Annotated in this window: 52 protein-coding genes and 1 pseudogene (2 of these 53 only partly in view); 19 read left to right on the top strand and 34 right to left on the bottom strand. The window is 63.0% G+C overall.

Features of this window, described 5'->3' with window-relative positions:
• The 6 genes from ING15_RS06390 to ING15_RS06365 form a co-directional block, all read left to right on the top strand.
• Positions 1-797 carry the 3' portion of a malonyl-CoA decarboxylase gene (locus tag ING15_RS06390; protein ID WP_206453961.1) on the top strand. It extends 562 nt beyond the left edge of the window, so 797 of the gene's 1359 nt are visible here — the last part of the coding sequence; the start codon falls outside the window, past its left edge; the stop codon is at positions 795-797.
• Positions 794-2323, top strand: a complete 1530-nt coding sequence (locus ING15_RS06385; protein ID WP_206453960.1) for a malonate--CoA ligase — start codon at positions 794-796, stop codon at positions 2321-2323. Before ING15_RS06390 ends, ING15_RS06385 begins: the two co-directional genes overlap by 4 nt.
• Before the next feature lie 123 nt (positions 2324-2446).
• Entirely contained in the window at positions 2447-3667 is a 1221-nt protein-coding gene (locus ING15_RS06380) for an acyl-CoA dehydrogenase (protein ID WP_206453959.1), read from the top strand.
• A 281-nt stretch (positions 3668-3948) separates the two neighbouring features.
• On the top strand, positions 3949-4959 hold the full coding sequence (locus ING15_RS06375; RefSeq protein ID WP_206453958.1) for a DctP family TRAP transporter solute-binding subunit: 1011 nt from the start codon (positions 3949-3951) through the stop codon (positions 4957-4959).
• A 111-nt stretch (positions 4960-5070) separates the two neighbouring features.
• Complete coding sequence (locus ING15_RS06370) at positions 5071-5751, top strand: TRAP transporter small permease (protein ID WP_206454122.1); 681 nt, start codon at positions 5071-5073, stop codon at positions 5749-5751.
• A gap of 5 nt (positions 5752-5756) precedes the next feature.
• A complete protein-coding gene (locus ING15_RS06365; RefSeq protein ID WP_206453957.1) occupies positions 5757-7382 on the top strand; it encodes a TRAP transporter large permease in 1626 nt (541 codons plus the stop codon).
• Positions 7383-7481: 99 nt separating this feature from the next.
• On the opposite strand, the gene ING15_RS06360 is transcribed toward ING15_RS06365, so the two are convergent.
• The 5 genes from ING15_RS06360 to thrS form a co-directional block, all read right to left on the bottom strand.
• Entirely contained in the window at positions 7482-8183 is a 702-nt protein-coding gene (locus tag ING15_RS06360) for an ABC transporter ATP-binding protein (RefSeq protein WP_206453956.1), read from the bottom strand.
• Positions 8176-8949, bottom strand: coding sequence for an ABC transporter ATP-binding protein (locus ING15_RS06355; RefSeq protein ID WP_206453955.1), 774 nt, complete (start codon positions 8947-8949; stop codon positions 8176-8178). The genes ING15_RS06360 and ING15_RS06355 overlap by 8 nt, the downstream gene beginning before the upstream one ends.
• Complete coding sequence (locus ING15_RS06350) at positions 8946-10808, bottom strand: ABC transporter permease (RefSeq protein ID WP_206453954.1); 1863 nt, start codon at positions 10806-10808, stop codon at positions 8946-8948. The genes ING15_RS06355 and ING15_RS06350 overlap by 4 nt, the downstream gene beginning before the upstream one ends.
• Positions 10809-10901: 93 nt before the next feature.
• A complete protein-coding gene (locus tag ING15_RS06345; RefSeq protein ID WP_206453953.1) occupies positions 10902-12101 on the bottom strand; it encodes an ABC transporter substrate-binding protein in 1200 nt (399 codons plus the stop codon).
• Positions 12102-12500: 399 nt separating this feature from the next.
• Positions 12501-14465, bottom strand: a complete 1965-nt coding sequence (thrS, locus tag ING15_RS06340) for a threonine--tRNA ligase (protein ID WP_206453952.1) — start codon at positions 14463-14465, stop codon at positions 12501-12503.
• A 156-nt stretch (positions 14466-14621) separates the two neighbouring features.
• Here thrS and ING15_RS06335 point away from each other — a divergent pair, with 156 nt between their 5' ends.
• A complete protein-coding gene (locus ING15_RS06335) occupies positions 14622-15107 on the top strand; it encodes a LysM peptidoglycan-binding domain-containing protein (protein ID WP_206453951.1) in 486 nt (161 codons plus the stop codon).
• Positions 15108-15164: 57 nt separating this feature from the next.
• Here the strand turns inward: ING15_RS06335 and yidD are convergent, their stop codons facing one another.
• Together yidD and ING15_RS06325 are read right to left on the bottom strand one after the other, a co-directional pair.
• Positions 15165-15503: a membrane protein insertion efficiency factor YidD gene (yidD, locus tag ING15_RS06330; protein ID WP_206454121.1), complete on the bottom strand. Its 339-nt coding sequence runs from the start codon at positions 15501-15503 to the stop codon at positions 15165-15167.
• Between the two features lie 48 nt (positions 15504-15551).
• Positions 15552-15998, bottom strand: coding sequence for an iron-sulfur cluster assembly scaffold protein (locus ING15_RS06325; protein ID WP_206453950.1), 447 nt, complete (start codon positions 15996-15998; stop codon positions 15552-15554).
• 249 nt (positions 15999-16247) lie between these two features.
• Between ING15_RS06325 and folE the strand changes: the two genes are divergently transcribed.
• From folE to ING15_RS06310, 3 genes are all read left to right on the top strand, one after another.
• A complete protein-coding gene (gene folE, locus ING15_RS06320; protein WP_206453949.1) occupies positions 16248-16871 on the top strand; it encodes a GTP cyclohydrolase I FolE in 624 nt (207 codons plus the stop codon).
• A 2-nt stretch (positions 16872-16873) separates the two neighbouring features.
• Positions 16874-17314 (top strand): phosphoribosyl-AMP cyclohydrolase, encoded by a 441-nt coding sequence (hisI, locus tag ING15_RS06315; protein ID WP_206453948.1) that lies wholly within the window; start codon positions 16874-16876, stop codon positions 17312-17314.
• A 65-nt stretch (positions 17315-17379) separates the two neighbouring features.
• The gene (locus tag ING15_RS06310) at positions 17380-18378 is read left to right on the top strand and encodes a patatin-like phospholipase family protein (RefSeq protein WP_206453947.1); all 999 of its coding nucleotides are present in this window, start codon (positions 17380-17382) and stop codon (positions 18376-18378) included.
• Between the two features lie 70 nt (positions 18379-18448).
• Here ING15_RS06310 and ING15_RS06305 read toward each other — a convergent pair whose 3' ends face one another.
• Both ING15_RS06305 and ING15_RS06300 read right to left on the bottom strand, forming a co-directional pair.
• Positions 18449-18880 carry a CBS domain-containing protein gene (locus ING15_RS06305; RefSeq protein ID WP_206453946.1) on the bottom strand — a complete coding sequence of 144 codons (432 nt, stop codon included), beginning with the start codon at positions 18878-18880 and terminating at the stop codon, positions 18449-18451.
• A 77-nt stretch (positions 18881-18957) separates the two neighbouring features.
• The gene (locus tag ING15_RS06300) at positions 18958-19965 is read right to left on the bottom strand and encodes a rhomboid family intramembrane serine protease (protein WP_232845604.1); all 1008 of its coding nucleotides are present in this window, start codon (positions 19963-19965) and stop codon (positions 18958-18960) included.
• A gap of 140 nt (positions 19966-20105) precedes the next feature.
• Between ING15_RS06300 and ING15_RS06295 the strand changes: the two genes are divergently transcribed.
• The 3 genes from ING15_RS06295 (at position 20106) to ING15_RS06285 (ending at position 23767) form a co-directional block, all read left to right on the top strand.
• Complete coding sequence (locus ING15_RS06295) at positions 20106-20705, top strand: PilZ domain-containing protein (protein ID WP_206453945.1); 600 nt, start codon at positions 20106-20108, stop codon at positions 20703-20705.
• Between the two features lie 396 nt (positions 20706-21101).
• Positions 21102-23126 carry a DNA topoisomerase IV subunit B gene (gene parE, locus ING15_RS06290; protein WP_206453944.1) on the top strand — a complete coding sequence of 675 codons (2025 nt, stop codon included), beginning with the start codon at positions 21102-21104 and terminating at the stop codon, positions 23124-23126.
• Between the two features lie 47 nt (positions 23127-23173).
• Positions 23174-23767 (top strand): hypothetical protein, encoded by a 594-nt coding sequence (locus ING15_RS06285; protein ID WP_206453943.1) that lies wholly within the window; start codon positions 23174-23176, stop codon positions 23765-23767.
• Positions 23768-23840: 73 nt separating this feature from the next.
• Here the strand turns inward: ING15_RS06285 and ING15_RS06280 are convergent, their stop codons facing one another.
• The gene (locus ING15_RS06280) at positions 23841-24344 is read right to left on the bottom strand and encodes an alpha/beta hydrolase (RefSeq protein WP_206453942.1); all 504 of its coding nucleotides are present in this window, start codon (positions 24342-24344) and stop codon (positions 23841-23843) included.
• Between the two features lie 272 nt (positions 24345-24616).
• Between ING15_RS06280 and ING15_RS06275 the strand changes: the two are divergent.
• Positions 24617-25811 (top strand): annotated as a pseudogene (locus ING15_RS06275) (DEAD/DEAH box helicase); the annotation flags it as partial.
• A 472-nt stretch (positions 25812-26283) separates the two neighbouring features.
• Here ING15_RS06275 and hflX read toward each other — a convergent pair.
• The 8 genes from hflX to dusB form a co-directional block, all read right to left on the bottom strand.
• Positions 26284-27684, bottom strand: a complete 1401-nt coding sequence (gene hflX / locus ING15_RS06270) for a GTPase HflX (protein ID WP_206453940.1) — start codon at positions 27682-27684, stop codon at positions 26284-26286.
• A complete protein-coding gene (gene hfq / locus ING15_RS06265) occupies positions 27685-27930 on the bottom strand; it encodes an RNA chaperone Hfq (protein WP_206453939.1) in 246 nt (81 codons plus the stop codon). It lies immediately after the preceding gene.
• Between the two features lie 180 nt (positions 27931-28110).
• Positions 28111-29487, bottom strand: coding sequence for a Trk system potassium transporter TrkA (trkA, locus tag ING15_RS06260; RefSeq protein ID WP_206453938.1), 1377 nt, complete (start codon positions 29485-29487; stop codon positions 28111-28113).
• A 171-nt stretch (positions 29488-29658) separates the two neighbouring features.
• The gene (ntrX, locus tag ING15_RS06255) at positions 29659-31023 is read right to left on the bottom strand and encodes a nitrogen assimilation response regulator NtrX (protein ID WP_206453937.1); all 1365 of its coding nucleotides are present in this window, start codon (positions 31021-31023) and stop codon (positions 29659-29661) included.
• A complete protein-coding gene (locus tag ING15_RS06250; RefSeq protein WP_232845603.1) occupies positions 30995-33241 on the bottom strand; it encodes a sensor histidine kinase NtrY-like in 2247 nt (748 codons plus the stop codon). The genes ntrX and ING15_RS06250 overlap by 29 nt, the downstream gene beginning before the upstream one ends.
• Before the next feature lie 95 nt (positions 33242-33336).
• Complete coding sequence (ntrC, locus tag ING15_RS06245) at positions 33337-34782, bottom strand: nitrogen regulation protein NR(I) (RefSeq protein WP_206453935.1); 1446 nt, start codon at positions 34780-34782, stop codon at positions 33337-33339.
• Between the two features lie 10 nt (positions 34783-34792).
• The gene (locus ING15_RS06240; RefSeq protein ID WP_332873786.1) at positions 34793-35935 is read right to left on the bottom strand and encodes a two-component system sensor histidine kinase NtrB; all 1143 of its coding nucleotides are present in this window, start codon (positions 35933-35935) and stop codon (positions 34793-34795) included.
• Between the two features lie 3 nt (positions 35936-35938).
• The gene (gene dusB / locus ING15_RS06235) at positions 35939-37039 is read right to left on the bottom strand and encodes a tRNA dihydrouridine synthase DusB (RefSeq protein ID WP_408628680.1); all 1101 of its coding nucleotides are present in this window, start codon (positions 37037-37039) and stop codon (positions 35939-35941) included.
• A 108-nt stretch (positions 37040-37147) separates the two neighbouring features.
• Here dusB and ING15_RS06230 point away from each other — a divergent pair, with 108 nt between their 5' ends.
• Positions 37148-38341, top strand: coding sequence for a bifunctional 2-C-methyl-D-erythritol 4-phosphate cytidylyltransferase/2-C-methyl-D-erythritol 2,4-cyclodiphosphate synthase (locus ING15_RS06230; RefSeq protein WP_206453933.1), 1194 nt, complete (start codon positions 37148-37150; stop codon positions 38339-38341).
• Positions 38338-38847: a CinA family protein gene (locus ING15_RS06225; protein ID WP_206453932.1), complete on the top strand. Its 510-nt coding sequence runs from the start codon at positions 38338-38340 to the stop codon at positions 38845-38847. The genes ING15_RS06230 and ING15_RS06225 overlap by 4 nt, the downstream gene beginning before the upstream one ends.
• Here the strand turns inward: ING15_RS06225 and ING15_RS06220 are convergent.
• The 10 genes from ING15_RS06220 to ING15_RS06175 form a co-directional block, all read right to left on the bottom strand.
• A complete protein-coding gene (locus ING15_RS06220) occupies positions 38832-39314 on the bottom strand; it encodes a type II toxin-antitoxin system RatA family toxin (RefSeq protein ID WP_206453931.1) in 483 nt (160 codons plus the stop codon). The two genes, ING15_RS06225 and ING15_RS06220, sit on opposite strands and share 16 nt — an antisense overlap.
• A 12-nt stretch (positions 39315-39326) precedes the next feature.
• A complete protein-coding gene (lipA, locus tag ING15_RS06215) occupies positions 39327-40301 on the bottom strand; it encodes a lipoyl synthase (protein ID WP_206453930.1) in 975 nt (324 codons plus the stop codon).
• Positions 40302-40343: 42 nt separating this feature from the next.
• Positions 40344-40604 carry a GlsB/YeaQ/YmgE family stress response membrane protein gene (locus ING15_RS06210; RefSeq protein WP_206453929.1) on the bottom strand — a complete coding sequence of 87 codons (261 nt, stop codon included), beginning with the start codon at positions 40602-40604 and terminating at the stop codon, positions 40344-40346.
• Between the two features lie 149 nt (positions 40605-40753).
• Positions 40754-42208: a dihydrolipoyl dehydrogenase gene (gene lpdA, locus ING15_RS06205; protein WP_206453928.1), complete on the bottom strand. Its 1455-nt coding sequence runs from the start codon at positions 42206-42208 to the stop codon at positions 40754-40756.
• Complete coding sequence (locus tag ING15_RS06200; protein WP_206453927.1) at positions 42201-42896, bottom strand: SGNH/GDSL hydrolase family protein; 696 nt, start codon at positions 42894-42896, stop codon at positions 42201-42203. Before ING15_RS06200 ends, lpdA begins: the two co-directional genes overlap by 8 nt.
• A gap of 64 nt (positions 42897-42960) precedes the next feature.
• Positions 42961-44367 (bottom strand): pyruvate dehydrogenase complex dihydrolipoamide acetyltransferase, encoded by a 1407-nt coding sequence (locus tag ING15_RS06195; RefSeq protein ID WP_206453926.1) that lies wholly within the window; start codon positions 44365-44367, stop codon positions 42961-42963.
• Between the two features lie 13 nt (positions 44368-44380).
• A complete protein-coding gene (locus ING15_RS06190; protein ID WP_206453925.1) occupies positions 44381-44863 on the bottom strand; it encodes an SRPBCC family protein in 483 nt (160 codons plus the stop codon).
• Positions 44864-44867: 4 nt separating this feature from the next.
• On the bottom strand, positions 44868-46295 hold the full coding sequence (locus ING15_RS06185; protein ID WP_206453924.1) for a pyruvate dehydrogenase complex E1 component subunit beta: 1428 nt from the start codon (positions 46293-46295) through the stop codon (positions 44868-44870).
• A 12-nt stretch (positions 46296-46307) separates the two neighbouring features.
• Complete coding sequence (pdhA, locus tag ING15_RS06180) at positions 46308-47426, bottom strand: pyruvate dehydrogenase (acetyl-transferring) E1 component subunit alpha (RefSeq protein WP_206453923.1); 1119 nt, start codon at positions 47424-47426, stop codon at positions 46308-46310.
• A gap of 257 nt (positions 47427-47683) precedes the next feature.
• The gene (locus ING15_RS06175) at positions 47684-47992 is read right to left on the bottom strand and encodes an FtsB family cell division protein (protein ID WP_206453922.1); all 309 of its coding nucleotides are present in this window, start codon (positions 47990-47992) and stop codon (positions 47684-47686) included.
• 152 nt (positions 47993-48144) lie between these two features.
• Here ING15_RS06175 and ING15_RS06170 point away from each other — a divergent pair, with 152 nt between their 5' ends.
• The gene (locus ING15_RS06170) at positions 48145-49044 is read left to right on the top strand and encodes a formate/nitrite transporter family protein (protein ID WP_206453921.1); all 900 of its coding nucleotides are present in this window, start codon (positions 48145-48147) and stop codon (positions 49042-49044) included.
• A 66-nt stretch (positions 49045-49110) separates the two neighbouring features.
• Here ING15_RS06170 and eno read toward each other — a convergent pair whose 3' ends face one another.
• The 6 genes from eno to tpiA form a co-directional block, all read right to left on the bottom strand.
• Positions 49111-50391 (bottom strand): phosphopyruvate hydratase, encoded by a 1281-nt coding sequence (gene eno, locus ING15_RS06165; RefSeq protein ID WP_206453920.1) that lies wholly within the window; start codon positions 50389-50391, stop codon positions 49111-49113.
• A gap of 80 nt (positions 50392-50471) precedes the next feature.
• A complete protein-coding gene (kdsA, locus tag ING15_RS06160) occupies positions 50472-51308 on the bottom strand; it encodes a 3-deoxy-8-phosphooctulonate synthase (protein WP_206453919.1) in 837 nt (278 codons plus the stop codon).
• Positions 51305-52207, bottom strand: coding sequence for a VOC family protein (locus tag ING15_RS06155; protein WP_206453918.1), 903 nt, complete (start codon positions 52205-52207; stop codon positions 51305-51307). Before ING15_RS06155 ends, kdsA begins: the two co-directional genes overlap by 4 nt.
• Positions 52204-53832 carry a CTP synthase gene (locus ING15_RS06150; RefSeq protein WP_206453917.1) on the bottom strand — a complete coding sequence of 543 codons (1629 nt, stop codon included), beginning with the start codon at positions 53830-53832 and terminating at the stop codon, positions 52204-52206. Before ING15_RS06150 ends, ING15_RS06155 begins: the two co-directional genes overlap by 4 nt.
• A gap of 117 nt (positions 53833-53949) precedes the next feature.
• Positions 53950-54588: a preprotein translocase subunit SecG gene (gene secG / locus ING15_RS06145; protein WP_206453916.1), complete on the bottom strand. Its 639-nt coding sequence runs from the start codon at positions 54586-54588 to the stop codon at positions 53950-53952.
• 96 nt (positions 54589-54684) lie between these two features.
• The gene (gene tpiA, locus ING15_RS06140) at positions 54685-55443 is read right to left on the bottom strand and encodes a triose-phosphate isomerase (RefSeq protein ID WP_206453915.1); all 759 of its coding nucleotides are present in this window, start codon (positions 55441-55443) and stop codon (positions 54685-54687) included.
• A gap of 211 nt (positions 55444-55654) precedes the next feature.
• On the opposite strand from tpiA, the gene ING15_RS06135 reads away from it, so the two are divergent.
• On the top strand, positions 55655-57544 hold the full coding sequence (locus tag ING15_RS06135; RefSeq protein ID WP_206453914.1) for a peptidyl-prolyl cis-trans isomerase: 1890 nt from the start codon (positions 55655-55657) through the stop codon (positions 57542-57544).
• A protein-coding gene (trpD, locus tag ING15_RS06130) for an anthranilate phosphoribosyltransferase (RefSeq protein ID WP_206453913.1) crosses the window boundary here: on the top strand, positions 57541-57671 show its beginning. The gene runs 901 nt beyond the window's last position; the window shows 131 of its 1032 coding nt (coding positions 1-131); its start codon is at positions 57541-57543; the stop codon falls past the right edge of the window. Before ING15_RS06135 ends, trpD begins: the two co-directional genes overlap by 4 nt.

Raw genomic sequence — 57671 nt, 5'->3', positions numbered from 1 at the left:
GCTACGAAGCCGTCCACGCCATCGGCAACTGGGACGAACTGCGCCAGCGTCTTGCCCCGGCCGACAGACGCTGCTTCGGCTTTTTCCATCCCTCGATTCCAGACGATCCACTGATCTTCGTGGAAGTCGCCCTGACCGACGACGTTCCAGCCAGTATCGCCACGGTGCTTGATCCCGGTCGGACTGTCCTGTCACCAAACGCGGCGCAGACTGCCGTCTTCTATTCGATATCCAACTGTCACAAAGGGTTAGCGGGCGTATCCTTCGGCTCGTTCCTGATCAAGCAAGTGGCCGAGGACCTCAAGGAGACCGTCCCGAGCCTGAAAACCTTCGTCACCCTGTCCCCGGCGCCGGGCTTCGCATCCTGGATCGAAGGACTGCCGGCGGACGCTATTGAAGGCCTGGAAGTCAACGAGAAGCGGGCGCTGGCGATCATCGGCGAAGCCACGTGGTCGGCGGACCCGGCCAAGGTCGAAGCCGCCCGGCCCGGTCTCCTCTCGCTCGGTGCCCGTTATTACCTGCGCGCCAAACGCGGCGACGGCCGGCCGGTCGACCCGGTGGCGCGGTTCCATCTCGGAAATGGCGCCGTTCTCAACCGCGTCATGCATCTCGGCGACACCTCACCGAGTGGCCTTAAGCAGGCGCACGGGCTGATGGTAAACTACCTCTATGATCTGCCGCGCGTCGAGCAGCGTCATGAAGCCTATGCGGCGGACGGCGAGATCGCGGCCAGCCGGGTGGTCACCAGTCTCTTGCCCGGACGGGCCGCCGGCAATTCCATGAAGGACGTAGCATGACCAATCCGCTCTTTGACGGTCTCCTTGCAGCCGGGCGCCGTGAACCGGCGCGCCGTTTCGCCATTCTTCCGGATGGACGGAGCTACAGCTACCAGGACGTCGAGGCGGTTTCGGCGCGTTTCGCCAATGTCCTGCTCGATTCGGGCGTCAAGCCCGGTGACCGGGTGGCGGTCCAAGTCGAGAAATCGATCGAAGCGCTGATGCTTTATCTCGGGACGGTGCGAGCCGGCGGCGTCTTCCTGCCGCTCAACACCGCCTACACACCAACCGAGATCGAATATTTCCTCACCGACGCGGGTCCGCGGGTCTTCGTCTGCGATCCGGCGAAGCGTGACGCGCTGGCTCCTATCGCCGAAAAGGCTGGCGCGACGATCGAAACCCTCGGTGTCTGGACCGCGCCGGACAAAAGCGCCGGCAGCCTCAGCGACAAGGCCCTGGCGGCACCGACGAGATTCGAGACGGTCGCTCGGGATGCCGGCGATCTGGCGGCAATCCTTTACACCTCCGGGACCACTGGGCGCTCCAAGGGCGCCATGCTGACCCAGAACAATCTCCTCTCCAACGCCGAAGTGCTGCGGGACTATTGGCGGTTCACCGACAAGGACGTGCTCCTCCACGCGCTGCCGATCTTCCACACCCACGGGCTGTTCGTCGCGTCGAACACCGCCATGATTGCTGGCGGGGCGATGATCTTCCTGCCGAAATTCGATGTCGAGCAGCTGTTCCGCTTCCTCCCGGACGCGACCGCGATGATGGGCGTTCCCACCTTCTACACCCGGCTACTCGCCGATAAGCGCCTGACCCGCGAGGCGACGGTCCACATGCGCCTGTTCACCTCCGGATCGGCTCCGCTGCTCGCCGAGACACATAAGGCGTTCGAGGAGCGAACCGGCATGCGCATTCTCGAGCGCTACGGCATGACCGAGACCAATATGTCGACCTCGAACCCGTATGACGGCGAACGGCGGGCCGGCACCGTCGGCTTCCCGCTGCCCGGTGTCGACTTGAGAGTCGTCGATGCCGAGACCGGCGAGGCAATCCCCCAAGGCGAGATCGGCGTGATCGAGGTCAAGGGGCCAAACGTCTTTGCAGGCTATTGGCAGATGCCGGAAAAGACCGCGGCGGAATTTCGCGACGATGGATTCTTCATCACTGGCGACCTCGGGCTGATCGATGCGGACGGTTATGTGACCATCGTCGGCCGCGGCAAGGACCTCGTGATCTCGGGCGGCTTCAACATCTATCCCAAAGAGGTCGAGCTTGTGCTGGACGAACTGCCCGGCGTTGTCGAAAGCGCGGTGATCGGTGTGCCGCATCCCGATTTTGGCGAGGGGGTGGTCGGGATTGTCGTGGGCGACCCGGGCCTGAAGGAAGAGGAGCTGACCGGAGCGCTGAAGGAGCGGCTCGCCCGGTTCAAGCAGCCGAAGCGGATCGTCTTCGTCGACGAACTGCCCCGCAACACCATGGGCAAGGTCCAGAAGAACGTCCTGCGCGATCGTTTCGCCGATCTGCTGTCCAACGCCTGAACCGGACGAGGCATCGTCATGCGGTAGACGAGCGGGCCGCAAGCTCTTAGGACCGTGGTCAGACCGATGATCGGCGACTATGGCCAGCTGCGCCAGCGCGTCAGACACAAGGAAGAGCGTTCCATGTCCACTGCCCCCGCCGCGACCTCCCCGCACGCTCTCTCCATGGCCGCATTCGACTGGGCCGATCCATTTCGGATTGAGGATCAGCTGAGCGAGGACGAACGCCTGATTCGCGACACGGCCGGCGCTTTCGCGGAGGAAAAGCTGCGTCCCCGGATCGTCGAGGCCTATCAGAACGAGACCACCGACCGGGCGATCTTCAACGAGATGGGCGAACTCGGCCTGCTCGGCCTGACCGTTCCGGAAGAATATGGCTGCGCGGGTGCGTCCTATGTCTCCTATGGGCTTGTCGCGCGGGCGGTCGAGGCGGTCGATTCCGGCTATCGCTCAATGATGAGTGTCCAGTCGTCGCTGGTGATGTATCCGATCTTCGCCTATGGCGACGAAACGCAGCGCAAGAAGTACCTGCCGAAGCTGGCGAGCGGCGAGTATGTCGGCTGCTTCGGCCTCACCGAGCCCGACGCCGGTTCCGACCCCGGGGGCATGAAGACGAAGGCCGAGAAGATCTCCGACGGCTACCGGCTGTCCGGCGCCAAGATGTGGATCTCCAATTCGCCGATCGCGGACGTCTTCGTCGTCTGGGCAAAATCGACGGTCCATGACGGCCAGATCCGGGGCTTCATCCTGGAAAAGGGAATGAAGGGCCTGTCGGCTCCAAAGATCGAGGGCAAGCTGTCCTTGCGGGCTTCAGTCACCGGCGAGATCGTCATGGACGGGGTCATTGTCCCCGAAGAGAACCTTCTGCCGAACGTCTCCGGCCTCAAGGGTCCGTTCGGCTGCCTCAACCGCGCACGCTACGGTATATCCTGGGGCGCCATGGGCGCCGCCGAGGACTGCTGGAAACGGTCCCTCGCCTACACGATGGAGCGCATCCAGTTCGGCCGGCCGCTGGCCGCGACCCAGCTCGTCCAGAAGAAGCTCGCGGATATGCAGACCGAGATTGCGCTCGGTCTGCAGGCCTCGCTTCGCGTCGGCCGGCTGTTCGATGAAGGCAAGATGGCGCCGGAGATGATCTCGCTGGTCAAGCGCAACAATTGCGGCAAGGCGCTCGACATCGCCCGTGTCGCCCGCGACATGCACGGCGGCAACGGCATCATGGGCGAGTATCACGTCATGCGTCACGCCCAGAATCTGGAGACGGTCAACACTTACGAGGGCACGCACGACGTTCACGCGCTGATCCTCGGCAAGGCCCAGACCGGACTCCAAGCATTCTTCTAATCTTCTATCCTACGTTAGTATAAGGGCGCGGAATCACGCGCCTATCCGTTCGACAGGCATGCGCGGTGCTTGCTAAGGTCGGCGCGGCGCAATCTCGGGAGCGTGCCGGCGAGGCGAAGCCAGGTGGAAAGTTCAGAAGCGCCTGTTTCGGCCGCTCTTGCCGCATGTGTCCAGCCTCGGCACCGCATCGTTCCCGCGTGACCAAATCGACGGTGCCGAATGGTTGGCATCGTCTCTCGTTTTGAACGGACGCCGTTTGCGTCCGCAGTGGAGGACTACCAATGAAAAATCTGCTTCTCGGCACCATTTCCGCCGCCGCTCTCATCGCCGGCGTATCGAGCGCTTCGGCGGCCGCCGGATGCGACGACGGCGAAATGGTCATCAAATTCGCCCACGTCGTCGCCGCGACGGGCCACCCGAAGGGCGACGCGGCGACACTCCTCGCCGAGCGCGTCAACCAGGAGATGGACGGCAAGGCCTGCATGGAGGTCTTCCCCAACTCGACGTTGTTCGATGACGACAAGGTGCTGGAGGCGCTGCTGCTCGGCGACGTCCAACTCGCGGCACCGTCGCTGTCGAAGTTCGAGGCCTACACGCTGAAATATCGCCTCTACGACCTGCCGTTTCTGTTCTCCAACCTGGAAAGCGTCGAGACCTTCAACACCGGCGAGACCGGCAAGGGTCTGCTGACCGTGATGGAGGACAAGGGCTATACGGGTCTTGGCTATTGGCTCTCCGGTCTGAAGCAGTTTTCGGCCAACAAGCCGCTGCTCGTACCGAGTGATGCGTCCGGTCTGAAGTTCCGCATCCAGACCTCCGACGTCGCCGAGGCGATGATCGAGGCGATGGGCGGCTCGGCTCAGAAGCTCGCCTTCAAGGAGGTCTACGGAGCGCTGCAGACCGGCGTTGTGGACGGCCAGGAAAACACCTGGTCGAACATCTACACCCAGAAGTTCTTCGAAGTGCAGGACGGCATCACCGAGACCAACCATCAGGTGCTCGCCTATCTGCTGGTGACATCGACCGAATGGCTGAACGGGCTTGAGCCGGAATTCCGCGACCAGTTCATGAAGATCGTCGACGAGGTGACCGCCGAGGCCAACGCCAACGTGGCCGCGACCGAGGCCAAGAACCGCCAGAACATTATCGACGCTGGCGGCGAGATTCGCGAGCTTTCTCCCGAGCAGCGTGACCAGTGGGTCTCCACGATGAAGCCGGTCTGGGAGAAGTTCACGGACGACATCGGGCAGGACGTCATCGACGCCGCAGTGGCAACGAACCCGACGAACTAACTGTCAAACGGCCGGGCGTGCCTGAGGCGCGCCCGGCCTGTTTCGTTATTTTGCGCAACGTGAGTGCACGGGCTGCTCGCAACGGGGGCCCTCGTGCTGGGGGAATATGCGATGGCCGGCCTATGGCCCTACCTGGCAATACTGGCCCTAATCATAGGCTTGTATCTCGTCGAACGGCGGCACGCTGCAGCGGTTACCCGGCTCGAGGAGAACGTCCTGGCGGTCCTGCTGGCAACCATCACGTTGATCTCATTCTCGCAGGTGGTCGCGCGCTACGGCTTCAACAGTGGCTGGTCCGGCGCGCTTGAACTCACACGCATCCTCTTTGCCTGGATGATCCTGTTCGGCATGGGCTACGGCGTGAAGCAGGGATTGCACCTCGGGGTGGACGCCGCGATCCGGCTGTTTCCCCGGCCCGCGTTTCGGATCGCTGCCCTGTTTGGCGCACTGTGCACCGCCCTTTACGGGATCATTCTGCTGTCGGCCGACTGGCTGTCGGTCTTTGGGGCGGATTCCTCCGGCGGCGCCATCTTCTATTGGACCAAGTTCTTTAATCTCGGGCTTGGGCTCGACGATGTGCGTTATCCCGAATGGGTGCAGGAAACCTTTGGCGTTCAGGAGCGCGTGCAGCGGTGGATCGCCTATCTGATGCTGCCGATCGGGCTTGCGCTCCTGGCCTATCGTTCGCTGCAGGCGATGGTCCACATCTGGACCGGCCAGCGTGAACTGATCATCGCCGGCCACGAGGCGGAAGACCTCGTCGCGGAAAACAAAGATCTCCTGAAAGACTGACCGCGATGGAAACGCTCATCCTCTTCATTCTGGTTCTGGGGCTGCTGTTCCTCGGCGCGCCGGTGGCCATTTCGCTCGGTCTCTCCTCGGTCATCACCATCGCCTTCTTCTCCAGCGACTCCATGTCGTCGGTGGCGCTGCAGCTGTTCACCGCCTCGCAGAACTACACGCTGCTGGCGATTCCGTTCTTCGTCCTCGCCTCGGCTTTCATGTCGACGGGCGGCGTCGCCAAGCGGCTCATCAACTTCGCCATCGCCACGGTCGGGCATTTTCGCGGCGGCCTCGCCATGGCCTCCGTTCTGGCCTGCATGCTGTTTGCCGCCCTCTCCGGCTCGTCTCCGGCCACCGTCGTCGCGATCGGCACCATCGCCATCGCGGGTATGCGCAAGGTCGGCTACAGCAAGGAGTTCGCGGCCGGCATCATTGCCAATGCCGGCACGCTCGGAATCCTGATACCGCCGTCGATCGTCATGGTCGTCTATTCGGCCGCCACCGACGTGTCCGTCGGGCGCATGTTCCTCGCCGGCGTCGTTCCTGGCATCGTCGCCGGGCTGATGCTGATGATCGCGATCTACATCATGGCGCGGATCAAGAACCTTCCGGCCGAGCCCTGGCGCGGCTTCCACGAGATCGCACGCCACGGCAAGGACGCCGGCTGGGGCCTGTTCCTGATCATCATCATCCTCGGTGGCATCTACGGCGGCGTGTTCACCCCGACGGAAGCGGCCGCGGTGGCGGCGGTCTACGCGTTCTTCGTCGCCCTGTTCATCTATCGCGACATGGGACCGCTCAAGGACGAGCCCTGGCTGCGCGAGACCGACTCGTCCCGCGCCCGTGTCGGCTTCTCGGCCGTCGTCTATGCCGTCTCCTTCTTCTCTGTCTGGATGATCCTCTCCTTTTTCGCGACATCAGGTCCCGGCGGCGCGACCTTCGGTTTCGGCGAGCGGGCCACCGTCGGTCTTGTGCTGTCTTTGGCGATCCTCGTTGCCTACACGCTCTGGCGCGGCGAAAGCGCGGGACTGGCGGGCGTGCCGAAGCACCTGGCCGCCAGCCTGCCGATATGGGGCCGCAACCTGGGAATGACGGCGCGCTCCTTCTTCAGGGCGTTCTTCAACGAGGACACACGCAAGGTGACCGTCGACGCGGCGCGCACGACGATCATGTTGATGTTCATCATCGTCAACGCGCTGCTGTTCGCCCATGTGCTGACGGCCGAACGCATTCCCCAGGCGATCACCGCCCTGATGCTCGATGCCGGCTTCAACTGGTTCACCTTCCTGATCGCGGTCAATATCCTGCTGCTCCTCGGCGGTCAGTTCATGGAACCCTCCGGGCTGCTTCTGATCGTCGCGCCGGTGGTGTTCCCGATCGCGATGGAACTCGGGGTCGATCCGGTCCATCTCGGCATCGTCATGGTGGTCAACATGGAGATCGGCATGATCACGCCGCCGATCGGGCTCAACCTGTTCGTCACCTCAGGCATTACCGGGATGAGTCTGGTTCAGGTGGTCAAGGCGGCGCTGCCCTTCGTCGGGGTGCTCTTCCTGTTCCTGATCCTGGTAACCTATGTGCCGATCCTGTCGACCTGGCTGCCTTACAGTTTGATGGGACCGGAACTCGTCACACGGTAAGCGGGCCTTCCGCGGGTCGCCGCGGCAGCCCGAGCAAGGCGTTGTCGCTGCGCGCGCCGACAGTGCCGATCCAAGCGATTCGACGACGTCACCGGCGCTCTACACCGAAAGATGCGCATCGCGGATTTCGGGGTGGTGTTCGAGCTCGGCAAACGAGCCGTCGAATTTCTTCTCGCCGCTTTCGATGATCAGCGCGCGGTCGGCGACGATCCGGGCGAAATGCAGGTTTTGCTCCGAGAGCAGCACCGTCAGGCCCTCCGCCTTGAAGCGTAGAATGGTCGCGGCCATCTGCTCCACGATCAGCGGTGCGAGGCCCTCGGATGGCTCGTCGAGCAGCAGCAGGCGCGGATTTCCCATCAAGGTGCGCGCGATGCTCAGCATTTGCCGCTCGCCGCCCGACAGTGTCTTGCCGCGATTGTGCCGGCGCTCGCCAAGGTTGGGAAATAGCTGGAACAGCATCTCGACAGTCCATGCCGGGGCCGCATAGCGGGCCGACTGCCGGCCGACTTCGAGATTTTCCAGGATCGTCAGATCGGTGAAGATCCGCCGCTCCTCGGGCACATAGCCGACCCCGTGGCGGGCCACCTTGTGCGCCGGCCACCCGGTGATGTCCTCGCCCTCCAGCCGCACCCGACCGGAGCGGGCACGGACAAGCTGCATGACGGATTTCATCGTCGTCGTCTTGCCGGCCCCGTTGCGGCCAAGCAGCGCCACGACCTCGCCGGCGTTCACCGAAAGGCTGAGATCGTGCAGAATATGCGCCCTACCGTAGAAACTGTTGATCGCCTCGATTTCAAGCATCGGGGCCATCCTGCGCGAACAGCGTTCCGCCACCCAGATAGACTTGCTGAACCCGCTCGTCGGCGCGGATTTCGGCTGCGGTGCCCTCGGCGATCAGCTCACCGCGGTTGAGCACCATGATGTGGTGCGCATGGGTGAAGACGACGTCCATGTCGTGCTCGGTAAAGAGCACGCTGATGCCGCGCTCCTCAACGATATCGGCGGTCAGCTGCATCAGCGCCACCCGCTCCCGTGGCGCCATTCCCGCGGTCGGCTCGTCCATCAACAGGAGGCCCGGCCGGTGGCTGAGCGCGATGGCCAGTTCCAGGCGCTTCAGGTCGCCATAGGCCAGGATCGAGCAGGCACGATCGGCCTGGTCGGCCATCCCGACAAGCTCCAGCAGCGCGAGAGCGTCGTCGCGGTAGAGCCGGTAGGCATGGGGAACCACCGCGAACAGTCGCCGATGATGGCTGATCAGCGCCATCTGCACGTTCTCGGCGACGGTCATGCTCTGATAGGTTCCGGTGATCTGGAAGGTCCGCCCGACTCCCATGCGCCAGATCCGCCGGGGCGGCATACCGGTGATCGGCTTGCCGCGCAGAAACACCTGGCCGCTGCTGGGCTTCAACTGGCCCATCAGCATGTTGAAACAGGTGGATTTTCCGGCGCCGTTCGGGCCGATCAGCGCCTTCAGCTCACCCGGCATCACCTCGAAGCTGACATCCTTGACGGCGTCGACGCCGTCGAAGGATTTGGCGAGATGTTCGACCTTCAGGATCGGGCTCACGAGACGCCCTGCCTGTCACGGATCAAACCGAGGCGCTCACCCAGTTTGCGGAGCGATCCGACAATGCCGTCGGGGGCTACGATCACCACGGCGATGATCAAAAGGCCAAGGATCAGCCGCCAGTATTGGAGCCGGGTCAGCCAGTCCTTCACCGCTTCCAGCGAGGCCGCGCCGACGACGCCGCCGGAAAGGGTTTTGACCCCACCGAGGAAGACGACGATCAGGGCGTCGAAGCTCTTGGCGATCTCCAGTTCGTTCGGGAAGATCGACCCCTTGGAGAAGACGAACAGACCGCCGGCAAGGCCCGCCAAGGCGCCGGCAATCGCGAAGGCGACCCACTGCACCGTCTTGACGTTGATACCCGTCGCCGCGGCCTGGCGCGCACTGTCGCGGCAGGCGCGCAACGCGTAGCCGAAGGGCGAATGGGTCATATGGCGCAGGAAGATGATCCCGCCGACGCCGAACAGAAGCGTGAAATAGTAATAGGCCGTGGTGTCGGAGAGCCACTGGGCCGGCCAGATGTTGACCAGCCCGTCGTCGCCACCGGTGACCTCACCCCACTGAAAGACCAGCGACCAGACGAGCTGGCTGAAAGCCAGCGTCAGCATGGCGAAATAGACCCCGCTGAGGCGGATGCAGAACCAGCCGATGACGATCGCCAACAGCCCGGCCCCCAGCGGCGCCATCACAAAGGCGATTTCCATCGGGGCGTCGACGTAGACGACCGTCAGCGCCGCCGCATAGGCGCCGCCGCCGAAAAACACCGCATGACCGAAGCTGACCAGCCCGCCCCAGCTGAGAATGAATTGCAGCGATGCGGCGAACAGGCAGACGATGAGGATATCGGTCACCAGCACCTGGGTGAAGTTCGAACCAAACACCGGCAGGAGCAGAAGCACAGCGAGAAGCGCCGCGACGAACAACCGGCCCCGCGTTCCGGCGGGGCGCATCGGCTGTTCCGGCTCGCCCGCTTGCCCTTGCTCGCCGGCCACCTCCTCGCGTCCCAGGAGACCGTAGGGGCGCACCATCAGCACAACGGCCATGACGACGAACATCAGCACCAGCGTGCTTTGCGGCAGGTAGAGGACGCCGAAGACATTCAGGACAGAAATGAGCACTGCGGCGAGAAACGCCCCTGGCAGCGATCCCATACCGCCGATCACCACCACCACGAAGATGGCGGCAAGGATATTGAAATCCATCAAGAGGTCGGCGCCGCCCTTGGGCAGCTGGATCGCTCCACCCAGCCCGGCCAGCGCCGAGCCGAGAAAGAAGACGCCGGTGAACAGCCAGGCCTGGTTGACGCCGAGCGCGCCGACCATCTCGCGATCCTGCGTCGCGGCGCGCATGAGGATGCCGACGCGTGTCCGGTTGATCAGCCACCACAGGCCGAACAGCACAAAGGGGGTGATCGCGATCAGTGCCAGGTCATATTGCGGCACCGGCTCGCCCATGATGCGCACCACGGATTTCAGTCCTGGCGCGCGCGGCCCCAAGCGGTCTTCCGGCCCCCAGATGATCAGCACCAGATCCTGAATGACGAGGATCACACCGAAGGTCGCGACCAGTTGAAACAGCTCCGGCGCCCGGTAGATCGGGCGGAGCACCAGGATTTCGACGACCACGCCGACGAGGCCAACGGCTATTCCCGCAAGGACGATCGCCCCCCAGAAGCCGAAATGCCCCGGAAGGATATCCATCAGCGAAAGGCCGATATAGGCCCCCAGCATGTAGAACGAGCCGTGGGCGAAATTGACGATGCGCGTCACGCCAAAGATCAGCGACAGCCCGGAGGCGACCAGGAACAGCGCCGCCGCGTTCGCAAGCCCGGTCAGGAGCTGTGCCGCAAAAAGTCCCATGGCGTCCGTTCTGTCGCGCGTGATGCGGTCGGATCAAAACGCCGGCGGGATTCCGGGACGATCCCGGAACCGCCGCCGGCGAGAAGGCGGGTGTCAGTCAGCCGGGCGCATGGCTTTGATCTCGTCGTCGCTCGGCATGTAGGGGGTCGGATCGACATAGGCCCAGTCGACCATCACCCCCTTGCCGTCCTCGACGGTGGTGGTGCCGATGAAGGCCCCCATCGTCGACTGGTTGTCGATTGCGCGGTAGGTGATTTCGCCGTCGGGCGTCTCGACCGTCAGCCCCTTGAACGCTTCGAGCAGGGCATCGGTCTTGGTGGAGCCTGCCTTTTCGATCAGCGCGGCGACGCTCTGGGCGGTCATGTAGCCGACAAGGCTGCCGTTCTTCGGAGTTTCGCCTGTCTCGGCGGTATAGGCGTCGACGAACGTCTTGCCCGGCCCATCGCTGAGTGCGTACCAGGGATATCCCGTCACGACCCAGCCGACCGGCGCTTCATCGCCCAGCGGCTCCAGATATTCCGGCTCACCGGTCAAAAGCCCGTAGACCTTGCGGCCGTCGAACAGACCTCGCGTGCCGCCCTCGCGCACGAATTTGGCGAGATCAGACCCGAAGGTGACGTTGTAGATCGCGTCGGGCTTGGCGGCTTCCAGGGCCTGAACCTCGGCGCCGGCGTCGATCTTGAACAGCGCCGGCCACTGTTCGGTGACGAATTCGACCTCCGGCTTCAGCCGCTTGAGATTGGTCTTGAACGCCTCGACCGCGTCTGTGCCGTAGGCATAGTTCGGCGCGATCGTCGCATAGCGGACCGCATCGGTCTTGGCGGCCTGTTCGGCCAGCATGGCGGCCTGGACGAAGGTCGAGGTACGCAGCCGGAACGTGTAGGGATTGCCCGAGCTCCAGACCAGCGCGTCCGCCAGCGGTTCGGCGGCCAGATACACATAGTTCTTCTCGGCCGCCAGTGAGGAGACCGCGAGGCCGACATTGGACAGGATCGTCCCGGTCAGCATCACCGCGCCCTCGCGGGTCATCAGTTCCTCGGCGATCTTCACCGCCTCGCCCGGCTTGCCCTGGTCGTCGCGGAAGATGAATTCCAGCGGCTTGCCGAGAACACCCCCCGCTTCGTTGATCTCCTTCAGCGCCAGTTCGATGCCCTTCCTGTAGGGCTCGGCGAAAGCCGCCATCCGCTTGTAGTGGTTGATATCGCCAATCTTGATCGACTCCTGGGCGACCGCGCCTCCCGAGATGGCAGTCAACAGGGCAGCGGCGACTGCCAGCTTCCGGATTATTCTCATGCGTCTCTCCTGATGGCTTCGAGCACGAAACCCGTACCCGTAACGACACAATCACGGTCGGCGAAGACCGATGCGGGGTCGGCTTCCCGCCCCGCGCTATCCATCGCCTGCGCCTCGTCGATCCGTCCGCGACCGAGCACCGGTCCTTATCGATCGCAATCGGGATCGGGCAACGCTCCTGGCGACGCTTCCTTCGCTTCCAAACCGCTTCCAGCTTTCCTTATCGTCCGAAGCGCCAATACGGAATAGCGCGGCGCGCGATGGCGCCGAGGCGGCCTGCCCTTGATCGGATTATGCGGCGCCCACCGGTCGGCCGGCGGTCGATAATCCTGGCAGACGATCGGCAAACCGCGACGCCCGGCGCTCCCCAGTAGGAAGAGCTCCGGGCGAACACAGTCATCAGGCCGCGTCTTCCGTCTTCCGGCGAAGGTCCGGCGGGACGGCTTCATCGCGGAGCGACGCGACCGCCTCCGCCAGGCTCATCGACGTTTGGTCGCGCGAGCCGATTCGGCGCAGATTGACCGTCCGTTGCTCGGCCTCGCGCTTGCCGCAGACGAGAATCACCGGGACCTTGGCCACCGAGTGCTCGCGGACCTTGTAGTTGATCTTCTCGTTTCTGAGGTCGGTCTCGACCTTGAGACCTGTCCGCTTCAATTCGGCCGCGACTTCCTCGGCATAGTCGTCGGCTTCCGATGTGATCGTCGCCACCACCACCTGCAGCGGCGCGAACCACAGCGGCAGATGCCCGGCATAGTTCTCGAGCAGAATTCCGAGGAAGCGCTCCATCGAGCCGCAGATCGCCCGGTGGATCATCACCGGGGTCTTCTTGTCGGAATCCTTGTCGATGTAGAATGCGCCGAAGCGTTCCGGCAGAGTGAAGTCGACCTGGGTGGTGCCGCACTGCCAGTCGCGTCCGATGGCATCGCGCAGGACATATTCAAACTTCGGCCCGTAGAACGCCCCCTCGCCCGGATTGATCGCGGTCTTGATCTTGCCGCCCGATTGCGCGGCGATCCGCTCGAGCACCTCGGCCATGATCTTTTCGGCGTGATCCCAGTTGGCGTCCGAGCCGACGCGCTTTTCCGGCCGCGTCGACAGTTTCACCGTGATCTCGTCGAAGCCGAAATCGGCGTAGGTGGACAGGATCAGATCGTTGATCCGCAGGCATTCGGACTCGAGCTGATCCTCGGTGCAGAAGACATGCGCGTCGTCCTGCGTGAAGCCGCGCACCCGCATCAGACCATGCAGCGCGCCGGACGGCTCGTAGCGATGGACGTTGCCGAATTCCGCATAGCGAATAGGCAGATCGCGATAGCTTTTCAGACCGTGCTTGAAGATCTGCACATGGCCGGGACAGTTCATCGGCTTGATCGCGAAGACGCGCTCGTCCTCGGTCTCGGTGACGAACATATGCTCCTTGTACCAACCCCAATGGCCCGAGGTCTCCCACAGCGCCTTGTCGAGAATCTGCGGCGCGTTCACCTCGTCATAGGTGCCTTCGAGGCGGCGGCGCATATAGCTGACGAGGTTCTGGAACATCCGCCAGCCATGCGCGTGCCAGAAGACGACGCCGGGTCCCTCCTCCTGGAAATGGAACAGGTCCATCTCTCGTCCAAGCCGGCGGTGATCGCGCTTTTCGGCCTCCTCCAGCATGTGGAGATAGGCTTTCAGCTGCTCCTGATTGGCCCAGGCCGTGCCGTAGATACGGGTCAGCATGGGATTGTTCGAATCGCCACGCCAGTAGGCGCCGGCGACCTTCATCAGCTTGAAGGCGTCGCCGACCTGGCCGGTCGAAGCCATATGCGGTCCACGGCACAGGTCGAACCAGTCGCCCTGGCTGTAGATCTTGACGTCCTGGTCCTCGGGGATCGCATCCAGCAGTTCGACCTTGTAGGCCTCTCCCTTGTCGGCGAACACCTGACGCGCCTTGTCGCGCGGCCAGACTTCCTTGGTGAAGCGCGCATTGCGGCGGATGATCTCGGCCATCTTCTTCTCGATGGTCGTCAGGTCATCGGTAGTGAAGGGCGTATCGCGGGCGAAATCGTAATAGAAGCCGTTCTCGATCACCGGACCGATCGCCACCTGGGTGTCCGGCCACAGCTCCTGAACCGCTTCGGCCATGACATGGGCGGCGTCGTGCCGGATGAGTTCGAGCGCGCGTGGATCGTCGCGGGTGAGGATCTCGAGCGCGCCACCGTGCCCGAGCGGATCGGCCAGATCGCGCACCTCGCCGTCGAGCGCATAGGCGACGGCCTTCTTGGCGAGCGATTTGGAGATACCGACGGCAATATCGGTCCCGCGCGTCGACGAGTCATATTCGCGCGCGGAGCCATCAGGAAATGTCAGGGAAACGGCGTCAGCCATAGTACGTCACTCTCTCATCCAGTCCCGCCAACGAACGCGGGTGGTTTGATTTGCCGGTGATTCGGCGCGAAATCGCGGTGCTTCTTCGTGATTTGCACGCAACGGTCGCGGCCGATATATTTGACGGGCGCGTGCCTATGCAAGGGAGCCGCAGTCATGAACATCGAAATTCTGCAGCCGAAGGCCTTCGATCTCGTGGGAAGCCGCATCCTGATCGCCGGCAACGCGGTGGGGTTCGAAGGGCATCTGACGATCAGGATCAGCGAGGGACATGACGAGGTGACCGCCGCGGCCACCGCTGGTTCGCTGTCCATTCGTCAGTTCCAGGCAGCCGTCGACATTCCGCCCGATGCCGCATTCACGCTGAGCCGGCTCTTCGTCACCGTCACCGACGACAGCGCCGGCGGCCCCAACCCGCCGACCGTGACCGTGCCGGTTCTCTATGGACCGATGATTCTTCCGGGATATGTCGGGTATTGGGAGCACACGGTGGTCGGTGGCGAGACGCTCTCGGCCCTGGCGAACCGGTATTATGAGGATTCATCGAAATATCCGGTTATTCAGGCCGCCAATCAACAGTTGATCGCCGATCCAAACCTGATCTTTCCGGGACAGCTGTTAAGAATCCCCCGGGACTTCTGACACGCCTGGAACGCGCCACCATTCGCGTGGGCGGATTTCGGGCCGGCACCCGAAGGTCTATTTCGTATCGTCCGCCCCGTCCGTCGGCACCGGGTCGAGGCCCGCGGTTCCGAACGGGCCGCACCGGGAAACTCGCCGCGCGCTCAGGAACCCGCCCCGCAGCAACCCGTGCCGCGCCACCGCCTCATAGGCATATTCCGAGCAGGTCGGGATATGCCGGCAATGGCCACCCACGAACGGCGAAAAGACGATCTGGTAAAAACGGACGAGAGCCATTCCGACCAGGCGGCCCGGCGTCCGGTGCCACGGCCCGTCGTAATTGCGGCTCAAGGGTCGGCTGCGATCGGGCAAACCCTTGGACGCCGCGTTTTCGGCTTTTCGATCAGACTTGCACATCACCAGACCAGCGCGCTGCACGGAAGGCACCGAGGCCCGGCTCGATCGTCATGCCGCCGCGCTCTCGTCCTTGCGGGCGATCTGATCGAGCGCGTCGACCACGGCGTCGAACGTCAGCATCGTGGAAGCATGCCGGGCCTTGTAGTCGCGGACGGGCTCCAGATACTTCAGGTCCTCGAAGCGGCCCCATGGCGGGGCTCCATTCTCCTTCAGCATCCGGCGCATCGTCTCGCGGACCTCCCGCAATTCGCCGGGCGCGGCCCCGATGATATGGCTGGCCATCACCGACGACGACGCCTGCCCGAGCGCGCAGGCCTTCACCTCATGGGCGAAATCCGACACGACGCCATCCGCGAGCTTCAGATCGACCGTCACCGTCGAGCCACAAAGCTTGGAATGCGCCGTCGCGCTCGCATCCGCGTCTTCGAGGCGTCCGATGCGCGGAATGTTGCCCGCCAACTCGAGAATGCGGGAATTGTACACGTCGTCGATCACTGCAGCACCATCCGTAGGCTTCGGTCGTTTGCCCTGTCATTTCGCTTTTTCCGAAACTATATAGTTGCTCGGGCGCTGGTTCGAAAGTCGCCGTCCTCGGTCGCATCGTTGCGACCCAACGGCGTCGGAAGTGGGATAGGTGTGGACAGAATATCGATTTCGAGCCGTAACGACGCTCCGGCGCAGGCTCCCGACCAACATTCCCTATGGATTGCCGCACGAATTCCGACTGGCACGGAGCGAAACAAGATGGACGCTGTCGTCAAGAAATTTCCCGACGTTTCGGACGAAAGGCGCACCGAGCGGCCGAGCCGGGCGGAAGCGGAGGCGGCAGTGGAGACATTGTTGCGCTGGGTCGGCGAAGATCCGACCCGCGAGGGCCTGCGCGAAACCCCGGCCCGGGTGGTAAAGTCCTATGAGGAGCTGTTCGGAGGCTACCGCCAGGAAGCCGGTGACGTCTTGGGCCGCACCTTCGAGGAAATTTCCGGCTACGATGACATGGTGCTGGTCCGCGACGTGGACTTTCATTCGCACTGCGAGCACCACATGGTGCCGATCATCGGCAAGGCGCACGTGGCCTATGTTCCGGAGGGCCGCGTTCTCGGCCTGTCGAAGATCGCGCGCGTCGTCGATATCTACGGTCGCCGCCTGCAGACGCAGGAATCCATGACGGCGCAGATCGCTACGGCTATAGCCAGTATGCTGCGGCCCAAGGGCATCGCGGTGATGATCGAAGCTGAACATATGTGCATGTCGATGCGCGGGATCCGGTCCAAGGGCTCGCTGACCGTGACGACGTCCTTCCAGGGCGTCTTTGCGGAAGATGCCGAGTTGAAGGGGCGGTTCTTCTCGCTGACCGGCCACCGGGGTTGAGGATGGCGATATCTGACAAGCCGGTGTTTGATCGCCCGTCAGCCGACCCGAGCGAACAGGAGGAAGGAACACGGCTTCGGCCGCGGTTCGACGCTGACGGCCTCGTGACCGCCGCCGTAACCGATCATGCCTCCGGCGAACTCCTGATGGTCGCGCATATGAACGATCAGGCACTTGAAGCGACCCTGTCGACAGGGGTGGCGCATTACTGGTCGCGTTCGCGCAACAGGCTCTGGAAGAAGGGCGAAACGTCGGGCGCCCTGCAGAACGTTCGCGAGGTCCGCGTCGACTGCGACCAGGACGCCGTCTGGCTGAAAGTCGCCGTCGCCAAACCGGAAGACACTTGTCATACCGGCCGCACGACCTGCTTCTATCGTGTCGTTGCGGACGATGGGCGGAATCTTACGGTGCGCGACAGGACCGGTCATCCCGCCGCCTCTTAATTGGATGATCAGACCTTTGCCGTAGCATCACCGAGACAGATGGAGAACAACCGGGACGACGCAAGATGCTTGATCGGGTCTTCGGTTGGGGGGCCGAACCTCCCCCTGCCAGCTACGCGCCACAAGAGACCGCGACGCGGCCCCCGCCCGGCATCGCGCTGGCCCTTGGAGGCGGCGCTGCTCGCGGATGGGCGCATATCGGCGTGCTCAGAGCACTGGACGAATACGGCATTCGCATCTCCATGATCGCCGGCACGTCGATCGGCGCCCTCGTGGGCGGCTGCTACCTAGCTGGAAAACTCGACGATCTGGAAACATTTGCACTGTCGCTGACGCGACGGGGAATGATGCGGTTTCTCGATCTTCGTTTCGGCGGCGGTGGACTGATCGGCGGGATGCGGCTCAGCCGGCGGCTGTCGGAATCGCTAGAAGGGATCAAGATCGAGGATTTGGACCGCCCCCTCGTCTGCGTGGCCACCGAGGCGCACAATGGTCACGAGGTGTGGATCGATTCCGGTTCCCTGATACTGGCGATGCGAGCGTCCTATGCTCTTCCAGGCGTTTTCGAGCCGGTCTCCTGCGGCAACCGGCAGCTGCTCGACGGTGCTCTCGTCAATCCGGTTCCGGTGAATGTGTGCCGCGTCAACGAGGAAAAGTTCGTTGTCGCCGTGAATCTGCACTACGACCTGTTCGGCCGCGCGGCGGTGCTTCGCATGCGGGCCGTCGCGGATGACCGTGCAGATGACGGACACGCCTCCCCGCAGGGACTGGGGCTGACTGATATTGTAACGCCAAGGTTGGAGGATGCCTCTCCGCGGAGAGAGAAACTCAGCATCGCGCGTTCCATGGTCGATGCGTTCAACATCATCCAGGACCGCATCTCGCGCGCCCGCCTTGCCGGCGATCCTCCCGATCTTTCCCTACAGCCGCGCGTGCGCGACATCGGCCTTTCGGAGTTCTTCCGGGCCGAGGAGGCCATCGCACTCGGTTACGAAGCCACGAAGACCCGGATCGGCGAGATCGAACGAATGACTGATGCCGCTGTCGGAGCAAGCGCGCGCTAGCCGACAGTCGGCTAGCGCCACCCGCCGCGTCGGGTCCGACGCTTTTGTCTCGACCGCCTTTCGCGCTCGTTCAGCCGGCCGCGATATACTCGCGCATCTCGTTCGCCTCGCGTTCCACCTCCTCGATCCGGCGTTTGACGACGTCACCGATTGAAATGATCCCGACCAGCCTATCCTCCTCGCAGACGGGCAAGTGGCGGAAGCGACCGTGGGTCATCAATTCCATCGCCTCGTTGATCGAGGTCGATTCCGTACATGTGGTCACTGCCATTGTCATAACGTCGCGCACGCTCTGAGAAATGCTGGCGACGCCAGACGTTCCGATGAGGCGAACGATATCGCGCTCCGATACGATGCCGGCCACCGCTCCCTGAGCATCGACGAGGACGATGGCACCGATCTTTTTGCCCGCGAGTATTTGGACGGCCTCTTCCAAGGTTGCCTCGGGCCGGAGTGTCACGACCTCCCGGCCCTTCTCTTCCAGTATTTGGCGCACGGACATGTCTTCAGCCTCCCCTTCGTGATCATCTGGAAAGGTGAGCCAGACTGGCGGGAACCGCAAGAGGCAAGGCGTGCGTGTCAGGGTACGCTGACGCGCGACAGGGGATCGAACAGACGAAATGCCAGAAATCCGAACGCGAACCCGCCAAGATGGGCTTCCCAGGCGATCGCTCCGCCGCCGAGCGCGCCGCCCACACCGCTGCCGATTAGCAGGTTGGTAGCGAAAAAGACCGCGATGAAGACAAGTACGGTTCGGTTGGACAAAGCATCGGCGATCGACACGACCGGCATGTCAGCCCGCGCGAGATTGAACCGCGCCCCCCCCCGCCCGCCGAAGGCAAAGCGGCAGGCGCCTCCCATCAACGCCGAGACGATTCCCGATGCCCCGATGACCGGTGCGACAAGGGTCGGGTTCAGGATTGAGAAGGCAGTCACGCCCGCGAGCGCGCCAGCGCCCGAGAAGGCAATGAAACGAACGGTCCCGAGCCGCCGCGCGACCGGTGTTCCGAAAGCCAGTAGCCACACCGCATTGACCCCCAGATGCGTCCAATCCCCGTGCAGAAACGCATAGGAGAAGGGCGACCAGAAATCGGCGCCGGTGGAACGAAACCTGCAGATCTCATCGAGATCACCGTAGCACCCGGGAATGAAGGCAAAGTCGAGCAGCACATCGGACGCAGCGACCGGACCCAATACGAATACCCGGATCGCATGGATGATCGCGAAAATCGCGATCAGGGCCAGGATGATTCCCGGAACGTTGAACGCCGGGGGATGAGCCCTGCGATCAATGGCCTCGTGGTGCGGTTGGCCGGATTGGTGCGGGGTCACGCTTTGCGCTCCATCTTCATTTCGGTTCGTGTCCATTGCCGCCCGGCAGGCCTGACGGCAATGCATCGACCCGCCGAACATGGGGCGCCGGATGAAGACTGACACCAACGGAAAAAAACCGCCCCATGTCATGGGGCGGTTAGAGGTCTGCGTGAATCTAAACTGGAAAACCAGGGAAGCGCACAGGTGGGTGCTGCCGATCAGGACCGAAATCCGTCCTTCGCCTCTTTTACGGTGTCCAACGAGGCCCGGCAAATGGATTTGCGTGTGAGAGTTAACGCCGCGACGGCAGATTGAAGAACCGCGTTTCTGCACAGATCGTTAAGCTTCCGGCTGTAAAAAGTCCCGGAAAGCGCGGTTGCCCGCGACCGTGGCGAATTGACGGTTGAGAGATTATGCAGGCTGAAGCACGGCAAGTGGGATCGGACGAGCGGCGCCGCTTCAATCGTGTTGACGTCAATCTTCTCGGTCGGTTCATGCGCGAAGACCGAACCGAATATCCCTGCCGCGCCGAAAACATGTCTCCAGGCGACGTCGCGATCACCACTGCCGTCCGTCCCAGGGAAGGCGAACGGATCATCGTCTACATCGATCATATCGGTCGGTTGGAGGGCACGGTGGTTCGCGTTTTCGACGGCGGTTTTGTGCTCACGCTCAAGAGCAGCGAGCGCAAGCGCGAAAAGTTGGCTGCCCAGTTGACCTGGTTCGCCAACCGTCGTGAACTCGACCTGCCGGAAGATCGGCGCCATGAGCGCGTGGAGCCGGAAAATCCTTTGGTGGACGTGGTCCTCGAAGACGGTCGACGCTATCAGGCTCGGATCATCGACCTGTCACTGTCCGGCGCCGCTGTGACAAGCCGTATTCGACCCGCCATCGGCTCGCGGATCACGCTGGGCACGACGAAAGGGCGTGTCGTCCGCCACCTCGAAGAGGGGTTCGCGATCGAGTTCGCGGCGATGCAGTCGCGCGAAACGATCGAACGCAGCTTGCGCTGATCGTCCCAGGGCATTCGTCCGGAGCTCTTTTCGCTTGAGGGACCGTGGCCGACGCGGCTTCGCCCTCACCGACTGTCCCCAAACCAAGGTACTCCGCCGGTCCAAGGAAGGCGGAGCCGGGTCGAGATCAGCCACTAGCGTCGCGCCATCTCCTTCGACATCTATGGAACCACGCTTGACCGAAACCACACCCCGAATGGACAAAGTCTAGTGCGTGTGGCCGTACGGCTGTGCGGAACCCGTGGATAAACCTGTCGCGGAAGCGTTATGCGCTGGGAAAAACCATCCGACTCTTGAAGAACATTTCGTGAAAGTATAGGCAAGGCCTATGGCTGATGGGCGCGAGAATCCATTGCAACACGAGTTTGTCCCGCACGTTTCGCAGACGGGTCCGCGATGAGCGACGACCTATTTTCGGGCAATGCGGCGCGTCGGCCAAAATCGTCCAGGCCGGCTGACCAGCCTTCGCCGGTGCAGAATTCAGCGCAGCCCGCCGAATACACGGCAGCCGACATCGAGGTGCTGGAGGGGCTGGAGCCGGTTCGCCGCCGCCCCGGCATGTATATCGGCGGCACCGACGAGAAGGCGCTGCATCATCTCTTTGCCGAAGTCATCGACAATTCGATGGACGAGGCGACCGCCGGACACGCCAATTTCATCGAGGTCGCGCTGGAGGCGGACGGCACCTTGTCCGTCGCAGACAACGGTCGCGGCATTCCGGTCGACCCCCATCCCAAATACAAGAACAAGTCGGCGCTCGAAGTCATCATGACGACGCTGCACGCTGGCGGAAAATTCGATTCGAAGGTCTATGAGACCTCAGGCGGCCTGCACGGCGTCGGCGTGTCGGTGGTCAACGCCCTGTCGGAGACCCTCGAAGTCGAGGTGGCGCGCAATCGCAAGCTCTACCGCCAGACCTATGCGCGGGGACTGGCGACCTCGACGCTCGACGAAGTCGGCGAGGTTCACAATCGCCGTGGCACGCGGGTTCGGTTCAAGCCGGATCCGCAGATTTTCGGCGTAGGCGCCAGGTTCCGTCCCGAGCGGCTGTTCGCCATGGCTCGCTCGAAAGCCTACCTTTTCGGCGGCGTCGAGATTCGCTGGTCCTGCGATCAGGGCCTGCTCGTGCCCGGTGGCGATATCCCGGCTCGCGAGACATTCCACTTCCCCGGCGGACTGAAGGATTATCTCGACGTCACGCTCGGCAAGGAGCACCGCGTTACCGCGCAGATCTTCGCCGGCCGCACCGAGAAAGTCTCGGGCCACGGGGCCGTCGAGTGGGCGGTAAGCTGGACGCCGGAAGACGGCTTTATCCGCTCCTACTGCAACACCATTCCAACGCCCGAGGGTGGCACTCACGAGGCGGGCCTGCGCTCGGTGCTACTGCGCGGCCTCAAGGCCTTTGCCGAGGTTTCCGGCAACAAGCGGGCTTCGATCATCACCGGCGATGATCTGATGCTGACGGCCTCGGCCATGCTGTCGATCTTCATCCGGGAACCGGAATTCGTTGGCCAGACCAAGGACCGGCTGGCCACCGCCGAGGCGCAGCGGATCGTCGAACAATCGATGCGCGATTCCTTCGACATCTGGCTTGCCTCCTCGCCGCAGGACGCGGCGCGGCTGATCGACTGGGTGGTCGAGCGCGCCGACGAGCGGCTACGCCGCCGCCAGGAGAAGGAGGTCAGCCGCAAGAGCGCGACGCGCAAGCTGCGGCTGCCGGGCAAGCTCGCCGACTGCTCGCAAAGCGGCGCTGCCGGGGCCGAGATTTTCATCGTCGAGGGAGATTCAGCCGGCGGTTCGGCCAAGCAGGCACGCGATCGCCGTCTGCAGGCGATCCTGCCGCTTCGCGGCAAGATCCTAAATGTTGCGAGCGCCGGCCGCGAAAAGCTCGGCGCCAACCAACAGCTCGCCGATCTGATACAGGCCTTGGGCTGCGGCACCCGTTCGAAATACCGTGACGAGGATCTGCGCTACGAACGCGTGATCATCATGACCGACGCCGACGTCGACGGCGCCCATATCGCCTCTCTGCTCATCACCTTTTTCTACCAGGAAATGCCGGAGTTGATCCGTGGCGGTCACCTATTTCTGGCGGTGCCGCCGCTTTACAAGCTGACGCAAGGGGGGAAATCCTTCTACGCTCGCGACGACCAGGATCGCGAGCGGTTGATCGCGAAAGAATTCAACGGCCGCGGCAAGGTCGAGGTCTCGCGCTTTAAGGGCCTTGGTGAGATGCTGCCGTCGCAGCTCAAGGAAACGACCATGGACCCGAAAAAGCGCACCTTGCTTAGGGTCGTTATGGATGAAGCGCCGGAATCGGGCACGTCGATCGCGGTCGATGCATTGATGGGAAACAAGCCGGAAGCCCGCTTCCGCTTCATTCAGGATCGTGCCGCATTCGTCGAGGAACTGGACATCTGATCCGATACCGCTGAAATGCCGTCGATTACTCAATCGGAGGATTCCCCATGCCCCATCTCAGACACTGGCTTGCTTGCACTGCATTCGTCGTCATGGCAGTGAGTCAGACCCCTGCCCTCGCCCAGGCGGATGCCGGAGCCGCTGTTACGGCTCCAGACGCCACTCAACCGGCCGACGTCCCGGCGCCCCCCGAGCCCGCACAACCCACCGAGTCCGAGGCGGCACCGGCAGCCTCCGGCGATCCCGAGATCGCCGCCAAGGCAAAGGCGGCCGCTGAAGCCCTGTCGCCGCAGGTCCAGGATGTCCAAATCGTTGGACCATGGTCGGACGGTACGAGTGAGGGCGTCTGGCGGACGGTCATGGTGCAATCGCAGACAGACGATTCTGCCTTTCATTTCTTCGTTCAGCAACTCGAGGGTGCGGGAAGCGACATGAGCGTGCGCGCGACGACGGAAGTCGCGGAGATCAATCAGATCGAAGGCGCTGTCGTGGGCTATCGCGCCGATGAGCCGAGCGAAGAGCAGCCGAACGGCCTGACGCTGTTCTTCGACATACTGCCCAAGGACGGCGAGATTGCCGAGACCTACGAGCTGCATTTCTTTCCGGGCGAGCCCTACAGCTTCGGTCCCGCGACCAACTGATCAGGCGCGGCCGAGGTATCCCGTTGAAGATGCCCTCGGATCATCGCACTGGCGGCGTCGGGCGCTTCCATCGTCACCATGTGACCGACGCCGTGGAAGAGATCAAGCGTGCTGGCCGGCATGGCATCGGCCATTTCGCGGGGGCGCTCCGGCGAAATGATCTCATCATCCGTCCCGGCCAAGACCGTCGTTGGACGCCGATATGCGGCAATAGCGAGGTCTGGTCCCGTCGTCCGATGATGGCCTCCTGCTGACGCGCGAAGCTGTCGGCTCCAATCGCTTCCGCCATCATGACGATACGCCGGCGAAGCTCCAGATCGGTGCGGCCGTTGGGACCGAGCAGTCGGTCGGAAAGGATGTCGGCGACGGCCGCGATACCCTTGTCGTGAGCCAATTTGACCAGGCGCCGGCGCCTGGCCGTCTGTTCAGCGTCAGGCTTGGCGCTGGTCGCCATCAGAACGAGATCGGTGACGCGCTCGGTTGCGATCCGCATGACTTCGAGGGCCACACAACCGCCCATCGACAAGCCGCAGAGGAAGAACCGATCCGGCGTGGCCTCGGCCAGACGCTCGGCCATCGCGGCGATGGTCGGATCGGACGTCGTGTCGGTAACCAGGACGCGGTCGGGTGGGGCGGCCGCGATCTGGTCCCGAGAGATCGCCGGTACATAGCAGACCCGGAATCATCACGATCTGTGTCAGATTCATCTTTTGTACCCTGTAAATCGCCGGAAATCGTCCCATATGCGGCGCTGCGGTTGACTCGCGACGAGCGTCACCCTATCGCCCTGTCGACTGGGCTTTCAAACGCTATCGACCCCCAATCCAACTATTCAAGAGAACCGCTAGCTTGAAACTCTTTTCCGAACTCGGCCTCAGCGCCAAGGTTCTGGCAGCCGTCGAGGCAGCTGGATACAGTGAACCGACGCCGATCCAGGAACAGGCCATCCCTCACGCGATTGAAGGCCGGGACGTGCTCGGCATCGCGCAGACGGGCACTGGCAAGACGGCCTCCTTCGTGCTGCCGATGCTGACGCGACTCGAAAAGGGCCGCGCGCGCGCGCGGATGCCGCGGACGCTGATCATCGAACCGACGCGCGAGCTCGCGGCGCAGGTCGAGGAATCCTTCGTCAAATACGGCCTCGACCAGAAGATCAACATCGCCTTGCTTATCGGTGGCGTCTCGTTCGGCGATCAGAACAAGAAGATCGATCGCGGCGTCGACGTTCTCATTGCGACACCGGGTCGCTTGCTCGATCATTTCGAGCGCGGCAAGCTGTTGATGACCGCTGTCGAGGTCCTCGTTATCGACGAGGCCGATCGCATGCTCGACATGGGTTTCATTCCGGACATCGAGCGGATCTGCAAGCTGCTGCCGATCACACGGCAGACCCTGTTCTTCTCGGCGACGATGCCACCTGAGATCACCCGGCTAACCGAGCAGTTCCTGCAGAATCCTGTTCGCGTCGAAGTAGCGAAGCCGGCATCTGCCGCTCTCACCGTCACCCAGAGGCTGATCGCTTCGAAAAAGGACGATTTCGAGAAGCGAGAGACCCTTCGCACGGTCATTCGCGAGCAGGACGACCTGAGCAACGCGATCATCTTCTGCAATCGCAAGCGCGACGTCGCCACGCTGTTCCGCTCGCTCGAGAAACACGGCTTCTCGGCGGGTGCGTTGCACGGGGACATGGACCAGCGTTCGCGAACGGCGATGCTCCAAAGCTTCCGCGACAACCAGATCCAGCTTCTGGTCGCCTCCGATGTCGCGGCCCGCGGCCTCGATATCCCGGCCGTTAGCCACATCTTCAACTTCGACGTGCCGATTCATGCCGAGGACTATGTGCACCGTATCGGCCGGACCGGTCGCGCCGGGCGGTCCGGCAAGGCGTTCACTCTGGTTACCAAATCCGACAAGAAATATCTCGACGCCATCGAAAAGCTGATCGGCGGAGAAATCGCCTGGCATGGCGAGCCGGTCGCGACGCTTGTCGATGCTTCGTCGGAAGACAAACCAGCGCGGCGCGGCAGTCGCCGCGCAACCGGTGCGCGCCGCCGGGACAACAGCGAGAAATCGGCTTTGGCATCTGAATCCGCACCGGTGGAAGAGCGGGCGGTAATTCGCGCCGCGGCCGGAGAATTGGATGTTCCGATCGATGCTCTCGCGGAGGAGAGCGCCGCATCCGAGGCACCCGCACGCAGCCGGACAAGCCGCAAGCAGTCCGGGACCAACGGCGAACGCGCCAAACCGGCCGCTCCCCGCTCCCGTTCGGTGCAGCCGGCTAATCGCACGCGTACCGACGACGGCAACGCTCCGGTCGGCTTTGGCGACGACATTCCCGCCTTTATGCTGATTGCCACCGGCGCTTAACACCAGCCGCTACAGGTCTCGCATCAACATATCGCACATGCCAGAATATCCCGGCCCGCAGGATTGGTGCGGTGCGGCCGATTGCTCTCGGTGCCGGTCGTTGGCCTGGAGAAGTCGGCGAGACGAGCAAACGAACGTTTGATCGATTATCATAATTCGGCTTGTCGAATATCTATGCCGGTTAATTGCTCGCTTAGCTGACGTAGCTCCGCCTGGGCCTGGACGGTCATCTCTACGCTGAGTGCTACCGAGCCATCCTCCTGGTCCTCTCTGCCGATCACCGATGAATTCTGGTAGATCCAAGGCAGAACACTCATGCTGTCCGGCGCGATCTCGACGCTCACTTCACGGAGGCGTCCGGCGATGCGCCGCTCGATGTCCGCCAGCAACTCGGGCACGCCATCGCCGGTGGTCGCCGAAACCAGATATGCTGCCTGAGGCGATTGCTGTCCCTCACGAACCGTTGTCAAATGATGACGGGTGGAATCGTCCAGCAGGTCGATCTTGTTCCAGACCTCCACGACATGATCGCTGTCGTCGGCGTCGATGTCGAGGTCACGCAGAATTTTGCGCACGTCCTCGGCCTGCGCCAAGGTATCGGGATCCGCCATGTCGCGTACATGCAGGACGATCTCAGCTTCGATCACCTCTTCCAGGGTTGCACGAAACGCGGCAACGAGATGGGTCGGTAGGTCGGACACAAACCCCACGGTATCGGAAAACATGATTTCGGTTCCGTGGGGCAGTGCCGCGCGGCGAAGGGTTGGATCGAGTGTTGCGAACAGCAAGTCCTTCGCGAAGACGTCGGCGCCGGTCAACCGGTTGAAAAGCGTCGATTTTCCCGCATTCGTATAGCCGACCAGCGCCACCACCGGGTGCGGCGCTTTCTTGCGCTTGGCGCGATGCAACTGGCGTGTGCGCCGGACCGACTCCAGATCCTTTTCCAGCCGCTTGATGCGCTCCTGCAGTTGGCGGCGATCGGATTCGATCTGCGTTTCACCCGGGCCACCCAGAAATCCAGCGCCGCCGCGCTGTCGCTCGAGATGGGTCCAGCTGCGTACGAGCCGGCCGCGCTGATAGTTCAGATGCGCCAACTCGACCTGAAGCCGGCCCTCCTTGGTTCGGGCGCGTTGGCCGAAAATCTCGAGGATGAGCCCGGTCCGGTCGAGGACTTTCGCGTCAAGTTCTTTTTCGAGGTTGCGCTGCTGGACCGGCGTCAGCGGATGGTCGACGACGATCAGGCCGATGTCCTCGCTCGCCACGAGCCCCTTCAGTTCCTCGACTTTGCCGGCGCCGACCAGCGTCGCCGGGCGCGGCCGAGCCCCGCTGATGATGCCGCTGGCGACGATTTCGAGGCCGATCGCGGCGGCCAGGCCGATCGCCTCTTCCAGCCGCGCGTCGTCGCTCCGGCGCGCCAACTCGGAGCTGCCCTGATTTGCCTCGTCCCGCGATTGAAACTGCTTGAAGACCGGAACGAAAACCGCCGCGCGCGTCAGCACACTGCCGTGTTCGATCGGCCCCTTTGGCCTGGATTCCTTATGTTCGGCCAATCACGCCTTCCCATCTTCGTCGCCGTCATACATGTTGACGGGCTGCGAGGGCATGATGGTCGAGATCGCGTGCTTGTAGACCAGCTGGGAATGCCCATCGCGCCGCAGCAGGACACAGAAATTGTCGAAAGACGTCACCACGCCGGTCAATTTTACTCCGTTGACCAGAAAAATGGTCAGCGAAATCTTTTGCTTACGGACCGTATTGAGAAAGAGATCTTGCAAATTTTGGGTGCGTTCAGGCATCAAACCTTGTCCTTTTCCTATTCTTATTGGCAACGGCAACGACCGTCTTGCGGCGGTCGATCCGTGCGTCCCGCTCGGTCTCTACCGAAGCGCTTACGGTGTCGGAGCTTCACCTCGCAACCTCGACCGTAACAAAAACCCGGCCGCCTGGCCGAGATCCCGCGTCTGTGGGGCGCCGGATCAAAAAAACTCCAAACTCACTCGGAACAGCTGCTCGACATGACGGACGGCACTGGCGGTCGCGAAGATCACGACACGATCCTTCGCCTTGATCTTGGTCTGCCCGCTAGGTCGGACAAACTCGCCATTGCGATAGATTGCGCCGATCCGCAAGTTCTCCGGCAAATCCAGTTCACGCAGCGGCTTGCCGACCAGCGGCGATGTCTCAAGCGCCTCGGCCTCGATCACCTCCGCAACGCCGTTCTGGATCGAGTGGACCGCGCGGATCCGTCCGCGCCGTACATGCTGGAGAACCCGCGAAATGGTCACCGACCGCGGATTGATGAAGGCATCGATACCGAGCGTCCGGGTGAAACTCTGGTAGTCGGGGTTATTCAGCAAGGTCAAGTTGCCGCTGCACCCAAGCCGCTTCGCCATGACGCTGGCGAGGATATTGACCTTGTCGTCGTTGGTCAGCGCCACCAGGAGATCGCTCTGCCTGATGTCGGCCTCGTTGAGGATCGCCTGATCCAGACCGCTACCGTGCAGCACGATGGTCCGCTTCAAGGTGTCGGCGATGGTCATCGCGCGCTCGTGGTCCGCCTCGATAACACGAACCTTGGCGCCAAGATTGCGGCGTTCCATCTGCTGCGCGACGTAAAGCCCGATATTGCCGCCGCCGACAATGACGATGCGGCCGGCCTCCGGCTCCTCATGACCGAAAAGACCAAGCGTCCGGCGCACGTGGGAGCGTTCGGCGACCACATAGGCGACGTCACCCGCCACCATCTGGTCGCTCGAGGTCGGAATGAACAGTCGCTCCCCACGCCAGATTCCGACCACGGTGGCCTTCAAATCGGGAAACAGTTCGGTCAGCTGGTCGAGAGGCGTATCGACCACCGGACAATCGTCGCGGCATTCGATCGCCACCATGGCGATCGTGTCGTCGGCAAACCGCACGGCGTCCATGGCCCCAGGTAGGGCGATCCGTCGCAGCACCATCTCTCCGACCTCGACTTCGGGCGAGATGATGACGTCGATGGGCATATTGTCGGTCGAGAACAGATCTTGCCAATGCGAACGCAAATAGCTCTGGGAGCGGATGCGCGCGATCTTGGTCGGAACGTTGAATAGCGAGTGGGCGACCTGACACGCCACCATGTTGACCTCGTCATGCAAGGTCACCGCGATGATCATATCCGCTTGCTCGGCCCCGGCCTCGGCCAAAACGTCAGGGTGAGCTCCGTGGCCAACGAAGCCGCGGGCATCGAGGTTGTCCCGAATCGCCTGGACGAGCGACCGTGACGTGTCGATCACCGACACGTCATTGCGTTCGGATGCAAGGCGCTCGGCGATGCCATAGCCGACCTGGCCCGCGCCACAAATCACCACTCTCATGAAATGTGCCTCATTTGCCGACCCGCAAGCCGATCATCACCGGCGTCCATATCGGCTTGAGAGGGTTTGCGCAAAGGGTGCCGGGTCCGCAGCGTCCCGATCTTGCATATTAGCCTCTGGGGAAAAACTCGCTGCCTTCCCCCGTTAGATGCCGCGCCCAGGTCCGCGTCCTCAGATGCCAAGCGATTTCAACTTGCGGTGCAAGGCCGACCGCTCCATTCCGACAAACTCGGCCGTGCGGGAGATGTTGCCGCCGAAACGATTGATCTGCGCGACGAGATACTCCTTCTCGAACACTTCGCGCGCGTCGCGCAGCGGTAGGGCCAGGATCTGGCCGTCCGACTGACTCGGCGTGCGCGGCAACATTTCGCCCACCTCCCGCGGCAACATGTCGGCCGAGATCGCGGTGTCCGCATCGCCGTCACGCGACAGGATCATCAGACGTTCAACATTGTTGCGCAACTGCCGGACGTTTCCGGGCCAGTCGCTGGACTGCAGTACGGCCATCGCCTCCGGGCTAATGGCCTTCGGCTTGATGCCGGTCTGTTCACTGATCTGCGTCATGAAGGCCTCGATCAGCAGCGGAATGTCCTGGCGCCGATCGGCGAGCGGCGGCACGACGATCGGGACAACGGCAAGCCGATGATAGAGATCCTCGCGGAATATGCCATCGGCGATCATCGATTCGAGATTCTGCGCGGTTGAAGAGATGATCCGGACGTCGACTTTCACCCGCTTGGAGCCGCCGACCCGCTCGAACGTCTGTTCGGTGAGGACTCGCAGGATCTTGTTCTGTGTCTCACGCGGCATGTCGCCGACCTCATCGAGATACAGGACACCGCCATGGGCCTCCTCAAGGGCTCCGACCTTGCGCTCGACCCCCGGCGGCGTCTCCGTGCCGAAGAGTTCCACCTCCATCCGATCCGGGGTGATGGCGGCCGCATTGAGAGCAACGAAGGGGCCGTCCGCGCGGCTCGAGCCGGCGTGGATGGCGCGCGCCACCATTTCCTTGCCGGAACCCGAGGCGCCCAGGATCATCACCCGGCTGTTGGTGGGGCCGACCCGCTCCATCAGCGTCCGCAACTGGTTCATTGGGTGCGACTTTCCGATCAATTCGGCAAAATCGGACGAGCGACGACGCAGCTCCGAGACTTCGCGTTTCAGCTTCGACGTCTCGAGGGCTCTTTCGGCGATGAGGATCAGGCGATCGGCCTTGAACGGCTTTTCGATGTAATCATAGGCCCCGCGCCGGATCGCAGACACGGCCGTCTCGATATTGCCGTGCCCGGATATCATCACGACGGGGACTTCGGGATGCTGGACCTTGATCGCGTCCAGCAGATCAAGGCCGTCCAGCCGGCTGCCTTGCAGCCAGATATCAAGGAAGACAAGCCGCGGCACCCTGTCGGCGATCGACTGAAGCGCCGCATCCGATCCGCCCGCCGTACGCGTTTCATGACCCTCGTCCTCGAGAATCCCCGCTACCAGCTCGCGGATGTCGGCTTCGTCATCGACGATCAAGATGTCCGATGCCATCGGCCTCACCTGTCCTTTCTTCCGTCTCTTCTTCGTTCGGCTCGACGGCGGTCTCCATCGCCGGCAAGGTGATACGGACCAACGCCCCTTGAGGCTGATCCGGCGCATCGTCGAGGGCAATCGTTCCGCCGTGATCCTCGATAATCTTCCGGACGATCGCCAGACCGAGCCCCGTACCCTTCTCGCGTGTCGTCATGTAGGGCTCAAGCAGACGATCTCGATCCTCGCGCGGAAATCCACGGCCGTTATCGATGATTTCAACGACGTGACGGTCCTGGCCCGGCTCGGCGCGGATGATGACCCGACCATCAACATCCTCGTTCGCTTCAAGTGCTTCGACCGCGTTCTTCACCAGATTTCCGAAGGCTTGCGAGAGCAATCGGATGTCATAGGAACCGAGCATGGGCTGATCTGGAATATCGGCCTCGAAGGTGATCCCGTGGTCGCCCATTTCACGCATGAAGACCGCCTCGCGCAGCGCCTCGCGGAGATCCTTGGCTTCCATCTTCGGCTTCGGCATGCGCGCGAAGGTCGAGAATTCGTCAACCATGCGGCCGATGTCGGAGACCTGTCGCACAATCGTCTCGATGCACCGATCAAAGACTTCCCGATCATCCTCGACGCGTTTGCCGTAACGGCGCCGGATGCGCTCGGCGGAAAGCTGAATGGGGGTCAGCGGATTTTTGATCTCGTGGGCAATGCGACGGGCAACATCAGCCCAGGCGGAGGAGCGCTGAGCCTCGACAAGGTCAGTGATGTCGTCGATCGTCACGACGCTCCACTGGGCCCCCTCCGCTGCCTCGGAGGACGTGATCCGGATCGCCAGGGTCCTTTCTCGGTCGCGGATGCGCAGCTTGACGTCCTCTTGATACTCTGGCCGAGACGAGATCGACGCGGCGCGGTAGATCCTGCCGATGAGTGGAAACGTCTCATGGAGATTCCGACCCACCACGCCCTGTGATTCCACATCGAGAATGCGCTCGGCCGACGGATTGACCATCGTCACCGTACCGTCCCGTTCCACACCGATCACCCCGACTGTTACGCCCGACAGAACAGCCTCGGTGAAGCGGCGGCGTTCGTCGATAACATCCTTGGCGTGAACCAGTTCCGAACGCTGGCTGCGAAGCTGCAGGATCATGTTGTTGAACGTGTTCGACAGGGATCCGACGTCGCCGTCGGACGCGCGCACGGGAACGGATATGGACAGATTGCCGTCGCTGACCTCGTCGGCAGCGCCCATCAGCATCCGGATCGGTCGGACGAGCCGATCGGCCACGCCTATTCCGGTCCAGATCGCCGACAACAGGACAATCAGGGTGATCCCGAGATACAAAAGGGCAAAGGCGACCTGAAGGCCGAAGCGATTGGACTGGAGGCTGGAATATTCCGCCGAACGCTCCTCCATCAGCCGCAACGCAGCGATCACCTCGGGATCGACGGCGCGCACGGTGTAGAGATAGGCGTTCTGGATTTGCCGCAGCTGGATGATCGCGCCAACAAGGTTGGTCACGCCGGGAGGGATAAAGACGAGATTGCCTTCCGCTGCCTGTTTCAGTGCGTCGGCGGGAGGAACAGGAAGCGGCCGCTCGACCGCGACGTCAGCCTCCAGGAATGGTGTGCCGTCCGGCCGCAACAGCTGCGCTCCCAAGAGGGAGCGTCCCTTGGCCTGATCGGTCATCAGATTCTGAAAGCCGGTCGGATCGAGACCGAACAACCGACGTTGCTGGTCCAAATCGTAGGCCATCGAAAGAGTCGAGCCCTGGAGGTTGCGGGCATTCTCGTTGACATAGGCTCGCGCCACGCTGATCGAGGATTCTACGATCGTGCGGGTGCGAATCTCGAACCAGCGATCCAGGCCGAGATCGAGCGTGATCCCGGCCACGATAGCCACCAGCAGCGCAGGCACTGCGGCGACGATGGAGAACAGCGCGACGATGCGCACGTGCAGACGCGATGCGGCCTTTCCCTGCCGCCGCGCCCGGACCATGCGCATGACTTCCCGACCGATCAAAAGGCATAGGATCAGCACGAAGGCGCCGTTCACGACGGTCGCGATCGTCACAATGGTGTCCGTCGGGGCAATCGGCGTCAGTCCCATGAGGACGACAAACGAGATCGCGCCCGTCACCAGCGCTCCGACCACAGCCAGGAGGCCAGGAACGAGCATAAAGCGCCGCCGCTCCAAGAGGAACGGGACCTCGCTTTCTGTTTGCATCGGGTGAGACGTCATGGTTCGCCGCAAATGAGGATCACGTTGCTACGCCGCAACGGATTGTGTCTAATCTGCAACGAAAAACAGGAGATATCCAGCTATCTAATCGAACGGACGACCGAAATATCGAGGTCGCGAATTTTCTTACGCAGGGTATTTCGGTTGACGCCCAACAGATCGGCCGCTCGCACCTGGTTTCCACGTGTCGCCGCGAGAGCTGCCGCGATCAGCGGATATTCCACGTCTCGCAAGATCCGCTCATGCAGACCAGGCGGGGGCAGACCGTCTCCGAACGAGCCGAAATAATCACTGAGATATCGTTCCACGGCCGCGCTGAGATCGATCGGCCTGCCGCCATCGCTGTCGGTAGCCGGAGAGCTGGGGGCATCATTGGACAGTTCGTGTTCGACTAATTCGGCCGATATCTCGTCTTGCGGGTAGAGCGCGGACAGGCGACGAACAAGGTTTTCGAGTTCCCGAACGTTTCCAGGCCAAGGGTAGCGGCGCATGACGTCGAGCGCACCCTGGCTCAGCGTCTTTCGCGGCAGCCCCTCTTTTTCGGCCTGCGCGAAGAAATGTCTTGCGAGATCACCCAGATCCTCGATGCGCTCGCGCATCGGCGGCAGCCGCAGGGGCACGACGTTTAGCCGGTAGAACAGGTCCTCGCGAAACAGCCCGCGGCCGATCAATTGGCGCAGATCCTTATTGGTGGCAGCCACGATGCGCACGTCGGTGGCGATCGGCGTGCGCCCTCCGACAACGGTGTATTCACCCTGCTGGAGCACCCGCAAAAGTCGGGTCTGCGCTTCCATCGGCATGTCGCCGATCTCGTCGAGAAACAGCGTTCCACCCTCGGCTTGCTCGAAACGGCCGCTGGTGCGCGCCTGCGCGCCGGTAAAGGCGCCCTTCTCATGACCGAAAAGCTCGGATTCAATCAACTCGCGCGGAATGGCCGCCATGTTGATGGCGACGAACGGTCCCTTGCGCCGCCGTCCATAGTCGTGAAGCGCGCGGGCGACGAGCTCCTTGCCGGTGCCCGATTCCCCCGTGATCGTCACCGTGAGATCGGTCTGCATCATCCGGGCGAGCGCGCGGTAGATGTCCTGCATCGCCGGCGAACGGCCCACCAGCGGCATCGAGTCCTGGATGTCCTCCGGCGCGCCCGTCTTGGCACCGGGCCTTGGCTCGGACAGCGCGCGGCGCACGATCGCGACCAGTTCGGTCAGGTCGAAGGGCTTGGGAATGTAGTCATAGGCGCCCTTCTCCGACGCCTTGATCGCCGTCATGAACGTGTTCTGTGCACTCATGACGATCACCGGAAGGTCCGGTCGCGAGTTCTTGATTCGCGGCAGCGTGTCAAAGGCGTTGCCGTCGGGCATGAGAACATCGGTGATGATGAGATCGCCCTCGCCCGCGGAAATCCACCGCCATAGCGTCGCAATGTTCGAAGTGACGCGCACCTCGAAGCCGGCGCGCATCAGGGCCTGCGAGACCACCGTGCGGATCGCGGAGTCGTCGTCGGCGACGAGGATCTGCATACTCATTCTCGTGTCCTCAGATTTCCGTCCCGACAAGCAGATCAGGCTCGTCGGGAGTTCGCGCTTCACGCCAGGCAGGCATCAGTACGCGGAAGATCGTGTGCCCGGGCTGCGACGCGCATTCGATGACCCCGCCATGATCGCCGACGATCTTCGCGACAAGCGCAAGTCCAAGACCGGAGCCACTCGGCTTGGTCGTCACGAAGGGATCAAAGATGTGCTGGCGGATGTCCTCCGGCACACCGGCGCCGTTGTCCTCAACGGCGAACTCCAACGGTAGGGTGACGCGGTCCTTGGTACCGGGAACCGAAAGGCGGACGCCGGGCTTGAAAGCGGTCCAAAGGCGAATTTCGCCGCCGTCACGATCCCCCACGGCTTCCGCCGCATTCTTCAGCAGATTGAGGAAAACCTGTACGAGCTGATCCCGATTGGCCAGGACCGCCGGCAGCGACGGGTCGTAAAGTTCGGCGATCTTGATGTCCCGGGCAAAGCCGCTTTTGCCGAGCATCTTCACATGCTCCAGGACTGAATGGATGTTCACCGCCGATCGCTCGATCGGCCGCTGGTCGGAGAACACCTCCATCCGGTCGACCAGCTTGACGATCCGATCGCTCTCCTCCTGGATCAGCCGGGTCAATCCTCGGTCATCGTCGCTGGCTGAAGTAGCCAGAAGTTGGGCCGCGCCCTTGATCCCGGATAGCGGGTTACGGATTTCATGGGCCAGCATGGCCGCCAGCCCGGTAACCGACCGCGCGGCGGATCGGTGGGTTAGCTGGCGGTCCATCTTCTCGGCAATGGAGCGCAGCTGGATCATTACCACGACGAGATCGGACTCGTCCGGCAGGTTCGAGACGTACAGATCCACCAGGCGTTCGCCGCCAAGACGCGGCGAGGAAAGGTCGACGCGGTATTCGCTAATCCGCCCCTGCTGCTGCCGGACCTGCTCGATCAGCGCGAAGAGCGGGCTATCCCCCGGCACGAAGTCCTGGATCCGCCGCTTGGCGAGACTGGCCATACCGGCCGAAAAGAACTGCTCGGCATCGGAATTGGCGAACCGAAAATGTCCATCGCTATCGAGAACGACGACGGGATGCGGCAAGGCATTCAGGATGCGCGTGTGTTCCGACGCAACAGCCGGGGATTCAAGTGGGATTGTCACAGGTCAGGCCGCATCGCGTAGGAAATCATGCTGGACGATCGGCTCCACATCGGACAGGCGGGCGTCGCCAAACAGGCGCCGCAGACAGACGACGATAGCCGCCGGTTCACGGCCCGCCATGACCGACGCTCTATCCGCCGCCGGGATCGGTCCGACGCCGGCGCCGAAACGGTCGAGGTACCAGCCCAGATGCTTGCGCGCATGGCGGACGCCGACCTTCAAGCCGTAGTGGGCCAGCATCATATCGTAGTGCTCCTCGACGAGATCGAACAGGCGGATGGCGGACAGGTCCTTCAAGCCGACCCTGCCGGCGAGAAGTCCCGGCAGCCAGGGCCGTCCCTGCGCCCCGCGACCGACCATGACGGCATCGGCCCGGCTCGATGTCAGCATCGGTTCCAGTTGATGCGAATGGGTGAGGTCGCCATTGGCGACGACCGGCACGGTGACAGCGTCCCGCACTGCCGCGATCGCCGGCCAGTCGGCTTTTCCGTCATAGAAATCGGCGCGGGTTCGCCCATGCACGGTTATCATCCGCACGCCCGCCGCCTCGGCCCTCGCCGCAAGTTCAGGAGCGTTGATCGAGGCGCGATCCCAACCGAGCCGCATCTTCAACGTCACCGGAACATCGCCGGCACCGGCGACCGTCGCTTCGACAATCCGCAAGGCGAGATCAGGTTCGCGCATCAGCGCCGAGCCAGACAATCCGCCGACGACTTTTTTCGCCGGACAGCCCATGTTGATGTCGACGATGTCGGCGCCGAGGTGCACCAGCCGTTCGGCTGCCTGGCGCATCCACTTCGGATCGCGGCCGGCGAGCTGGACGGCGTGGGTGCCCGATCCGTCCCGCATCGCCCGCATCGCACTCGCGTCGCAACCTTTGACGAATTCGCCGCTGGCGACCATTTCGGATACAACTAGCCCGGCGCCGAATCGGCGCGCGAGGCGGCGTAATGGAACGTCGGAAACGCCTGACAAAGGCGCCAGGAAGACGCGGTTTCCCAAGCGGTTCAGCCCAACCGACAGCGGTTGATCGAGACCGTGCGGATGGGCCCGCGAAGCGCCGGTTTCGGAGCTCTTTCCAGGATGGGTCGATTCTCGCATCATTAGGACTGCACTTTATCGAGGCGTGCTCAAATGACAAGCATATTGCACTTGCGAAGTCATTCTCATCTGTGATCCAGACTGGGACGACACAAGGGAGGGATCGCCAGAATGAAATCCACTGTCGCGGCGGTCGTCGTCGCTGCGGGGCGCGGCGAACGGGCCGGCCAATCCCATGAAGGGCCGAAACAATACCGCTGCATCGCAGGACGACCCGTTCTGGCCTGGACCCTCGACAGACTGCGTTCGCATCCAGCTATCGATCGCGTCGTTCTGGTCATCCACCCCGACGACACAGACCTGCTGCGCAAGGCTCTCGGGACCGATGGCAGTGACGACCTGCAAATCGTCATCGGCGGTCCGACGCGCCAGGAATCGGTCCGTCTTGGACTGGCTGCTCTGGCCGAGACCCCGCCGGATCGAGTGCTCATCCACGATGCCGTCCGGCCTTTCGTCGACGCGGCGCTGATCGACCGGACGCTGGCGGCTCTTTCCGATATTGCCGGTGCCATCCCGGCGCTGCCCGTCGCCGACACCCTGAAACTTGGCGCCGAGACCGGCCTGATCGCCGCGACGGTCGACCGGCGGCAACTCTTTGCCGCCCAGACGCCGCAGGGCTTTCATTTCGTCCCGATCCGCGACGCGCACGAACGGGCGGCCCGGTCCGGCCGCACCGATTTCACCGACGACGCCTCGATCGCCGAATGGGCCGGGCTTGTCGTGCGACTCGTCGGCGGCTCGCCCGACAATGTGAAACTGACGACCGCGCGTGATATCGCCCTGGCAGATGAACGATTGAGGGGTGCCCAGGGCATGATCGATGTCAGAACCGGCAATGGCTATGACGTCCACCGGCTGGTCGATGGCGACCATGTGACCCTGTGCGGCGTGCGGATCGCCCATGATCGCGCACTGTCCGGACATTCCGATGCCGATGTCGGGTTGCACGCGCTTACCGACGCCTTGCTCGCCACTTGCGGGGCGGGCGACATCGGCGACCATTTCCCACCGAGCGATCCCCAATGGCGCGGTGCGCCGTCGCATCTCTTCGTCGCCAAGGCTGTGGAAATCGTCCGTGTAAAGGGCGGACGGATCATGAATGCCGATGTGTCGCTGATCTGCGAGGCGCCGAAGATCGCGCCGCATCGCGAGACGATGCGGCAGGCGATCGCGAAGATGACCGGGATCGACCTCGACCGGATATCGGTCAAGGCGACGACCAACGAAACGATCGGTTTCGTCGGGCGACAGGAGGGCATCGCGGCGATCGCCACGGCGAGCGTCGCCTACGGAGAAAACGCGTGACGGAAAAGGCGGACGAGAACGCCGACAAGGCTCGCAGGGTCATCGAGGCCTACGCTGCGCTCGGCCTGAAGATCGCCACTGCCGAGTCCTGCACGGGCGGGATGATCGCGGCGGCACTGACGGATATCGCCGGGTCTTCGGCTGCTTTCGAACGCGGGTTCGTGACCTACTCGAACGAAGCTAAAATCGCGATGGTTGGTGTTGATCCGGCAAGTCTGATGGCCGACGGTGCCGTGTCGGAAGCCGTGGCCCGGCAGATGGCCGGCGGCGCCTTGCGGGCCTCCAACGCGGATGTCGCCATATCCGTTACTGGCATCGCCGGCCCGGGTGGCGGTTCGGCGACAAAGCCCGTCGGCCTCGTCCACTTCGCCTGCGCGAGCCCTCGCGACGATATTCATGTCGAGATGCGCTTCGGCGACCTTGGCCGCGCCGCGATCCGGAGTGCCAGCGTCTGCGTCGGGCTCGATCTGTTGCTGGAAGCGGTGAGAGATCAGCCGACCTGCTGAGAATCGGCCGCGCGGGTATCGAGACCATAGATTGCATCGGCGCGCTCCTCGAATGCTGCGGCGAACCGGCGAAAGGCATAGTCGAACATCGATCCCATCAAAAGGCCGAGTGTCCGGCTCTTGAATTCGTAATCGATGAAGAAATTCACGTCGCAGCCGCCGTCTCTGGCCGTCTTGAAGTTCCAGCGATTGTCGAGATAGCGGAACGGTCCGTCGACATATTTGACGTCGATCCGGCGTTCGGCGGGCTTGAGCAAGACCTGGGTCGAGAATGTTTCCCGAACCATCTTGTAAGCGACCGTCATATCGGCCACGAGCAAGGTCTTGCCGTCCTTTTCGCGTCGCGAGCGAACGATCAGCTGCTGGCAGAGCGGCAGGAATTCCGGATATGTCTCAACATCCGCGACAAGCGCGAACATTTCGTCGGGGCTATGGCGCACATGGCGCGTCGTTTCGAACTTTGCCATGATCCCGCAATATTAGGCTGCGGCCTCGCGGGCAAGACGCGCCGCTTTGAGCCGGTCGAAATCTTCTCCGGCATGATGCGACGAGCGGGTCAGCGGACTGGACGCGACAACGAGGAAGCCTTTGGACAGGGCCACAGTCTCAAAGGACGCGAACTCTTCCGGAGTCACGAAGCGCATCACAGCGTGATGTTTTTTCGTCGGCTGCAGATATTGCCCGATGGTGAGGAAATCGACGTCGGCGGTCCGCAGGTCGTCCATCAGTTGCAGTACCTCGTTCCTTTCCTCGCCGAGGCCGACCATGATGCCCGATTTGGTGAACATCGTCGGATCGAGTTCCTTGACCCGCTGCAAGAGCCGGATCGAATGGAAATAGCGGGCTCCAGGCCGAACGGTCAGATAGTTCGACGGCACCGTTTCCAGATTGTGGTTGAAGACGTCGGGCTTGGCGGCCACCACCGCTTCGAGCGCGCCCGGCTTGCGCAGGAAATCCGGCGTCAGAATCTCGATCGTCGTTCCCGGCGCGATGGCGCGGATGGCGCGGATCGTCTTGACGAAGTGTTCCGCGCCCCCGTCGGGCAGATCGTCGCGATCGACTGAGGTGATAACGACATGGGCCAGTCCCATCGCCGCAACGGCGCGGCCAACGCTCTCCGGTTCGCTTTCGTCCAGCGCCTTCGGCAAACCGGTCGCGACATTGCAGAAAGCACAGGCCCGGGTACAGATCCCGCCCATGATCATGAAGCTCGCGTGCTTCTTTTCCCAGCAACCCCCGATATTGGGGCAGCCAGCCTCCTCGCAGACCGTCACGAGATTATTTGAACGGGTAATTTCGCGGGTTTCGTAATAGCCCTTGGACACAGGCGCCTTGACGCGTATCCAGTCCGGCTTCTTCAGACTAGCCGCCTGATCCGGACGATGGGCTTTTTCGGGATGCCGCGGCCGGGGAGCCCCCCCGGCCGGCAGGCGGTTATCGAGCACGGTGACCATAGGCCCAATCTAGTTCCAGCAGCCGCTGCGTGCAAACGGTTCCTAGGTCCCACGACCGCGAAACATGCGGAAAATCGCGATCAACAAACTGGCGCCAATGAAACCAATAACCAAGTAGGCAAACCATCCGGTAAACCCGAGATTGAACAGCGCCAGAATGGCGTTGAGGACGATCGCGCCCACAATTCCGAGGATAATGTTCATTACGAGACCCATGTCGCTCTTCATGAACTTCTCGGCAAGCCAGCCGGCCAAGCCGCCGATAATGATCGCGGCGATCCAGCCAACACCATTTATTTCCATGTCACTCTCCTATCAACGAGACAACTGAACTTAGAAATTGGGCCGCGAATCCTTCCGGCAAGATCCAATAAAAACAAAAAATTCATTTGAAACTATCGCGCAGGAACGACGTTATAGGAAGTTTGCCAAGGAAAACATGATGATCCGTATTACATGTGGATAACCCGGCCATAAGCGTCGAGTACGCTTTCGTGCATCATTTCCGAAAGGGTGGGATGCGGGAAGACGGAGTGCATCAGTTCTTCCTCGGTGGTTTCCAGCCCCATGGCGATGACGAAGCCCTGGATGAGTTCGGTCACTTCCGCGCCGACCATATGGGCACCGAGCAATTCGCCGGTCTTGGCATCGAAGACGGTTTTCACCAGCCCCTCGGGCTCTCCCAGCGCGATCGCCTTGCCATTACCCTTGAAGTTGAAGCGGCCGATTTTGACCTCGCGGCCGGCCTCCTTGGCCTTGGCCTCCGTCAGGCCGACCGATGCGACCTGCGGCTGGCAATAAGTGCAGCCGGGAATCTGCGTCGTCTTCATGGGATGGACGTCCATCCCCTTGATCTTTTCGACGCAGATCGTGCCTTCGTGCTCTGCCTTGTGAGCGAGCATCGGCGGGCCGGCGACATCGCCGATTGCGTAGATTCCTTCGACACTGGTCCGGCCGAAACCGTCGATCTTGACGATGCCGCGCTCGATCGCGACGCCGGATTCCTCGAGCCCCAGGCCCTCGATATTGCCCTGAACGCCGACCGCAGAGATCAGTCGCTCGGCCTTCAGCGTCTCGGTCTTGCCCCCCTTGGCTTCGACTGTCACCTCGACGCCCTGCCCGGATTTCGTCACCTTCGACACCTTGGCGTCGGTGAGGATCTTGATTCCCTGCTTCTCCAGCTGCTTGCGGGCGACGCCCGCGATCTCGGCATCCTCGACCGGCATGATCTGCGGTAGCAGTTCGACGACCGTTACCTCGGCACCCATCGTGCGGTAGAAGGAGGCGAATTCGATGCCGATAGCACCCGATCCCATGACGATGAGAGACTTGGGCATCGCCGCCGGCTTCATCGCCTCGAAATAGGTCCAGATGCGATCGCCGTCGGGCTCGATGCCCGGCAGAACGCGCGGCCGCGCGCCAGTGGCGACGATCACATGCCTGGCCTTGTAGGTCCCCTCCCCGAGCACAACCTTGGGCACCGGATTTTGGGGTTCCACCGCCGGCTTCTTCATCTTGCCGACCGACACCTCGGCGGGAACGCCCTTACCGGCTTTGGCGATCTTCGCTTCGCCCCAGATGACGTCGATCTTGTTCTTCTTCATCAGATAGCCGACGCCGCCATTCAGCTGCGCCGAAACGCCGCGCGAGCGCTTGACCACCGCGGCGATGTCGAAGCCGGGCTTGTCGATCGTCAACCCGTAGTCCTTGGCATTCTCGGCATAGTGGAAGATCTCCGCCGAGCGCAGGAGCGCCTTGGTCGGGATGCAGCCCCAGTTGAGACAAATGCCGCCGAGGTGCTCGCGTTCCACGATGGCGGTCTTGAAACCAAGCTGCGCCGCCCGAATCGCCGCGACGTAGCCGCCTGGTCCGCCGCCGATGATGAGAATGTCGTAGGTATCAGCCATGCTTCGTCTCCTCGCTCGGATGAGATTGGTCAGCCGAGCCGTCGACAGCTCCGCGCAAGATCGCTTTCACTGGCTCGACCAGCGCCTCGCCCAGAGCGCGCGTGTGTGTCGCGTCCAGATGGACGCCATCGAGTGTCACGGTTTCGCAGACTTCCGCCGCATCGAAGACCGCGCAGCCATACTCCTCGCCGACCTTGGTGACGGCGGAGCGGAAATGCTGCGATTCCTCGACACCATCGCCGAACAGAAGCGCGAAATCCGGCTCCATGGTTTCCGAAAAGGTCGGTGGCGCGACAAGCAGGATCTCCGGCGCTTCATAGCCGCGCTGATAGGAAAAGGTCTGGATGATCTCGACGATCCGTTCCAGCCCCTGCCGCGACTCGAACACCCGCCCGCCGCCGGTGTGACGCTTCAGATCGTTGGTTCCTAAAAGCACAACGACGAGATCGAGCGGCTGATGCGCGCCGAGTGCCGTCGGCAAGGTCTTTACTCCGTTGCGTTCAACCGCGACTGTATGGTCATCAAAGGCCGTCGTGCGGCCGTTCAGCGCGTCGGTGATAACCACGAAATCATCACCGAGTGCCTTGGCGAGCACATTCGGCCAGCGGTCGTCGAAGCCGTGACGCAGACCGGTCGCGGAATCGTAGCCCCAGGTCAGCGAGTCGCCATAGCACAGGACGGTTTTCATCGGCGGCCTCGAAACTTGGATGTCGTTCCTCGGGACGATTGCTTCAAGAAGTGGCTGCGCATCGTCACACCAGCATCGACATCGGGTTTTCGATCAGCTGCTTGAACGCCGCCATGAGCTGTGCGCCGAGCGCACCGTCGACTGCGCGATGGTCAGTGGAGAGCGTCGCGCTCATGATCGTCGCGACCGTGACCGCGCCGTTCTTGACCACCGCCCGTTGCTCACCGGCTCCCACGGCCAGGATCGTCGCATGCGGCGGGTTGATGACCGCCGCAAAGTCCTTGATGCCGAACATGCCGAGATTGGACACTGCCGTGGTGCCGCCCTGATACTCTTCCGGCTTCAGTTTGCGCGTGCGGGCGCGCTTGGCCATGTCCTTCATCTCGTTGGAAATCGCCGAAAGGGTCTTCTCCTCCGCCCGCCTGATGATCGGGGTGATCAGACCGCCTTCGATCGACACCGCGACGCCGACATCGGCGTGCTGGTGCTGCAGCATGGCGGCGTCGGTCCACGAAACGTTGGCTGTCGGCACCGCCTTCAGCGCCAACGCCATCGCCTTGATGATCATGTCGTTGACCGACAGCTTATAGGCAGGGCGGTCGCCGGCCTCGCCCTTGATCATCGGCGCAGCATCATTGAGCTGTTTGCGCAGCGCCAGCAGCGCATCGAGTTCGCAGTCGATCGTCAGATAGAAATGCGGGATCGTCGTCTTCGCCTCGACGAGGCGCTTGGCGATGGTCTTGCGCATACCGTCGTGCGGCACCTTTTCGTAGGAGCCTTCCTCGAAGAGCTTGAGGATGGACTCGTCGCTAGCCGCCTTGGCCATCGGTGCCGCCGTCGGTTGCGCGGCCGCCACGCCCGTTTCCGCCGGAGCCGCCTTCCTGGCACCGCCCTTCGCCGCGGCTTCCACATCAGTCTTCACAACCCGGCCATGGGGGCCGGAGCCTTCGACGGTGCCAATATCGATGCCCGCGTCCTTGGCCAAACGCCGCGCCAGCGGCGAGGCAAAGACGCGCTCGCCCTTGGCGCCATCGGACGCCGCTGGTTCCGCTCCGCCCGAAGCGCGACTGTCGGCGCGCATCGCGGCGTCCTTCGCATCGGCCTCAGAACCCGTCGCCGCGGCGTCGGCTTGCGGATCGGCTTTGATCGCGCCGGCCTGTCCATCGCCCTGAGGCGCCGTAGCCCCACTCGAGGCGCCACCGCCAGCTGCCGCGTCCTCGGCGCTCTCGCCGTCAGCGGCCAGGATGGCGATGATCTCGTTGACCTTGACGCCCTCGGTACCGGCCGCGACGACGATCTTGGCGACAGTGCCCTCGTCGACGGCCTCGACCTCCATCGTCGCCTTGTCGGTCTCGATCTCGGCGATGATGTCGCCGGAGGACACCTGGTCGCCCTCCTTGACCAGCCATTTGGCGAGGTTGCCCTCTTCCATGGTCGGTGAGAGCGCGGGCATCGTCACGTTGATCGGCATCCGGAACGTCTCCTCAATGGCCCTTACGCCGGGCGTCGTGTTCTTGTGCGTGGGCTGCCAGCGCGGCGACATGCGCCGACCAGCCGCTGCGATGGTCGAGCAGCAGCGTGGCGCGCTCGGCTTCCGGCGCCGCGTGCCAGCCCTGATGTTCGATCGTGACGCGGGTGCCGCTGCCCCGCTGTTCGAGCGTTACCGACACCACCGTGTCGAACTCCCAGTCTTCGTCGGCCCAGACCATGACGAAGCCGCGTGGGGGATGATAGGCCGTGACCTTCGCGCGCGTAGTTCGTTGCCGTCCCGACGGATCTTTCCAGGGTTCCAGGAAGCGACCGCCGTGCTTTGGCTCGAATTCCAACTCCTCGCGCCACCAGCTCTTGAAACATTCGGGCTTGGTCAGGCACTCCCACACCGAGGCCGGCGAGACGTCGACATCCTGGACGATCAAGAGGCTGTCGCCAGCCTCCTTCGATCCGATGTTCGCGGTCTCGGCATGCATCGCGTCAATCCCGATAAGTGACGGACTTGACCGCGTCGATCACCTCTTTGACCGACGGCAGCGCCAGCTTTTCCAGATTGGCCGCATAGGGCATCGGAACGTCCTTGCCGCAGATCTTCAGCACCGGTGCGTCGAGGTGATCGAAGGCACGGACCATCAGCTCGGATGCAATGTGGGAGCCGACTGAACCTTGCGGCCAGCCCTCTTCCACCGTGACGCAGCGATTGGTCTTCTTCACCGAGCGAACGACCGCGTCGATGTCCATCGGCCGGATGGTGCGAAGATCGATGATCTCGGCGTCGATCCCGTCCTTGGCGAGTTCCTCGGCCGCCTTCACCGCATAGGTCATGCCGATGCCGAAAGACACGATGGTGACGTCGGCGCCCTTCCTGTGGACGCGGGCCTTGCCGATCGGCACGGTCCAGTCGTCGATCTTCGGAATGTCGAAGGACTGGCCGTAGAGGATTTCGTTCTCGAGGAAAATCACCGGATTGGGATCGCGGATCGCGGATTTCAGAAGTCCCTTGGCGTCGGCAGCGGTGTAGGGCTGCACCACCTTGAGGCCAGGTATATGACTATACCAGGCGGCGTAGTCCTGGCTGTGCTGGGCGGCAACGCGCGCAGCCGCGCCATTCGGCCCACGGAAGACAATCGGGCAGCCCATCTGACCGCCGGCCATGTAAAGCGTCTTGGCGGCCGAATTGATGATCTGGTCGATCGCCTGCATAGCGAAGTTGAAAGTCATGAACTCGACGATCGGCCGCAACCCCGCGAAGGCGGCGCCAACTCCAAGACCGGCGAAACCGTGCTCGGTGATCGGCGTATCGACGACGCGCCGCGCGCCAAATTCGTCGAGCAACCCCTGGGTGATCTTGTAAGCGCCCTGATACTCGGCGACCTCCTCGCCCATGACGAAGACGGTCTCGTCGCGGCGGAGCTCCTCGGCCATCGCGTCACGCAGCGCTTCGCGCACCGTCGTCGCCACCATTTCGGTGCCTTCGGGAATCTCCTGGCCGAACCCGCCGGTATCGTCCTCCGGCTCGGGATGGACCTTGCCCTCGGCCGGTACGCGTCGATTCTCGACGCCGTCGCCCGTGGGTTCGCTCGCTCCGGACTCGGCCGCCACCTCGTCGCGCTCTTGCACGGGGCCGCCGCCGGACGATGCGCCGCCGAGCGCGCTCGCGTCCTCGCCGTCGACCAGCAACAGCGCGATCGGCGTATTGACCTTCACACCCTCGGTGCCGGCTTCGATCAGGATCTTGCCAAGCTTGCCTTCATCGACGGCCTCCACCTCCATCGTCGCCTTGTCGGTTTCGATCTCGGCGATCACATCGCCTGGCGCGACGTCGTCTCCCTCCTGCTTGATCCATTTAGCCAGATTGCCCTCTTCCATGGTCGGGGACAGGGCGGGCATCAAAATTTCAGTCGGCATCGTCGGGTCCCCTTACTCGGCCGCCTGCGGAATCTCGTCCGCGTAAATGTCGGTCCATAGCTCGGAGACATCCGGCTCCGGATCGTTCTGGCCAAAGTCCGCAGCGTCGGCGACGATCTCGCGGACTTCCTTGTCGATGGCCTTCACGTCGTCCTCGGACATGGCGTGGTCTTCCATGAGCCGGCGCTTGACCTGCTCGATGGGATCGGACTCCGACCGCATCTTCTGCACCTCATCGCGGCTGCGATATTTCGCCGGATCGGACATGGAGTGGCCGCGATAACGGTAGGTCATCATCTCCAGGATGATCGGCCCGTCGCCCTTGCGGCAATGTTCGGCGGCAAGATCGCCCGCCGCCTTCACCGCCCGCACGTCCATGCCATCGACCTGAATGCCCGGAATCTTGAACGAAAGGCCGCGATGGGAAAAATCCGTCTCGGCCGAGGCGCGATTGACCGAAGTTCCCATCGCGTAACGATTGTTCTCGATGACGTAGATCACCGGCAGCTTCCACAGCGAGGCCATGTTGAAGCTCTCATACACTTGGCCCTGGTTGGCGGCGCCGTCGCCGAAATAGGTCACTGCGACCGCGTCGGTGCCATTGTAGCGGTTGGCGAAGGCGAGCCCGGTGCCGATCGATACCTGCGCCCCCACGATGCCGTGTCCACCGAAGAATTTCTTCTCCTTCGAGAACATGTGCATCGAGCCGCCCTTGCCCTTGGAATAGCCACTGCGGCGTCCGGTCAACTCGGCCATCACGCCGCGCGCTTCCATCCCGGTCGCGAGCATATGGCCATGATCGCGATAGCCGGTGACGACCTGATCGCCCTCCTTCAAGGCCATCTGCATGCCGACGACCACGGCCTCCTGGCCGATATAAAGATGGCAGAAACCGCCGATGAAGCCCATGCCGTAGAGCTGCCCGGCCTTTTCCTCGAAGCGACGAATGAGCAGCATGTCGCGATAGGCTTGCAACTCGCTATCCTTGGAAAAGGATGCCGGCTTGGGCGGATCGAAATGTTCGAGCGTCTTGACGATTTCTGCGGAGGAATCCGCCGGCTTGCCCTTTTGTTGGGCGCTCGCTCCGCCTGCATCCTTCGCCGCGGGGTATTTCTTCTGCCTGGCCGCCATGGTGCCTCCCGGTCTTGACCTGCCGACGCGCGGCCTCAAATCCTTAGGTTAGTATAGACGGCGCGCAGCCGTCATCAAGCGAGACGGGCCTGTTTAACTGATTTTTTGTTTAATTGCTGCTATGCGGCAAATTAACGATAAATCCGTTAATCTGCTGTTCGGTCTTGGGTGTGTATATGCCACCGATGCCGAAAGCGGCGCTGGGGAGCCCTTGCAGTGCACCAATGGTGGTCCTTTGGCTAACGCATTCGCGGGCGTCAGCGAAGGATGACGATCTCGTCGTCGGTCGTCACATTGAGCGCCCGACGCGCACGCTCGTCGATCATGTCGCGCTCCAGCGTTCCGTCATGCAGGAGTTGCACCCGCTGCTCGAGCCTCTCGCGAAGTCGCTTCACCTCGTCGAGCCTGGCGCCGCGCTCGGCCAGTTCCCGGCTCAATGCGGCCTTCGCCTCGAGGCTATAGCGTCCACTTTGGGCGTGGATCGCGAAATAGGCCAAAAAGCTGACGGTGATTGCCGGCACGATCAACCGGCCAATATGGCTCTGCCGCTTTTGAATAGTGCGCATCTTAGCTCCTCGCCCGCACCATCGCAGCCCACGCTTAAGAGAGCGTAAACCAAGACCGGACAGAGGCTTTTCCAGGCATAGATCGTGGCCGGTATTTCCGCCGTAGCGCCGGTGCCCTAGGTTCCACAATCCGAGCAACAGGCGGTTGGGCAATGGACCGAGCGGATCACGAAGGCACCGAAGGCAAGCACCGGCATTCGAACGACGCGACCGAGGAGCGGTTGGAAAAAGAGGGCTCGCCGCTGAGCCATAGCGAGCGGCATCAAATCGAGGATCGGCTGAAATTGCGGCCGGTCGCCGTCTACGAGCTGGTTCGCCAGGAAGGCGAAGACGAACTGTCGCGCCCGACAAGCAGCCTTTGGTGGTCGGGTTTGGCGGCCGGCCTGTCGATCGGCTTTTCGGTCTTCGCTCAAGCGGCGATCCGCGCCAACCTTCCGGATACCGATTGGCGTCCCCTAGTGGATTCCTGGGGCTACGCGGTCGGCTTCCTGATCGTCATTCTCGGGCGTCAGCAACTATTCACCGAGATCACGCTGACGGCGACGCTGCCGGTCCTGGCGCGGCCGAGCTGGCGCGGCCATCTCGCGATCGCCCGCCTCTGGATGATCGTCTTCGCCGCCAACATGGTGGGAACGACCGTCTTTGGCGCGGCGATCGCCTTTGACGTCCTCAATCTGCCGGACATCACCAAGGCCGCGATCGAAATTTCGCAGGAAGCCATCATAGAACCGGACTTCGGTCATACACTGCTGCGTGGCGTTGCTGCGGGCTGGCTGATGGCGACGGTGGTCTGGCTACTGCCTTCGGCCGATAAATCCAGCTTCCTGGTGATCGCGCTCCTGACCTATCTCATCGCCCTGTTCCACCTGTCCCATGTGGTGGCCGGGTCGGTCGAGGCGATGGCCCTGGTCTTTTCCGGTCAGCTGTCGTTTGTCGATGCGGTGACCGGCTTCTACGTCCCGGCCCTCATCGGCAATGTGCTGGGCGGCGCGACGCTCTTCGCCCTGATCAGCTACGGCCAGGTCGCCGACGAGCTGGACGAGAAGAAATAATGAAAGACGCACCGGCGGATGCTATCCGCCGGTGCCAAGCCGACTGATGTCGAGGCAGCAGGCGGCTCAGCCGCGCCGGCGCAGGATCGACCGTCCGGCATAGACGCCTTGGTCGCCTAGCTCTTCCTCGATCCGCAGCAATTGGTTGTACTTGGCGAGCCGGTCCGAGCGTGCCAGCGATCCGGTCTTGATCTGCCCGCAATTCGTCGCGACGGCGAGGTCGGCGATGGTCGAATCTTCGGTCTCGCCGGAGCGGTGCGACATCACTGCGCTGTAGCCGGCGCGATGGGCGACGTCGACGGCGTCGAGCGTCTCCGTCAAGGTGCCGATCTGGTTCACTTTGACGAGAATTGAGTTCGCGACGCCCTTGTCGATGCCCTCGCGCAAGCGCTCGGAGTTGGTGACGAAGAGATCGTCACCAACGAGTTGGACCGTCCCGCCGATCTGGTCGGTCAGTGCCTTCCAGCCGTTCCAGTCGTCTTCGCCCATGCCGTCCTCGATCGAGATGATCGGATAGGCGCCCGCAAGCTCGGCGAGATAGGTCGCCATCTCGGTGGGAGACAGCTTCCGCCCCTCGCCTTCCAGATCGTAGACGTCGTTCTTGAAGAATTCCGTCGCGGCGCAATCAAGCGCCAGGAACATGTCCTCGCCCGGCTTGTAGCCGGCCTTCTCGATCGCCTTCATGACGAAGTCGAGACCGTCCCTGGCAGAGGCCAGACCCGGCGCAAAACCGCCCTCGTCGCCGACATTGGTGTTGTAACCGGCGTCCTTGAGCATCTTCTTGAGGGTGTGGAACACCTCCGCGCCCATCCGCAGTGCCTCGCCGAAACGCTCCGCGCCCACCGGCATGATCATGAATTCCTGGAAGTCGATCGGGTTGTCCGCATGGGCGCCGCCATTGATGATGTTCATCATCGGCACCGGCAGGACATGGGCCGAGGCACCGCCCACATAGCGATAGAGCGGCAGGCCGGAAGCGTCGGCCGCCGCCTTGGCGACGGCGAGCGAGACGCCGAGGATGGCGTTGGCGCCGAGCCGGCTCTTGTTCTTGGTTCCGTCGAGCGAGCACAGCGCCGCGTCGATACGCATCTGGTCCTCGGCTTCGAGACCGCCGATCGCCTCGAGTATCTCGCCGTTCACCGCCGCGACTGCCTTCTCGACGCCCTTGCCGAGATAGCGCGACCCGCCGTCGCGCAGCTCCACTGCCTCATGGGCGCCGGTCGAGGCGCCCGAGGGAACCGCCGCCCGGCCCATCGAACCGTCTTCGAGAAAGACGTCGACCTCGACCGTCGGATTGCCGCGGCTGTCGAGAATTTCACGTCCAATGATATCGATGATGGCGGTCACGGGCCCACTCCAATTGCCGGGAAACTTTGGAAGGCTTTTAGACCACGACGGCGCGGGCGTGAACCGTTTTCCATTTGGCTTCAGACGAAGGACTTCGCCACCGCGTCAAGCGCTTGCAGCCGCTTCAACAAGTCCGGCATCCGGTCGAGCGGCACCATGTTTGGCCCGTCAGACGGTGCGTTGTCCGGGTCCTCATGGGTCTCGATGAACAGGCCCGCGACGCCGACGGCGACAGCGGCACGCGCCAGCGTCTCGACAAAGCGGCGGTCGCCCCCGGATGAACCGCCCTGCCCGCCCGGCTGCTGTACCGAATGGGTCGCGTCGAAGATCACCGGGGCGCCCATCTCGGCCATGATCGACAGCGCCCGGAAATCGGACACCAGCGTATTGTAGCCGAAGGAGGCGCCGCGCTCGGTCAGGAGCACGTTCGGATTGCCGCTGTCGGTCACCTTGGCAAGGACGTTCTTCATGTCCCACGGCGCCAGGAACTGGCCCTTCTTGATGTTGACAACGCGGCCGGTCTGAGCCGCGGCGATCAACAGATCGGTCTGGCGGCAGAGAAATGCCGGGATCTGCAGGATGTCGCAGACGGCGCCGGCTTCGCGGCACTGCTCTTCGGTGTGGACGTCGGTCAAAACGGGCAGGTCGAAGGTGCGAGCGATCTCCTCGAACACCGGCAGGGCTTCGGACAGCCCGATGCCGCGCTGACCGGAAAGGCTGGTGCGGTTCGCCTTGTCGAAGCTCGCCTTGAACACGTAGCCGATACCGAGGTCATCGGTGATCCGCTTCATCCTCTCAGCGATCATCAAAGCATGGTCGCGGCTTTCCATCTGACAGGGGCCGGCGATCAACGCGAAAGGCGCCGTTTGAGAGAAGCTGACGTCCTTGGCGGAGACGGTGCTGTTGGGTGTGGTCATGCGGGCGATTCCTCGAATGCGATGAAGCTGCCATTTGCGCCGAACGGCACGACGAGGCGTCCGCCGGTCATCTTGGCCGAATAGCCGCCGGCGGCAAGACAGGCACGGGGCGCGGCCATGTCCGCGACGTTCAGCACAATGCCGCGAACTGAGAGCCCGCCAGGCGCGTCCTGCTCGACGCCGTAGTTTTCGACCAATGACGCGTTGGAAAGGACATGGAGCGAGGTGTTGGCGAGTTCGAAACACAGCTCCCCATGGCCGCTTTCGTCCGCGCGAGCATCCGATACGGTCGCCAGCAGTTCGCGTGATTTGTCTGGCGAATGATCCGACAGGACGATGCGCGCGAGACCCGACACGCCATTGGCGTGATGTGTCAGCGCGGACCGATCGGGTGCTTCCGCGTGCAACAGCTGGCAGAAGAAGAAGTAGACGTGTGAGTCGGGTTCCGCAGAGGCGAAGGCCAACCGGAATGACACCGACCCATCCACGCCGGCGGGTGTTTGAAAATTTCGCGAGAACTCGACCAGTTCGGCCTCGGCAAGCCGATTCTGTGCCAGCGCGGCCCGGTCGCCCACCGCGTCGACCGAGCGAAAGGCGAGTGCGGAGATCGACGGCAAGTTATGGCGGGACCGAAAGCCGGCATCGCGCGCGACGAATAGGTTGCCCGCGGTCTTCGCGGCTTGGTAGGCCGCCGGGTCCGCGATCGCCAGCGGTTCGAAATAAGTCCCGTCGGCAAAGAAAACGCAGGCGTTGCCGGTTCCGAAGGGATGGACGGCATCGGGCGCGACCGTGAAGCCGAGCCCAGTCAATAGCCCGCGCGCCTCGTCGAGCGAGGCGAAGGGCAGGACGACATGATCAAGCGCCCGCGTCCCGCGCCGGTCTTCGTCCTTGCCGGTCACACCAGCCGGCTCTGCTCGACCGCCGCGGCGATGAAGCTGGCGAACAGCGGATGCGGCTCGAACGGCCGGGATTTCAGTTCCGGGTGATACTGCACGCCGATGAACCACGGATGGTCGTCCAGTTCTACCGTCTCCGGCAGAAGGCCGTCCGGCGACATGCCGGCGAAGCTCATCCCAGCCGCTTCCAGCGGCTCGCGGTAGGCGCGGTTGACCTCGTAACGGTGGCGGTGCCGCTCCTCGATATCGGTGTCGCCGTAGATCGCGGCGATCCGGGAGCCGCTCTTGAGGCTCGCCTTGTATGACCCGAGACGCATGGTGCCACCGAGATCGCCCTGCGCGGCGCGCTGCTCCAGTTCGTTGCCCTTCAGCCATTCGGTCATCAGCCCGACGACCGGCTCGCTGGTTTCGCCGAATTCCGTCGAATCCGCCTTTTCGATCCCAGCCAATGCCCTTGCCGCCTCGATCACCGCCATCTGCATGCCGAAGCAGATGCCGAAATAGGGAACGTCGCGTTCGCGGGCGAAACGGGCGGCGGCGATCTTGCCCTCCGCGCCGCGCTCTCCGAATCCGCCCGGCACCAGGATGCCGTTGACCCGCTCCAGATACGGGGCCGGATCCTCCTCTTCGAACACTTCCGCCTCGATCCAGTCGAGCTTGACGCGGACCCGGTTGGCGATGCCGCCATGCTGCAGCGCCTCGATGAGGGATTTGTAGGCGTCCTTCAAACCGGTATATTTACCGACGACGGCAATGGTCACCTCGCCCTCGGGATTGCGAATCCCGTCGACGACCTGGTGCCAACGCTGCAATTGCGGTTTCGGCGCCGGATCGATGCCGAAGGCGGCAAGCACCTCGGTGTCGAGCCCTTCGTGGTGATAGGCGATCGGCACGTCGTAGATCGTGGCGACATCGAGCGCCTGGATGACCGCCGTTTCCCGGACGTTGCAGAACAGGCTCATCTTGCGTCGTTCCTCGGCCGGGATCGGCCGGTCGGCGCGCACCAGCAGTATATCCGGCTGAATGCCGATCGCGCGCAGCTCGCGCACCGAATGCTGGGTCGGTTTGGTCTTCAGTTCACCAGCCGTCGGGATGTACGGCATCAGCGTCAGGTGGACATAGACCGCGCCGCCGCGCGGCAGGTCGTTGCCGAGCTGCCGGATCGCCTCGAAGAACGGCAGCGCCTCGATATCGCCGACCGTGCCGCCGATTTCGCACAGCACGAAGTCGAACTCCTCGTTGCCGTCGAGGACGAATTCCTTGATAGCGTCGGTGACGTGGGGAATGACCTGGACGGTGGCGCCGAGATAGTCGCCGCGCCGTTCCTTGGCGATGATTTCCTGATAGATTCGCCCGGTGGTGATGTTGTCCATCCGGTTGGCCGAACGACCCGTGAAGCGCTCGTAATGGCCGAGATCGAGATCGGTCTCCGCGCCGTCGTCGGTGACGAACACCTCGCCATGCTGGGTCGGGCTCATCGTGCCGGGATCGACATTCAGATAGGGATCGAGCTTGCGAAGCCGCACACGGTAACCGCGGGCCTGCAGCAGCGCGCCCAGCGCCGCCGATGCAATGCCTTTACCGAGTGAGGAGACCACGCCGCCGGTGATGAAGATATATCGCGCCATGGGCTTTCCCGATATCTCGACCGGTCTGATTCTGCCAGTCACTTTTCGGCCATGCCGAAACCGGACGGGGCGCCCGAAGGCGCCCCGATGATGGTGGCCGCAAACGGTTCGCGGATGCTACTGGGCGGTCCCGGACGGCGAAGTGCCGCCATCGACTGGCCGTTCGACACCGGCTGGCGCAGCCTCTACCGGCGGAACCGTCGGATCCTCGGCGGCATTCGGCGCGCTCGGAGCTGGATTGGCCGGAATCTGCGGCTCCGGCGTGACGGCCGACCTCGAAGCGTCTTCGGCCGGAGCCGACTGCGGCACGGCCGTTCCGGTGGCGTCCTCCGGCATCAACGGCGCTGCGCTCGGCGCGTTCGGATCCGATGGCGTCACGTCCGTTGCGGCGGCGTCCGCCTGCGGCGCCTGACCGGCATTGCCGGATGCCCCCTCCTGCTCCGGCAGAGCACCCAGTTGATCCAGCAAGCTACCGCCTTGATCATTGCCGCCCTGAGTGGTCGGCAGGCGATCGAGAATGTCCGTCGGCTGCCCACCATAGCGGGCGAGAATGCCGAGCGACAGCGACGTAACGAAGAAGGCCGCCGCCAGGATTCCCGTCGTGCGGGTCAGCGCATTGGCCGCGCCACGGGCCGACATCAGGCCGCCGCCACCGCCCCCGATACCCAGGGCGCCGCCCTCGGAGCGTTGCAACAGCACCACGATGACGAGCGCGATGACGATCATCAAGTGGATGACGATAAGAATGGTTTCCATTGAACTTTCGCAGCGCGTCGATTTTAGGAATTGCGCGCCTTCTACAGAAGCGCGGCCGGCTTTCCAACCGGATTCGGTGTTTCATCGCCGTTTTGGTCAGGAAATGACGACGGCCTCGCATATCGCGATGAAGTCGGACGCCTTCAAGCTCGCGCCGCCGACGAGCGCGCCATCGACGTTGTCGACGGCCAGAAGCTCGGACGCGTTCGCGGGTTTGACCGATCCACCATAAAGGATTCGGACCGCCGAGGCGACAGCTTCGCCAAAGCGATCCGACAAGGTCTTGCGAATGAAATCGTGAACCTGTTTCACGTCGACGACGGTCGGCGTGCGTCCGGTTCCGATCGCCCAGACCGGCTCGTAGGCGACAACCGCGGTCTCGCCGGTCAATTCGTCCGGTAGAGAGCCGGCCAGTTGCGCTCCAAGGACCTCCAACGTCTGGCCAGCTTCGCGTTCCGCCTCGGTCTCGCCGACGCAGATCACAGCGACAAGCCCGGCCTTCATGGCCGCTTCCGCCTTCGCCCGAACCAACGCATCCGACTCGCCGTGATCGGCGCGACGCTCCGAATGACCGACGATGACGTACCGCGCGCCGACATCCTTCAGCATCGCGGCGGAGATATCGCCGGTGTGGGCACCGCTTTCAGCCGGATGGCAATCCTGCCCTCCGACTGCAACGTTCTCGCCGAGAATCCCGCGACTTGCGGACAGAATCGTCGCCGGTGGAAAGATAAGCAGGTCGCGGCCTTCGGCGAGCCCACGACCGGCGGCGTCGGCGATGTCCTTGAGTTCCGTCAGTGCCGACAACTGCCCGTTCATCTTCCAGTTACCCGCGATCAGTGGCCTTGGCTGCATGTCGATATCTACTCCCTGGGGCCGCGCGGAGGGCGCGAACCTGATGGCGCATACCTATCATCGTCGGTCGGCAATTTGCGAGGGAGCCGAGAAATCAATCGCTCAGCCTGCTTGCGCCCGGCCTGCGCTGTTTCCTATTAAGGCTGAGAACGATAGACGCCCTTGCCTCGCTTCGCTGCCGCGAAGGTCGGGTGGGCGAAGGGAGACCACGATGCTCAACACGCTCCGAGGCAGCATTTCCGGCTGGACCGCGAAGATCCTGCTGGCCCTTCTCGTCGTCAGCTTCGCGGCCTGGGGAATCGGTGACGTCTTTCGCGGCGACACGGCGACCACGGTACTGACCGCTGGCAAGACTGAGGTCTCGCTGGAAGACTACGCCTTGGCCTACAACCGCGCCCAGGCCCGCGTCGCGCAGCAGATTGGCCGCCGCCCAACCACCGAGGAGTCCGCCGTGTTCGGCGTTGACCAGAGCGTCCTCAGCCAGCTTGTGGCAGGCGCCATGCTTGACGAACAGGGCCGTCGCATCGGCCTCGGCCTCTCGGAAGATCGCCTGGCCCGTCTAATCGCGGCCGACCCCTCGTTTCAGGATGCGTCCGGAAATTTTTCGCGCAACGCCTTTCAAGCTGTCCTCGCCAATGCCCGGATCCGGGAGCGGGACTATATCCGCAGCCAGGAAGACGCCGCCATTCGCAGCCAGATCGTCGAGGCGATCTCGCAAGGCGGCAACACGCCCGTGACGTTCGAGACAGCACTCGGCCTCTACAATGGCGAGCGTCGGACGGTCGATTATATCAGCCTGACGCCTTCGACCGTGCCACCGGTCGCCGATCCATCGGACGACGTGTTGAAGGCCTATTTCGAGGAGAACAAGGCGAAATACGCCGCGCCGGAGTATCGCTCGATCAGCTATGCTCTCCTGACGCCCGAAACACTCAGCGATCCGGCAGCAATCACCGACAAGCAGGTGAAGGCGGACTACGAGCAGAGGAAGGAGCGCTATACCACGCCGGAGCGGCGGCGGGTCCAGCAGATCGTCTTCGCCGACAAGGCGGCCGCCGACGCAGCCAAGGCCAAGCTGGACGGTGGCGCGAGCTTTGAAGATGTCGCCAAGGAGGCCGGACGGACCGTCGAAGATACCGACCTCGGCTTGGTCTCCAAATCTGAAATTCCGGACGCGAAGGTCTCCGAAGCGGCGTTTTCCCTGGGCGAAGGGGCGATATCGGACGTTGTTGCCGGGGCCTTCGGCCCGGCGATCCTGCGCGTTTCGGAAATCCAGCCGGTGGGTGTGAGTCCGCTCGCCGATGTCTCGGACGAGATACGCAAGGATCTGGCGCTCGTCGCAGCGAACGACACCGCCGCCAGCGCGTACAACGCTTTCGAGGATGCGCGCGCCGGTGGTGCCAGCTTCGCCGAGGCGGCCCAGGCCGCGGGTATTTCGGCCGAAACCGTTCCGGCGGTCGACGCCCAAGGGCGTGCCCCCGATGGCGCGCCGATCGCGGAACTTCCGGCGGCGGAAGAGCTTCTTGCCGGTGCCTTCGAGACCGAGCCGGGATTCGACAATGTGCCGATCAATTTCGAATCGAACAGCTATGTCTTCTACGATGTCGTTAGCATCGACCCGGCGCGCGAACGCACCTTCGACGAAGCACGCGACCGCGTGCTCGCCGACTGGAAGAATGATGAGACCCAGCGACTCCTGAGCGAAAAAGCCAACGCGTTGAAGGCCGAAGTCGAAGCTGGCAAGACCATGGACGACGTGGCGGCGGAATCAGGCCTGCGCAAGCAGACGGCGGCTTCGATCACGCGTCAGTCCGGCGCATCCGTTCTGGGTCAGGTCGGCGTCTCGGCAGCGTTTTCCGGCGGCGATGGGACCATTGCCACCGCGCGGGGCCGCGAGCCGGGCTCCCAGATTGTCCTGAAAGTCACTGAAGTCGCGCCTCCCGCTGATCCGGCCGCGAATGTCGCGGCGCAGGAGCGCCAGCAGTTGAAGGGCATTTTCGAGAACGATCTCCTGCAGAGCTACGTGACGCTCCTGCAAAACGACACGCCGCTCAGCGTCAGTCCGGCCGCCATAGAAAATGCCAAGGCGATCGTCCGGTGAGCCAAAGTCTGAAACCCTTCATCGCCAAGGTCGCGGACGGTCAGTCCCTGACGCGATCCGAGGCGGAAGCTGCCTTTGCGGTGATGATGGCGGGCGAAGCGACGCCCTCACAGATCGGCGGCTTTCT

This window comes from Aurantimonas marina (assembly GCF_017183135.1).
GTDB classification, from domain to species: Bacteria; Pseudomonadota; Alphaproteobacteria; order Rhizobiales; family Rhizobiaceae; genus Aurantimonas; species Aurantimonas marina.
Note: the sequence above shows the minus strand (reverse complement) of the source record. Positions and strands in the feature narration are given on the sequence as shown.

What these genes read in the sequence shown, in the direction of transcription:
- ING15_RS06170 (WP_206453921.1), top strand. Translation starts at nt 48,145, where the DNA reads ATGGACCGAGCGGATCACGAAGGCACCGAAGGCAAGCACCGGCATTCG.
- ntrC (WP_206453935.1), bottom strand. Translation starts at nt 34,782, where the DNA reads ATGAGTATGCAGATCCTCGTCGCCGACGACGACTCCGCGATCCGCACG.
- ING15_RS06185 (WP_206453924.1), bottom strand. Translation starts at nt 46,295, where the DNA reads ATGCCGACTGAAATTTTGATGCCCGCCCTGTCCCCGACCATGGAAGAG.
- ING15_RS06280 (WP_206453942.1), bottom strand. Translation starts at nt 24,344, where the DNA reads ATGGCCGAGCGTCTGGCCGAGGCCACGCCGGATCGGTTCTTCCTCTGC.
- trkA (WP_206453938.1), bottom strand. Translation starts at nt 29,487, where the DNA reads ATGAGAGTGGTGATTTGTGGCGCGGGCCAGGTCGGCTATGGCATCGCC.
- ING15_RS06220 (WP_206453931.1), bottom strand. Translation starts at nt 39,314, where the DNA reads ATGGCAAAGTTCGAAACGACGCGCCATGTGCGCCATAGCCCCGACGAA.
- ING15_RS06345 (WP_206453953.1), bottom strand. Translation starts at nt 12,101, where the DNA reads ATGAGAATAATCCGGAAGCTGGCAGTCGCCGCTGCCCTGTTGACTGCC.
- ING15_RS06135 (WP_206453914.1), top strand. Translation starts at nt 55,655, where the DNA reads ATGCTCAACACGCTCCGAGGCAGCATTTCCGGCTGGACCGCGAAGATC.
- ING15_RS06175 (WP_206453922.1), bottom strand. Translation starts at nt 47,992, where the DNA reads ATGCGCACTATTCAAAAGCGGCAGAGCCATATTGGCCGGTTGATCGTG.
- ING15_RS06190 (WP_206453925.1), bottom strand. Translation starts at nt 44,863, where the DNA reads ATGCATGCCGAGACCGCGAACATCGGATCGAAGGAGGCTGGCGACAGC.
- ING15_RS06230 (WP_206453933.1), top strand. Translation starts at nt 37,148, where the DNA reads ATGAAATCCACTGTCGCGGCGGTCGTCGTCGCTGCGGGGCGCGGCGAA.
- hfq (WP_206453939.1), bottom strand. Translation starts at nt 27,930, where the DNA reads ATGCCTGAACGCACCCAAAATTTGCAAGATCTCTTTCTCAATACGGTC.
- yidD (WP_206454121.1), bottom strand. Translation starts at nt 15,503, where the DNA reads ATGTGCAAGTCTGATCGAAAAGCCGAAAACGCGGCGTCCAAGGGTTTG.
- ING15_RS06195 (WP_206453926.1), bottom strand. Translation starts at nt 44,367, where the DNA reads ATGCCGATCAACGTGACGATGCCCGCGCTCTCACCGACCATGGAAGAG.
- ING15_RS06200 (WP_206453927.1), bottom strand. Translation starts at nt 42,896, where the DNA reads ATGAAAACCGTCCTGTGCTATGGCGACTCGCTGACCTGGGGCTACGAT.
- pdhA (WP_206453923.1), bottom strand. Translation starts at nt 47,426, where the DNA reads ATGGCGGCCAGGCAGAAGAAATACCCCGCGGCGAAGGATGCAGGCGGA.
- parE (WP_206453944.1), top strand. Translation starts at nt 21,102, where the DNA reads ATGAGCGACGACCTATTTTCGGGCAATGCGGCGCGTCGGCCAAAATCG.
- ING15_RS06385 (WP_206453960.1), top strand. Translation starts at nt 794, where the DNA reads ATGACCAATCCGCTCTTTGACGGTCTCCTTGCAGCCGGGCGCCGTGAA.
- tpiA (WP_206453915.1), bottom strand. Translation starts at nt 55,443, where the DNA reads ATGCAGCCAAGGCCACTGATCGCGGGTAACTGGAAGATGAACGGGCAG.
- ING15_RS06285 (WP_206453943.1), top strand. Translation starts at nt 23,174, where the DNA reads ATGCCCCATCTCAGACACTGGCTTGCTTGCACTGCATTCGTCGTCATG.
- ntrX (WP_206453937.1), bottom strand. Translation starts at nt 31,023, where the DNA reads ATGGCATCGGACATCTTGATCGTCGATGACGAAGCCGACATCCGCGAG.
- ING15_RS06335 (WP_206453951.1), top strand. Translation starts at nt 14,622, where the DNA reads ATGAACATCGAAATTCTGCAGCCGAAGGCCTTCGATCTCGTGGGAAGC.
- ING15_RS06380 (WP_206453959.1), top strand. Translation starts at nt 2,447, where the DNA reads ATGTCCACTGCCCCCGCCGCGACCTCCCCGCACGCTCTCTCCATGGCC.
- lipA (WP_206453930.1), bottom strand. Translation starts at nt 40,301, where the DNA reads ATGGTCACCGTGCTCGATAACCGCCTGCCGGCCGGGGGGGCTCCCCGG.
- ING15_RS06375 (WP_206453958.1), top strand. Translation starts at nt 3,949, where the DNA reads ATGAAAAATCTGCTTCTCGGCACCATTTCCGCCGCCGCTCTCATCGCC.
- dusB (WP_408628680.1), bottom strand. Translation starts at nt 37,039, where the DNA reads ATGATGCGAGAATCGACCCATCCTGGAAAGAGCTCCGAAACCGGCGCT.
- folE (WP_206453949.1), top strand. Translation starts at nt 16,248, where the DNA reads ATGGACGCTGTCGTCAAGAAATTTCCCGACGTTTCGGACGAAAGGCGC.
- ING15_RS06350 (WP_206453954.1), bottom strand. Translation starts at nt 10,808, where the DNA reads ATGGGACTTTTTGCGGCACAGCTCCTGACCGGGCTTGCGAACGCGGCG.
- ING15_RS06365 (WP_206453957.1), top strand. Translation starts at nt 5,757, where the DNA reads ATGGAAACGCTCATCCTCTTCATTCTGGTTCTGGGGCTGCTGTTCCTC.
- hisI (WP_206453948.1), top strand. Translation starts at nt 16,874, where the DNA reads ATGGCGATATCTGACAAGCCGGTGTTTGATCGCCCGTCAGCCGACCCG.
- ING15_RS06305 (WP_206453946.1), bottom strand. Translation starts at nt 18,880, where the DNA reads ATGTCCGTGCGCCAAATACTGGAAGAGAAGGGCCGGGAGGTCGTGACA.
- kdsA (WP_206453919.1), bottom strand. Translation starts at nt 51,308, where the DNA reads ATGACCACACCCAACAGCACCGTCTCCGCCAAGGACGTCAGCTTCTCT.
- ING15_RS06250 (WP_232845603.1), bottom strand. Translation starts at nt 33,241, where the DNA reads ATGCAAACAGAAAGCGAGGTCCCGTTCCTCTTGGAGCGGCGGCGCTTT.
- ING15_RS06295 (WP_206453945.1), top strand. Translation starts at nt 20,106, where the DNA reads ATGCAGGCTGAAGCACGGCAAGTGGGATCGGACGAGCGGCGCCGCTTC.
- ING15_RS06150 (WP_206453917.1), bottom strand. Translation starts at nt 53,832, where the DNA reads ATGGCGCGATATATCTTCATCACCGGCGGCGTGGTCTCCTCACTCGGT.
- ING15_RS06210 (WP_206453929.1), bottom strand. Translation starts at nt 40,604, where the DNA reads ATGGAAATAAATGGTGTTGGCTGGATCGCCGCGATCATTATCGGCGGC.
- ING15_RS06310 (WP_206453947.1), top strand. Translation starts at nt 17,380, where the DNA reads ATGCTTGATCGGGTCTTCGGTTGGGGGGCCGAACCTCCCCCTGCCAGC.
- thrS (WP_206453952.1), bottom strand. Translation starts at nt 14,465, where the DNA reads ATGGCTGACGCCGTTTCCCTGACATTTCCTGATGGCTCCGCGCGCGAA.
- lpdA (WP_206453928.1), bottom strand. Translation starts at nt 42,208, where the DNA reads ATGGCTGATACCTACGACATTCTCATCATCGGCGGCGGACCAGGCGGC.
- ING15_RS06360 (WP_206453956.1), bottom strand. Translation starts at nt 8,183, where the DNA reads ATGCTTGAAATCGAGGCGATCAACAGTTTCTACGGTAGGGCGCATATT.
- secG (WP_206453916.1), bottom strand. Translation starts at nt 54,588, where the DNA reads ATGGAAACCATTCTTATCGTCATCCACTTGATGATCGTCATCGCGCTC.
- ING15_RS06370 (WP_206454122.1), top strand. Translation starts at nt 5,071, where the DNA reads ATGGCCGGCCTATGGCCCTACCTGGCAATACTGGCCCTAATCATAGGC.